Annotated in this window: 52 protein-coding genes and 2 pseudogenes (2 of these 54 cut by a window edge); 23 read left to right on the forward strand and 31 right to left on the reverse strand. The window is 66.4% G+C overall.

Annotated features, from left to right (window positions below; all coding sequences use genetic code 11):
* The 15 genes from DSC_RS03280 to DSC_RS03350 all read right to left on the reverse strand — a co-directional run.
* Window positions 1-69, reverse strand: the 5' portion of a protein-coding gene (locus DSC_RS03280; RefSeq protein ID WP_014159704.1) for an antitoxin Xre-like helix-turn-helix domain-containing protein. 303 nt of this gene lie to the left of the window's left edge; only the first 69 of its 372 coding nucleotides appear in the window; it begins with the start codon at window positions 67-69; its stop codon lies off the left edge, out of view.
* 449 nt (window positions 70-518) lie between these two features.
* Window positions 519-1,580, reverse strand: coding sequence for an alcohol dehydrogenase (locus tag DSC_RS03285; RefSeq protein ID WP_014159705.1), 1,062 nt, complete (start codon window positions 1,578-1,580; stop codon window positions 519-521).
* Window positions 1,581-1,603: 23 nt separating this feature from the next.
* On the reverse strand, window positions 1,604-2,665 hold the full coding sequence (locus tag DSC_RS03290; RefSeq protein WP_014159706.1) for a 2Fe-2S iron-sulfur cluster-binding protein: 1,062 nt from the start codon (window positions 2,663-2,665) through the stop codon (window positions 1,604-1,606).
* A gap of 60 nt (window positions 2,666-2,725) precedes the next feature.
* Window positions 2,726-3,712, reverse strand: a complete 987-nt coding sequence (locus DSC_RS03295) for an aromatic/alkene monooxygenase hydroxylase subunit beta (RefSeq protein WP_014159707.1) — start codon at window positions 3,710-3,712, stop codon at window positions 2,726-2,728.
* Window positions 3,713-3,766: 54 nt separating this feature from the next.
* Window positions 3,767-4,084, reverse strand: a complete 318-nt coding sequence (locus DSC_RS03300) for an MmoB/DmpM family protein (protein WP_014159708.1) — start codon at window positions 4,082-4,084, stop codon at window positions 3,767-3,769.
* A 30-nt stretch (window positions 4,085-4,114) separates the two neighbouring features.
* Window positions 4,115-4,450, reverse strand: coding sequence for a monooxygenase system ferredoxin subunit (locus tag DSC_RS03305; protein ID WP_014159709.1), 336 nt, complete (start codon window positions 4,448-4,450; stop codon window positions 4,115-4,117).
* Between the two features lie 12 nt (window positions 4,451-4,462).
* Window positions 4,463-4,729 (reverse strand): toluene-4-monooxygenase system B family protein, encoded by a 267-nt coding sequence (locus DSC_RS03310; RefSeq protein WP_014159710.1) that lies wholly within the window; start codon window positions 4,727-4,729, stop codon window positions 4,463-4,465.
* Between the two features lie 54 nt (window positions 4,730-4,783).
* Complete coding sequence (locus DSC_RS03315) at window positions 4,784-6,289, reverse strand: aromatic/alkene/methane monooxygenase hydroxylase/oxygenase subunit alpha (RefSeq protein ID WP_043290371.1); 1,506 nt, start codon at window positions 6,287-6,289, stop codon at window positions 4,784-4,786.
* Between the two features lie 246 nt (window positions 6,290-6,535).
* Complete coding sequence (locus DSC_RS03320) at window positions 6,536-7,480, reverse strand: catechol 2,3-dioxygenase (RefSeq protein WP_014159712.1); 945 nt, start codon at window positions 7,478-7,480, stop codon at window positions 6,536-6,538.
* A gap of 210 nt (window positions 7,481-7,690) precedes the next feature.
* Window positions 7,691-8,755, reverse strand: a complete 1,065-nt coding sequence (locus DSC_RS03325) for an NADH:ubiquinone reductase (Na(+)-transporting) subunit F (protein WP_014159713.1) — start codon at window positions 8,753-8,755, stop codon at window positions 7,691-7,693.
* A 61-nt stretch (window positions 8,756-8,816) separates the two neighbouring features.
* The gene (locus tag DSC_RS03330) at window positions 8,817-9,173 is read right to left on the reverse strand and encodes a phenol hydroxylase subunit P4 (protein WP_014159714.1); all 357 of its coding nucleotides are present in this window, start codon (window positions 9,171-9,173) and stop codon (window positions 8,817-8,819) included.
* Window positions 9,170-10,729: an aromatic/alkene/methane monooxygenase hydroxylase/oxygenase subunit alpha gene (locus DSC_RS03335; protein WP_014159715.1), complete on the reverse strand. Its 1,560-nt coding sequence runs from the start codon at window positions 10,727-10,729 to the stop codon at window positions 9,170-9,172. Before DSC_RS03335 ends, DSC_RS03330 begins: the two co-directional genes overlap by 4 nt.
* A 23-nt stretch (window positions 10,730-10,752) precedes the next feature.
* Window positions 10,753-11,022 (reverse strand): MmoB/DmpM family protein, encoded by a 270-nt coding sequence (locus DSC_RS03340; RefSeq protein ID WP_014159716.1) that lies wholly within the window; start codon window positions 11,020-11,022, stop codon window positions 10,753-10,755.
* A 37-nt stretch (window positions 11,023-11,059) separates the two neighbouring features.
* Window positions 11,060-12,055, reverse strand: coding sequence for an aromatic/alkene monooxygenase hydroxylase subunit beta (locus DSC_RS03345; RefSeq protein WP_014159717.1), 996 nt, complete (start codon window positions 12,053-12,055; stop codon window positions 11,060-11,062).
* 22 nt (window positions 12,056-12,077) lie between these two features.
* On the reverse strand, window positions 12,078-12,284 hold the full coding sequence (locus DSC_RS03350; RefSeq protein ID WP_014159718.1) for a phenol hydroxylase subunit: 207 nt from the start codon (window positions 12,282-12,284) through the stop codon (window positions 12,078-12,080).
* A 319-nt stretch (window positions 12,285-12,603) separates the two neighbouring features.
* On the opposite strand from DSC_RS03350, the gene DSC_RS03355 reads away from it, so the two are divergent.
* The gene (locus DSC_RS03355) at window positions 12,604-14,286 is read left to right on the forward strand and encodes a sigma-54-dependent Fis family transcriptional regulator (protein ID WP_014159719.1); all 1,683 of its coding nucleotides are present in this window, start codon (window positions 12,604-12,606) and stop codon (window positions 14,284-14,286) included.
* Window positions 14,287-14,486: 200 nt separating this feature from the next.
* On the opposite strand, the gene DSC_RS03360 is transcribed toward DSC_RS03355, so the two are convergent.
* Window positions 14,487-14,801, reverse strand: a complete 315-nt coding sequence (locus tag DSC_RS03360) for a type II toxin-antitoxin system RelE/ParE family toxin (RefSeq protein WP_014159720.1) — start codon at window positions 14,799-14,801, stop codon at window positions 14,487-14,489.
* A 4-nt stretch (window positions 14,802-14,805) separates the two neighbouring features.
* Window positions 14,806-15,066, reverse strand: a complete 261-nt coding sequence (locus DSC_RS03365; protein ID WP_043290372.1) for a ribbon-helix-helix domain-containing protein — start codon at window positions 15,064-15,066, stop codon at window positions 14,806-14,808.
* 212 nt (window positions 15,067-15,278) lie between these two features.
* On the opposite strand from DSC_RS03365, the gene rimK reads away from it, so the two are divergent.
* From rimK to DSC_RS03380, 3 genes are all read left to right on the forward strand, one after another.
* The gene (gene rimK, locus DSC_RS03370) at window positions 15,279-16,187 is read left to right on the forward strand and encodes a 30S ribosomal protein S6--L-glutamate ligase (protein ID WP_014159722.1); all 909 of its coding nucleotides are present in this window, start codon (window positions 15,279-15,281) and stop codon (window positions 16,185-16,187) included.
* 205 nt (window positions 16,188-16,392) lie between these two features.
* Window positions 16,393-17,070, forward strand: a complete 678-nt coding sequence (locus DSC_RS03375) for a response regulator transcription factor (RefSeq protein ID WP_014159723.1) — start codon at window positions 16,393-16,395, stop codon at window positions 17,068-17,070.
* Window positions 17,033-18,415 (forward strand): sensor histidine kinase, encoded by a 1,383-nt coding sequence (locus tag DSC_RS03380; protein WP_014159724.1) that lies wholly within the window; start codon window positions 17,033-17,035, stop codon window positions 18,413-18,415. Before DSC_RS03375 ends, DSC_RS03380 begins: the two co-directional genes overlap by 38 nt.
* Here DSC_RS03380 and DSC_RS03385 read toward each other — a convergent pair.
* Window positions 18,405-19,019, reverse strand: coding sequence for a DUF4124 domain-containing protein (locus DSC_RS03385; protein WP_014159725.1), 615 nt, complete (start codon window positions 19,017-19,019; stop codon window positions 18,405-18,407). The genes DSC_RS03380 and DSC_RS03385 overlap by 11 nt on opposite strands.
* A 62-nt stretch (window positions 19,020-19,081) precedes the next feature.
* Window positions 19,082-19,912, reverse strand: a complete 831-nt coding sequence (metF, locus tag DSC_RS03390; RefSeq protein WP_014159726.1) for a methylenetetrahydrofolate reductase [NAD(P)H] — start codon at window positions 19,910-19,912, stop codon at window positions 19,082-19,084.
* 405 nt (window positions 19,913-20,317) lie between these two features.
* Between metF and DSC_RS03395 the strand changes: the two genes are divergently transcribed.
* Genes DSC_RS03395 through DSC_RS03405 form a run of 3 tightly spaced genes read left to right on the forward strand, consistent with a single transcriptional unit; the run spans window position 20,318 to window position 24,974 of the window.
* Entirely contained in the window at window positions 20,318-22,813 is a 2,496-nt protein-coding gene (locus DSC_RS03395) for a TonB-dependent receptor (protein WP_238527667.1), read from the forward strand.
* Window positions 22,813-23,946, forward strand: coding sequence for a YdcF family protein (locus tag DSC_RS03400; RefSeq protein WP_014159728.1), 1,134 nt, complete (start codon window positions 22,813-22,815; stop codon window positions 23,944-23,946). Before DSC_RS03395 ends, DSC_RS03400 begins: the two co-directional genes overlap by 1 nt.
* A 17-nt stretch (window positions 23,947-23,963) precedes the next feature.
* Window positions 23,964-24,974 (forward strand): phospholipase C/P1 nuclease family protein, encoded by a 1,011-nt coding sequence (locus DSC_RS03405; RefSeq protein ID WP_043290374.1) that lies wholly within the window; start codon window positions 23,964-23,966, stop codon window positions 24,972-24,974.
* Window positions 24,975-25,299: 325 nt separating this feature from the next.
* On the opposite strand, the gene DSC_RS17200 is transcribed toward DSC_RS03405, so the two are convergent.
* On the reverse strand, window positions 25,300-25,461 hold the full coding sequence (locus tag DSC_RS17200) for a hypothetical protein (protein ID WP_238527668.1): 162 nt from the start codon (window positions 25,459-25,461) through the stop codon (window positions 25,300-25,302).
* An 11-nt stretch (window positions 25,462-25,472) separates the two neighbouring features.
* Between DSC_RS17200 and DSC_RS03410 the strand changes: the two genes are divergently transcribed.
* A complete protein-coding gene (locus DSC_RS03410) occupies window positions 25,473-26,738 on the forward strand; it encodes a ferredoxin reductase family protein (protein ID WP_014159730.1) in 1,266 nt (421 codons plus the stop codon).
* A 202-nt stretch (window positions 26,739-26,940) separates the two neighbouring features.
* Here the strand turns inward: DSC_RS03410 and DSC_RS03415 are convergent, their stop codons facing one another.
* Together DSC_RS03415 and DSC_RS03420 are read right to left on the reverse strand one after the other, a co-directional pair.
* Window positions 26,941-27,294, reverse strand: coding sequence for a DUF3147 family protein (locus tag DSC_RS03415; RefSeq protein ID WP_014159731.1), 354 nt, complete (start codon window positions 27,292-27,294; stop codon window positions 26,941-26,943).
* Window positions 27,295-27,345: 51 nt separating this feature from the next.
* Entirely contained in the window at window positions 27,346-27,819 is a 474-nt protein-coding gene (locus tag DSC_RS03420; RefSeq protein ID WP_014159732.1) for a YehS family protein, read from the reverse strand.
* 138 nt (window positions 27,820-27,957) lie between these two features.
* Here DSC_RS03420 and DSC_RS03425 point away from each other — a divergent pair, with 138 nt between their 5' ends.
* Window positions 27,958-28,938 (forward strand): NAD(P)H-quinone oxidoreductase, encoded by a 981-nt coding sequence (locus tag DSC_RS03425; protein WP_014159733.1) that lies wholly within the window; start codon window positions 27,958-27,960, stop codon window positions 28,936-28,938.
* A 22-nt stretch (window positions 28,939-28,960) separates the two neighbouring features.
* Here the strand turns inward: DSC_RS03425 and DSC_RS03430 are convergent, their stop codons facing one another.
* On the reverse strand, window positions 28,961-30,172 hold the full coding sequence (locus DSC_RS03430) for a sensor histidine kinase (RefSeq protein WP_014159734.1): 1,212 nt from the start codon (window positions 30,170-30,172) through the stop codon (window positions 28,961-28,963).
* 344 nt (window positions 30,173-30,516) lie between these two features.
* Between DSC_RS03430 and DSC_RS03435 the strand changes: the two genes are divergently transcribed.
* A complete protein-coding gene (locus tag DSC_RS03435; protein ID WP_014159735.1) occupies window positions 30,517-30,972 on the forward strand; it encodes a PA2169 family four-helix-bundle protein in 456 nt (151 codons plus the stop codon).
* Between the two features lie 183 nt (window positions 30,973-31,155).
* Complete coding sequence (gene pip, locus DSC_RS03440) at window positions 31,156-32,112, forward strand: prolyl aminopeptidase (protein WP_014159736.1); 957 nt, start codon at window positions 31,156-31,158, stop codon at window positions 32,110-32,112.
* 148 nt (window positions 32,113-32,260) lie between these two features.
* Here pip and DSC_RS03445 read toward each other — a convergent pair whose 3' ends face one another.
* Both DSC_RS03445 and DSC_RS03450 read right to left on the reverse strand, forming a co-directional pair.
* Window positions 32,261-33,898: a sensor domain-containing diguanylate cyclase gene (locus DSC_RS03445; RefSeq protein WP_014159737.1), complete on the reverse strand. Its 1,638-nt coding sequence runs from the start codon at window positions 33,896-33,898 to the stop codon at window positions 32,261-32,263.
* A gap of 104 nt (window positions 33,899-34,002) precedes the next feature.
* Window positions 34,003-34,470 (reverse strand): exonuclease/endonuclease/phosphatase family protein, encoded by a 468-nt coding sequence (locus tag DSC_RS03450; RefSeq protein WP_014159738.1) that lies wholly within the window; start codon window positions 34,468-34,470, stop codon window positions 34,003-34,005.
* Window positions 34,471-34,924: 454 nt separating this feature from the next.
* Between DSC_RS03450 and rpoH the strand changes: the two genes are divergently transcribed.
* Window positions 34,925-35,776, forward strand: coding sequence for an RNA polymerase sigma factor RpoH (rpoH, locus tag DSC_RS03455; protein WP_425476608.1), 852 nt, complete (start codon window positions 34,925-34,927; stop codon window positions 35,774-35,776).
* 124 nt (window positions 35,777-35,900) lie between these two features.
* On the opposite strand, the gene DSC_RS03460 is transcribed toward rpoH, so the two are convergent.
* Entirely contained in the window at window positions 35,901-38,081 is a 2,181-nt protein-coding gene (locus DSC_RS03460) for a primosomal protein N' (RefSeq protein ID WP_043290375.1), read from the reverse strand.
* A 470-nt stretch (window positions 38,082-38,551) separates the two neighbouring features.
* Here DSC_RS03460 and DSC_RS03465 point away from each other — a divergent pair, with 470 nt between their 5' ends.
* The 4 genes from DSC_RS03465 to sppA all read left to right on the forward strand — a co-directional run bounded on the left by DSC_RS03465 (window position 38,552) and on the right by sppA (window position 43,921).
* Complete coding sequence (locus tag DSC_RS03465; protein WP_148268084.1) at window positions 38,552-39,604, forward strand: hypothetical protein; 1,053 nt, start codon at window positions 38,552-38,554, stop codon at window positions 39,602-39,604.
* Complete coding sequence (locus DSC_RS03470; protein ID WP_014159742.1) at window positions 39,591-40,208, forward strand: DUF3106 domain-containing protein; 618 nt, start codon at window positions 39,591-39,593, stop codon at window positions 40,206-40,208. The genes DSC_RS03465 and DSC_RS03470 overlap by 14 nt, the downstream gene beginning before the upstream one ends.
* A 205-nt stretch (window positions 40,209-40,413) precedes the next feature.
* Window positions 40,414-41,784: an MATE family efflux transporter gene (locus DSC_RS03475; protein ID WP_043290376.1), complete on the forward strand. Its 1,371-nt coding sequence runs from the start codon at window positions 40,414-40,416 to the stop codon at window positions 41,782-41,784.
* A gap of 229 nt (window positions 41,785-42,013) precedes the next feature.
* Entirely contained in the window at window positions 42,014-43,921 is a 1,908-nt protein-coding gene (sppA, locus tag DSC_RS03480) for a signal peptide peptidase SppA (RefSeq protein WP_014159744.1), read from the forward strand.
* A gap of 133 nt (window positions 43,922-44,054) precedes the next feature.
* Here sppA and DSC_RS03485 read toward each other — a convergent pair whose 3' ends face one another.
* On the reverse strand, window positions 44,055-44,282 hold the full coding sequence (locus tag DSC_RS03485; protein WP_014159745.1) for a hypothetical protein: 228 nt from the start codon (window positions 44,280-44,282) through the stop codon (window positions 44,055-44,057).
* Window positions 44,283-44,416: 134 nt separating this feature from the next.
* Between DSC_RS03485 and DSC_RS03490 the strand changes: the two genes are divergently transcribed.
* Both DSC_RS03490 and DSC_RS03495 read left to right on the forward strand, forming a co-directional pair.
* Entirely contained in the window at window positions 44,417-45,193 is a 777-nt protein-coding gene (locus tag DSC_RS03490) for an SDR family oxidoreductase (RefSeq protein WP_014159746.1), read from the forward strand.
* Window positions 45,194-45,327: 134 nt separating this feature from the next.
* Window positions 45,328-46,614: an MgtC/SapB family protein gene (locus tag DSC_RS03495; protein ID WP_014159747.1), complete on the forward strand. Its 1,287-nt coding sequence runs from the start codon at window positions 45,328-45,330 to the stop codon at window positions 46,612-46,614.
* 169 nt (window positions 46,615-46,783) lie between these two features.
* Here DSC_RS03495 and DSC_RS03500 read toward each other — a convergent pair whose 3' ends face one another.
* Window positions 46,784-48,160: a helix-turn-helix domain-containing protein gene (locus tag DSC_RS03500; protein WP_014159748.1), complete on the reverse strand. Its 1,377-nt coding sequence runs from the start codon at window positions 48,158-48,160 to the stop codon at window positions 46,784-46,786.
* A gap of 122 nt (window positions 48,161-48,282) precedes the next feature.
* Here DSC_RS03500 and DSC_RS03505 point away from each other — a divergent pair, with 122 nt between their 5' ends.
* The 5 genes from DSC_RS03505 to mmsB all read left to right on the forward strand — a co-directional run bounded on the left by DSC_RS03505 (window position 48,283) and on the right by mmsB (window position 53,929).
* Window positions 48,283-49,788 (forward strand): CoA-acylating methylmalonate-semialdehyde dehydrogenase, encoded by a 1,506-nt coding sequence (locus DSC_RS03505; RefSeq protein WP_014159749.1) that lies wholly within the window; start codon window positions 48,283-48,285, stop codon window positions 49,786-49,788.
* 37 nt (window positions 49,789-49,825) lie between these two features.
* Window positions 49,826-51,007 (forward strand): acyl-CoA dehydrogenase family protein, encoded by a 1,182-nt coding sequence (locus DSC_RS03510; RefSeq protein ID WP_014159750.1) that lies wholly within the window; start codon window positions 49,826-49,828, stop codon window positions 51,005-51,007.
* Window positions 51,004-51,798, forward strand: coding sequence for an enoyl-CoA hydratase (locus DSC_RS03515; protein WP_014159751.1), 795 nt, complete (start codon window positions 51,004-51,006; stop codon window positions 51,796-51,798). Before DSC_RS03510 ends, DSC_RS03515 begins: the two co-directional genes overlap by 4 nt.
* Window positions 51,795-52,943 carry an enoyl-CoA hydratase/isomerase family protein gene (locus tag DSC_RS03520; protein ID WP_014159752.1) on the forward strand — a complete coding sequence of 383 codons (1,149 nt, stop codon included), beginning with the start codon at window positions 51,795-51,797 and terminating at the stop codon, window positions 52,941-52,943. Before DSC_RS03515 ends, DSC_RS03520 begins: the two co-directional genes overlap by 4 nt.
* Before the next feature lie 92 nt (window positions 52,944-53,035).
* Window positions 53,036-53,929: a 3-hydroxyisobutyrate dehydrogenase gene (mmsB, locus tag DSC_RS03525; RefSeq protein ID WP_014159753.1), complete on the forward strand. Its 894-nt coding sequence runs from the start codon at window positions 53,036-53,038 to the stop codon at window positions 53,927-53,929.
* A 57-nt stretch (window positions 53,930-53,986) separates the two neighbouring features.
* Here mmsB and DSC_RS17485 read toward each other — a convergent pair.
* The 3 genes and pseudogenes from DSC_RS17485 to DSC_RS15630 form a co-directional block, all read right to left on the reverse strand.
* Window positions 53,987-54,196 (reverse strand): annotated as a pseudogene (locus DSC_RS17485) (transposase); the annotation flags it as partial.
* A 96-nt stretch (window positions 54,197-54,292) separates the two neighbouring features.
* Window positions 54,293-54,601, reverse strand: a pseudogene (locus tag DSC_RS17490) (IS110 family transposase); the annotation flags it as partial.
* Window positions 54,602-55,042: 441 nt separating this feature from the next.
* Window positions 55,043-55,580: the 3' portion of a DUF4124 domain-containing protein gene (locus DSC_RS15630; RefSeq protein WP_083833446.1), read on the reverse strand. The gene runs 503 nt beyond the window's last position; 538 of the gene's 1,041 nt are visible here — the last part of the coding sequence; the start codon falls outside the window, past its right edge; its stop codon occupies window positions 55,043-55,045.

Here is a 55,580-nt window from a genome sequence, read left to right on the forward strand (position 1 = left end):
GGCGGAAAAGCGGGACGTGCCGGCCTCACGCACCGACTCGAGCACATCTGCGAAAGCGGTAGAGACCATGGCGTTGCTCCCATAGATAAAGAGTACGCGCACATTATATGCATTGTTTACGCATAGTTCCAAGCGGCCTGCCTCCTGCCGGAAGGCTCCCCGTCCCAGTCATCCCATGGGGATAGCTCAGGGAGCGCGCAAGGCTGAACGCAGCCGTGCGAGGCAGGCGCGCGTCACCTCGGGGTCCGCCGGGCGGGAAGCCGGAGGAGACGACGATGGCGCCGTCCCCGCAGCTCGCGGCGCCGGTCCCCTACCTCAGAATCGTTGTCGCCAATGGGAGATTGCTCAGATCTTCCCTACGGGCCGCGAAGAGCTCTGCACTACGCGCGTGTTGCCGTGGGCAAGCCTGGGGCGAGGTGCGCCGCGCATTTGCAAATGGGTGCTCTGAAACGTCGCCGTCAATACATGAATATGGCCAACACCAGCATCGAAAGCGAGCCAGTTGGGGGGGGGGCGCGTCAGGGACGGATCAGCATCTTCATTGCGCCATCGGACTTGCGGTGAAAGGTCGCGTAGGCCTTGTCCACATCCGTGAGCGCAAAGGTGTGCGAGAAGTACGCTTGCGGCTTGATCACGCCAAGCTCCAGCATTCTCAGGCCCTCCCACATGAAGGGCTGCACGTTGGCGAAGCCATTCATGTGCAGCGTGATGTCGCGCAGGAACACGTCGGCCAGGTTGAGGTTGAAGATGCCATCGGTGAATACGCCGATGGCCGCCACCGTTCCCCCGGGGCGCACGATGTCCAGGCACATCTGCAGCGTTTCGGGATAGCCCACCACCTCGATCACCTTGTCGAAGCCGCGTCCACCGCACTGGGCCGTGGCCTGCTCCTTCCAGTCGGTTTGCGATGCGTCGATGGCTGTCGCGCCCTTCGTGCGCGCAAGAGCCAGCCGATGAGGCACCCTGTCGATGACCACCATGCGCCCGGGTCCACGCTGCAGCGCGATGTCCAGCGCCATCATGCCGGTCGGCCCGCAACCCACCAGTGCCACCGACTCCCCGGGCTGAATATCAGCCAGCTTGTTGGCGACGATGGCCGATGGCAGGTTGCACGACAGTGTCAGCGCTGCATCATCGGCAATCTCCCCAGGCACCAGGATGGTGTGGGCATCGGCGTGCGGGATCACCATCGCCTCGGCATGGGTGCCATTCATGTTGCCGAAGGGAACGCCGAAACCGTACACCGCCTTCTGCGTCGTTTCGCAGTGCGCCGTCTGCCCTACCTCACACATGTAGCAATGGCCGCAGGAGCAGGAATAGGCCATGCTCACGCGATCACCCTTGCGAAAGCGCCCGACCGACTTGCCGGCGGCAAGCACTTCACCGATGAGTTCATGGCCGGTTTGCGACTTGCCCTTGTCCATGATCGGGTCGAGCGCACCACGATAGAGGTGCAGGTCGGAGCCGCATATCGAGGTGGCTGTCACCTTGACCAGCAGCTCGTGGTCTTGCTGGATGGTGGCGTCGGGAATGTCGGTGACCCGGATCTGTTCCGGCCCGTAATAGACGGCTGCCTTCATGGTGTCTCCTTCTGGTGAATGTTTCAGAAGAACCGGTCGAAGTGGATCTGCTGGAAGGGGACGCGGTGGGTCACCATCAGCATTTCCTGGATGGCTTGGGTCATGGGCGGTGGCCCCGCGAAATAGAACTCGTGCCGGGCCAGGTCTCCGCCCAGCAACCGTGGCAGCCATTCATGGACGAAGCCCACGTTGCCACTCCAGTCAATGGCCTTGGCGCTGGCGCCATCGGAGACCACGCAGTGGTACACGATGGCATCGCCAAAGCCCGCGAGCTCCTGCAGGAACGGCTCACCGCACAGGTCGCTCGGCGTGCGGCCGCCATAGAAGAAATGTAGTTTCCTGGTGCCGAGCAGGCCAGCCGCCGCCGCTGCCCGCGTGATCGACACCATGGGCGCGAGGCCAGAGCCGCCAGCGATGCAGACAATGTCGCGCGGGTTGTCTTCCCTGAGATAAGCGAGCCCGTATGGACCGTCGATTTCGACTTCGTCGCCGATCTGCAAGGCATGAAACAGCCGGGTCGTGGCCTGCCCCTGGTGTACCTTGCGGATTTGGAAGTGCCACTCTCCCTGCTCATTGGGCAGGTTGGACATGGAGTAAGCCCGCGGCGCATCGACGCCACCGATCACCAGGCTTGCGTACTGCCCCGCAAGAAATTCGGCTGCATTTTCGGTGGCGAAACGGAACTCGCGAATGTCGTGTGTCACATCGGCGGTCGCGATCAATCGCGCGCGGTGGCGCCGCGGCAAAATCCGCGGCACATACTCCGGATCGGTACGCACCTTGATCGCCAGTTCTCCGGTCGCCACGCATTGGCAGGCCAGTTGCCGGCCCTTGCGCCGATCGCGTTCCGTCAGCCCGGGTGCCTCGGGCCAGAGCACGTGCACTTCGCCGCCGACAATGTCGAACTTGCAAGTACCGCAACCGCCCGAATTGCACTCGTACGGAAATCCCAGTCCGGCCCGCAGCGCAGCACGCAACACGGTGTCGCCCCCGGCCTGAACAAAGCAGGTCGGGCTGCCGTCAATATGGATTGCATGACTCAATGTGATGGTGCTCCGCAGGATGTGCGCCGCCACCGCACCCATGGAAGGGTGCGGACGGGCAGTGTGCTGGTCAGTCGCGTTGCCGCAGGGGCACGTGGGGCTTCAGATGCCCAGCGAACCGCGGAACCTGCGCGTGGCGGCCTTCGCGTCGGCAGCGGCATGGGGCATATCCGGCAGGGCAGCACAGAACTTCTCGATGGCAACGTCCGCCAACGGCTCCCATTTGGAGATCCAGCCTCTGAGAACTTCAGCATTGCCTTCGGTCTCCAGCGCCATTTTTACCAGGGCTGAAGCCCAGCGGCGGTGGCGTTCGGCATCAAGCAACTCGGCGTCTGTCAACATGCCCAGCAGCGTGTCGCCATTGTGGCGCCCTGACTCGCCGAGCTTGCGGAGTACGGCCTCCTCGATGGCCGGCTTGGCGACCAGGTTCAGCGCCACAAAAGCTTCGGCCCAGTCCCAGGTCACAAGAACATTTTCCATCAATTCCCGCAAGCCCTGCCATACTGCATCGGTTTCCCAGTAATCGCGCTCTTCGGCAGCAAAACCCTTGTCGGGGAAAGTCAGCGAAAGTTCCCTGGTGCGGTACGCGGTGTGACTTAACCAGCGGAATGAATCTGCCATCTGGAAATAATTGCAGTTGGTGATGGTGCTGGATGGCGCCATCTGACCGACGTAGGCTGAAGCCATCTGCACCGTGTGAAACAGGTAGCGTGCCGGCGTGTACATCCGCGCCAGCGTCCCGGCCCAGCGCGGGGCAAGCGACTTGTCATGTTCACGGGTGTTGAACTGATCAAACAGCCCGAAGACATAGTTCTCCTGGCCGTCCTGCATCATGTTGTAGCTGCGGTAAACCACCTCATCCGGATCGCGAAAGGCATTCCAGTCGTCATGCCTGAGCGGGCTGCCAAAAGTATTTTTCTTGACCCATCGATTCATGGGCATATCGGGATCGAGCTCATACGGCGCGTTGGCGTCGCGGTTGTTGTAATGCAGGTTGGCGCTGACGATCTCGTATTCGCTCGGTTTGCGGCGGCGTGCTGCCAAATGACTCCAGGTCTTGAGCGGCTTCAATACTTGAACTTCTGACATGATCTGTCTCCGGTATGGATTGGTTGTTGCCGGGGCATCGGCCAGGGCTGCATTTCAGACGTGTTTGGTGAAGTAAAATCGCACCCGGTCAGGCAGCGTCTCGATCCGTCCGGCGAAGGAGCTCAGATCGACTTCCAGGTCGTTCATCTTGAACGGACGCCCCAGCGCGCGCTCAATCGTCTCCCGCTTCAAAACCAACTCGTCATCGGTGTCGATGCGCAGGTAGGCGCGTTTGTCGTCGACCCGTATCTCCCGGTCCGGATTGTCTTCCCTGGCCGCCTCGACCACGGCCATGGCCAGCTCCCCCGCTCGCATCACCGGGCCGACCCGGTTGTTGCCATGTTTGCTGACAATTGCATTGGCATCGCTCATTACTGTCTCCTCGTTTTTTATGCACCCATTTCAGGTATGTGCAAACAAGGGCTCGACACCCTCGGTTTGCACCAGAATATCCTCGCCCTCGACCCTGATCGGGTACTCGGCCAACGCGCAGTCGGAGGGGTTGATACCCTTGCCCGAACAGGCATCGAACTGCCAAAGGTGTGCCCGGCAGATCACCGTCTTGCCGTCGAACTTGCCTTCGGCCAAGGGAATATCCTGATGCGGACACATCCCCTGGAATGCCTTGATCACGCCGCCCTCGGCGCACACCAGCAAGATCTCTTGCCCGTCGACCTCGAATGACCCCATTTCACCTTCCCAGAGGTCGTCGATGGCGCACACTTTCTTGAATGTCATGCGTGTGGTTCCTCAATGTCTTGGGGCTTCCCAGATGATCTCGATGGTTTCGGTAGGCTTGAAGCCCGCTTCCGCTACCTTCATGGTGCGCGGTAGAAAATCCTCGCTGCCCTGCTTGCGCACACGAAGAATCTGCCCCGGTCGCGCCTTGACGCGCCGGCCCACCGAATGATGGGCGGCAGCCGCCGCTACCTCATCCATGGTGTTCTCGGTATCGACCGGCAGCAGTTGCAGCACGAAGTCGCCTTCAAAATTCGAACTCAGGGGGAACAAAGCCATTTTCGTCTCCGGTATCAGGTCAATCGTTGAGTCGGCAGTCAGCGCCGACGCGTTTCAGCTGGCCTTCTTGGCAGCGCGCATTGCTCTGTAGACTTCTGCCCACGCATAGTTGTGCGCGTCGTCGCCAATTTCGCCCGGCGCCAGGCCCATGTAGTTCAAGGCGCCACCCAGGTCCATCGGCTGGATCATGCCGGCCAGGAAGCGGTCGACCAGGCTCAGGTGGCCGGCATACCGTTCCGGTTCCTGTTCGAAGCACCACCGATCCTGCTCGGAACCGAAGTGGTACAGGCGGCCCTTGTATTCGAGCGGGAAGTCCCTGACGTTCCACTTGTTGCCCGGCGTGTTGTTGATAGGCAGGTTGCACATGTTGCAGATCATGGGCAGCGTCTCGGGATAGGTCATGGCCATGTTGCCGTCGACCACGTTGTCGATGATCACGTCCCAGCACTGGCCCCAAGTGTCGTTCCAGCCGGGATACTTTTCTTCCAGCCAGTCGCGCTCGGTCGGCGTGACGCCCGCTGCCGGATTCCACCAAACGGTGGGTCGCCAGAACCAGACGCCAAGATGCATGCCATGGTGTGTCTGACTCAGCTCTTCCAGGAAGTGATCCCAATACCAGGGCAGATCCAGTCCGAGATCGGTCAGAGCGCGCTCGAACTGAGCCACGATCCACTCTTCCATGAACTCCTTGAACGACTGCTTGCGATGCTCCAGCGGCGTGTAGTAGTCCATCATCGGACCGGTCAGGACCGCGAACAACTTCCAGGCACGCCAGAAAGCGATGTCCACTTTCTTCTGGGCCGTGGCCTTCTGGCCATTTGCGATCAGCACCTGCAAGGCCGGACCACCGATCTGGGCGTGCCGAGACTCATCGGTCTGGATGCTGGAAATCAGACTGGCAAATGTGTGGTCACCCGCCTCGGCGGCGTCTGCCGCAAGGCCAAGAAACTGCATGTTGGTGAAGCCCGTCTCAAAGCTGAAAGTCAGCATGATCGACACACTGATGGCATCGCGCGTCATCATAATGTCGTCAAAGAAATGACGCGATGCGATCATGGCCCACTCGTTGGTATCGATGGACTTGTGCGCCCAATCCATTTGCCGGTCTTTCGACACATGCTCGTGCGGGAAGTAGAGTTGGATCTGCCCGTGGCGGATTTCGTCCAGGCAACCAAGGGTTGCCATGTTGCGCATGCCCGGTGCCTTGGAAAAGCGCATCATGCGCGCCTCGGCGCTGGCCGCTGCATATTCAAGTCTCGGAAACGCCCCATAGTGGGCCTTGATCACCGACTTCCAGCCCGGATCCGAGTTCTCGAAAATTTTGGAGCGCTCCAGCGCTGCCTTGACAGAGTAAGCCCCTGCGTCTTTCTCGCGCTGGATCTTGACGTACTCGGGATAGGTTTGTTTGTACGGCTCATCGTACTTTTCCCATGCCTCCTGGGGCAGGCCATAGTCACCAGCCATTTCCAGCGGGAAGAGTTGCAGATCCGTCACGTATTTTGGCGACCAGTTGGTCGTCCTGGCGATGTCATACCAGTCCATTCTATTAAGTAAAGCCATTTTCGTTCTCCTCTTCATTTAGAAATCGAGGCTAAATGCCCCCCCGTCTTGCAAACCAACCAGGCATTTACCTGCCCGGTGCTTTGGTACTGGGTCCAGCAAACGTCGACCACACCTACATTGGCCACCAGCCCGTTTTCCTGGGCGCGGGGCAAGGCTCGGCAGGTAACTCCCTGCACCCCCTGCCAGGGGATGGCGGCTTGCACCACACTGTGTTCGCACGAGTTCATGGCCGGCCGCCGTTGCTCAGGTGTAGACCTCGGTGAAGGAATCCACCATCTCGCCGGTGTGATAAAAAATCCCGCTGCCGATATGGGACTCGTCCCACGTCGTGACCGGGCGGTCGCGCTGCGCCAGATAGCCCAAGCCAGCGAAGGTTTCGTTGCGGTTGCCGCTCGGGTCGAAGAAGTAGATCGTCTCGCCGCGGGTGATGCCATGGCGCGTGGGTGACACGTCGATGCGGGTCCTGGTCTTGGCCATCACGTCGGCGGACTTCAGGATGTCATGCCATGAGTCAAGGAAAAAGGCGATGTGATGCAGCCCCATGCGCGGCCCGCCGACAAACGCAAGGTCGTGCGGCGTGGTGGTGCGTGCCAGCCAGGCGGCGGCCTGAATGGCACCGCCTGGCCCAACCGTGATCTGTTCGGTGAGAAAGAAGTCAAGCACCTCGCTCACGAACCTGGTGTTCTCGGCCACCTTGTTCACGCCAGTCTCGGGGTTGAGCTCGCACATCAGCAGGCAATGGTCCAGCCAGTGCGCGCCAGCGCCCTTGAGGGCGTCGGGCCAGGGGTCGGGGTTGGTGATGCCGACCTCGGTGCCGACGTACTCCTTCATCGCATACAGCCGCATCTCATGGCCACTTGGCAGGTTGAACTGCAGCATGCGACCTGTGGACGGCAGCGTGCCCTCGGCCAGAGCCGTGGTCTGGATGCCGTAGGCTTCGATCTTGTTTTGCAGCTCGTCGAGGTCGCTGTCTTTTTCGACCTTGTAGGCCACATGGTTCAGGCCCGCCTGATCCGACGGCGTGAGAATCAGCGAGTACCTGTCCCACTCGTCCCAGCATTTGAGGTACACGTTGCCCTGCTTGTCCTCCATGGTTTTTTTCATGCCCAGCACATTTTCATAGTGCTTGACAGCGGCCCCCATTTCCATCACTCGCAGACTGACATGGCCGATCCGCATAATGCCCATTGTGGTCTCCTTCTGGTTGAGAAATCAGGCTTCGCCACGGCGGCAAATCCTTTCTCTTGATTCATTTGCAAATGGGCCTGCCAACCCCAGCCCGATGGTGGTGACAGGAGAAAAACGCTCTGTTGGCTGGCGCACGGAAAGTCTCGCCGGTTGGCGCGACATGCGCGCTGACGTTTTCGGAAGGTGTCGAGGAACATTCGCTTGCGCTCCTCATACCCGCTTGAACAGCGGGCTGCGCTGCTGACCGGTATCGGCCGCCGAAAGAAATTTCTCGGTGTAGATATCACGCTCATACAGCCGCCCCTGCATCAAGGTGGCGATGCAGGCCTCGATCATCGCTGGCGGGCCACACAGATAGGCTTTGTTGCCGGAGAAGTTCCCCGCGAAATGGGTCTTGGCTACCTCATGCACGAAGCCACGGGCGCCAGCCCAGGTACTGCCTTCACCCTCGTTGGACAGCGCGGGCACATAGGTGAAATCGGGATGCTCCGCGGCCAGTGCGCGAAACTCGGCGTCGTAATAAAGCTCCTCGGCGGCGCGCTGGCCATAGATCAGCGTGATGGGCGGCGTACTGCCGGCATCCAACAGATCCAGAATCATCGAGCGCGGGCTTGACAAACCAGAACCGCCGGCCATGAAAATCACGGGAGACGTTGCTGACTTGCGTACGAAGAAGCGCCCATATGGACCGGAGATGAGCAGGTGGTCGCCGGCCTTCAACTGCTGGTGCAGCCAGGTGGTGCCAGCGCCATCGTTGACGATGCGCACGTTGAGTTCGATTTCGCCGGTGGCTTTCACCTGGGCAGGCGAGTTGGCGATCGAAAAGGCCCGGGCGCCTTGAACGCCAGGGATCACCACCTGCACGTACTGGCCAGCCTGAAAATGCAGCGGTTTGTCGAGCTTAAGGAAAATCCCCTTGATCGTGGGTGTCAGGTTCTCGATGCGCGACACCACACAGTCGAAGTCGCGCACCGGGATGATTTCGGCGTCGGGCTCCTCATCGATGTCGGCCTCGATCGTGGCATCGCTTGCTAGCGTGGCGCAGCAGGCCAGCGTCTTGCCGGCATCGCGTTCGAAGTCCATCAGTGCGAACGGGTTGGCATGGCCATGATCCACCTCACCGTCACTCACCTGCACCTTGCAGGTGCCGCACAGGCCGTGGCCGCAGGCATGCGGAATGTAAATTCCCTGGCGTAATGCAGCATCCAGCAAGGTCTGGCCTTCTTCCACCTCGATGGTTGCACCCAGCGGCTCAATGGTCAGCTGATAACTCATGGTTGATTCATTTTTTTATCGGCCCCGGACAGTGAAGCGGGCGCGGTGCCGCGCCCGATACTCAACTGCAGGAGCCGCTGATGCCGGTCAGGCCGGGGGTGCGAAAGCGGATCACATCCTTGTGCTTCAGACCGTTGTCGGCCAGCGACTTGGCGGGGTCGGGCTTCCAGGGCTCGCCGGACTTGAACCATTCGACTTTTGCCCAATCGATCCTGGCAAAGTCCGGGTGGTAGCCATAGGTGCCTGGCAGCACCGCCGTGCAGAGCGCCCCAAACGGCGTGTCCGGCGGCAGGGGCAGCGCGACCGGCGTGCCAAACATCAGGTGGTCTTCCCAGCCGATGAACAGCAAAGGCGCGGGGAAGTTTTCCTGCACGTCCTTGGCGGGGAACGCATAGGGTTTGAGGGCGACGACGCTCATTTCTTCGCTCCTTGCACCGGATCACCGCGCCAGGCGGCAAAGTTTCTCTGGTCTTCAGAGCCTTCGAAGTCGAAGTTGTCGCGGCCGACGTTCAAGTTGTAGTAGTCGAACACGGCCAACAGCGGATCAAACCCCTCCCTAGTCGGGTCGACATCGGGCTTGAAGCAGTTGCCTTGGTAGATCTGCTGCACAGGCAGCCAGGCCTGCACATACTTTTCGGGCTCGTTATCGAAGATTTCCTTGCAGTGGTCACTGCAGAAGTGGTACTTGTCGCCCTGGTAGTCGGACTCCCGGTAGGCGATCTTGGTGGCGTCACCAGGCTCGGTGAAGATCATCGGAATCTGGCAGGTCTGGCAGAGCATGGGCAGCGTCTTCTGGTAGAAGCGGTTGCCTTTTTCGGCCTGCTCGCGCCAGTAGTTCCAGCGCGGCCGGTAGTACTTGTCGAAGGTCTCGGGGTACTTCTCCGACAGCCAGGCCATCTCCTCTTCCTCGGGTACCCAGGTGTGAAATGCAGCGGCAGCGCCGTAGTTGTAGAACACGGCATAGGTCTGGTGGCTGATGTGGTCCTTGCCTTCGCAAGCCTGCACCCAGCCCTTGGGTTTGCGGATGCCGTAGCGCGCCAAGTCCTTGAACAGCGCCTCGCCGTTTTCCTCGACATACATTTCCCAGCTCTCGCGCCAGCTCATCACGCGCTTGGGCAACATGTAGTCTTGCATCATGGCCACAATGGACAGCAGGCGGTAGCCGCGCCAGAACCATTTGTCGATCCAGTCCTGCACGATCGGCACGTTGTCGGGGTCCTGCTCGAGCATGAACTTGATGCACTCGATGCCGAGCGTCATGTGGCGCGACTCATCGCTCTGGGCGCTGAAGCCGAAGGTGACGGTCGACATGTCGCCGTTGTGGGCCGCACCCGACATGAAGGGCACGAACAACAGGTTGGTCAGCACGTACTCGAACGAGAAGCTCACCGCGGTCAGGAACTCAAACGGGCCCCCGGTGTAGGCGTCCTCAAAGAACGACTTCGGCACTGACAGGTACCACACACGGTCAAACATGTGCTTGGGGCTGTGCAGGCCGTTGAAGTACTTGTTGTAGTGGCTCAGGGCGTGGGTTTCGGTTTGGTAATGGCGCAGTTCGTCGATCGACTGCATCTGGCAGGCCACGCGCGCGCCGGCACCGGTGAACTGGCGTCCGACGTGGGCAAACCCACGGTAGGCGTAGTACTCCAGCGGAGTCACGCCAGTGAGGAAAAGCTTGAGTGCACTGACATAACGCGCGTCGGTCACGCCGAGCTGTCCATTGTTTTGTGCAAACGCCTCGATCACGGCATAGAGCTTTTTTTCCTTTTCGCCCTGGTATTTCCAGTAGGCGTCCATCGTCAGGCGGAACGGGTCCTCCCATTTGTCCCAATCGTGGATCTTGATGCCCTCGTATTTATCGTAAGGGAAAACCTTGTCCATGGGCTGATAGGTGGTGTCCCAGTGCAGTCCGCGCGTCATGGCGGCATAGCGTTCTTTCAGGCCAAGTTTCTTTTTGATAACAGGGGTTTCCATGTTTGCTCCTTGTGTCGTTTGCATCAATGCTTCCAGCTCAGCGAGAGCTGGTCGTCGTCTTCGTCGATGTGTCCCGACAAGGTGACGAGATTGACGTGGATCTGCTGGAGATTGAAAGGTCGCCCGATCAGTTCTTCAATGGTTTCGCGGCGGATCACCAGGCTGCCGGGGGCGTCGATCTTGACCAGGCCGGTGGGGTAGCTGGCCTTCGCAGCGGCGTTATCGGCCATTATCGCCTCGATGATGGGGCGCGAATCTTCGTTGTCCTGAAAGGCAATGAATACGTTGGACATGCAGGTGCCTCGGTGAGTGAATGAGAGCGTTGGTTGCTCAGGCGATGAGTCCGGCTTTCTTGCAGCGCAGGTCCAGCGCGTCGCGCGCCTCCTGCATTGCGACCACGCCAGTGCCACCGAGCGCCAACTCGGCCACCGGGCCCAGGGCGGCATGGGCACGTTCGGCCCAGGTGGTGAGCCAGGCCAGGATCAGCTGGCGGTTGTCGTCGGATTCAGCCGCAGCCACCTTGACCACCGCGTCAATCCAGCGCGCGCTCTCGGTGTGCCACTCAGGCATGAAGGCGGTCAGCATCGACACCGCGGTGCCGCCCTGCAGGGCGATGTAGTCATCGACGAAGTTGCCGTAAATCATCGGGTAGAGCTGACCGTCAAGCGCCAGGTTTTGCGCAATGAACAACTCAAACGGATCCTGCAGTACCAGCGTGTCTTCGACATAGCGGCGCAGCGGCTGCCAGCAGGCGGCATTGAGCCAGTCGTTTTTTCCGGCATCCAGAATCGCCGGCTCATCCAGCGCCAGACCCAGCCGGGTGATCAGCTGCGCCACGCCCAGGTGATCCATGGCATGGAACATGGCAGGTGCAGTGAACGGCGTGCCGTAACCGTAGGCAGCGATCGCGCTGTTGTTCATGTTGCCGCCCCATGCCACATGACGCAGCGGCATCAGGACCTCACAGGCCTTCTTGCGCACCGTGTCCGACATCTTGGCGGCCAGGTCGCGGGATTGCACGAAGTCATAGCTCGACTCTATTGCGTCCTGCTGGCGCGCCCGAGCCATGGTCCAGGTGCCGTAGTAGTACTGGCGTGGGTCGCGCAGCATATTCCAGTCGGCCAGCTTGACCTTCGTCCGCGACTTGTCAAAGAGCTCGTGCTCAGGGTCCCAGGTGGGACGGTAATGAAAATTGTCGGTCGGCTGGGTGTCGAGCGTGGCCTCCTGGTAGCGCGAGGCGGGCTTTCCATCGCCCACGTACTTGGCGACGTGCGCATAGGTATTGCGCAGCGGCTGGATTTGGCGGGTGTGCAGTTCAACTGTCATGGGTCCTCCCTTGGTAACGGTTTCAGGTATCCAGGCGTTGTACCTGTTCGCGAGCACAGAACTCGGCGAACGCCTGTGCGGGCAGCATCAACTCGACAAACAGCTCGGGCCAGCCGATGGAGAGCTCGAATGTGATCAGCCCGTCTTCGCGAATCGCAAGCACGCGAACGAACTTGCGCAGCAGGAGCGCTTCGCCGGATCCGGAAGGTGCATCTGGAATCGTTGTCATGGTGACCGTCGGGCAATGCTGCAGGAAAGGTGGTTGCTGTAATCGCAATGTTCATGCCAAATGGAGCAGGCACTGATAATCTTCCATTTCTCCCGGGTGTCCATTCCCCAAAGGTCTTGAAATTCATGTTTTTTTCAGCCCCTTCGAACACGTCGATTCGCATTTACTGATAATGCCGCGGTGCAGCATGTTTATTTCAGCGACCCTCTTTCGGCCATGATTTATGATTTGAGGAACTTTCATGATTCTTCGCCACCTTGGCGGGTGCCCGAGAGTGGATCCTTCAGTCGACTGACCAGAAAAATATCGATAATTGACAATGAGCATTTCCAAAGTTCCACCCCTGCCAAACGATGCCGACCTGCGCCGGCTGGTCCAGTTTTCGGCCGGCGACGGGCGTATCTGGCTGGCCGGGCAGCGCATGCTGCTGTTGCATGCGGCTTCCCTGGCATCGCTGCGGCGCGAATTGCTGAGCACGATCGGCCGCGAGCAAACGCGCCGCCTGTTGATGCGCGCCGGCTATGCCGCCGGCCAGCGGGACGCGGACCTGGCACGCCAGATGCGGCCGGAGTCCAGCCTCTTCGCTGCCTTTGCGGTCGGGCCGCAGTTGCACATGCTCGAAGGCGCGGTCCAGGTCACGCCGGAACGCTTCGAATACGACGCCCACGCACCTCACTATCTGGGGATCTACCGGTGGAACCATTCATGGGAAGTGGAAACGCATGTGCGCGACTTTGGACCCCAGGACGAGCCGGTGTGCTGGATGCTGCTGGGCTACGCATCGGGCTACACCAGCGGCTTCTTTGGCCGCCCTGTGCTGTACAAGGAGTTGGCCTGCCAGGCCTGCGGCGGTGATCATTGCCTGATCGAGGGGCGCCTGGCCGAAGAGTGGCCGGATGCCGAGGTGTTGGCTCGCGACTACGACCCCGACTCGATGCTGGTGCGCATTGACGAATTGCATTCCAAGGTCGAGGTGTTGCGAACACAGCTGCAGACCACTGATGACACGGAGTCCCTGATTGGCCAGTCAAGCGCCTTCCGGGCGGCTGACGAGTTGTTGCGCAAGGCCGCCGCCACTCAGGTGACGGTGTTGCTGACAGGTGAGACCGGGGTGGGCAAGGAGCGGTTCGCTCGGGCCCTGCATGCGAATAGTCTGCGGGCAGACAAGCCCTTTATTGCGATCAATTGCGCCGCACTGCCGGGCGAGTTGCTGGAGAGCGAGCTCTTCGGCGCCGAAAAAGGGGCGTTCACCGGCGCGCTGGCAGCCCGTCCAGGCCGCTTCGAGCGCGCTGATGGTGGTACGTTGCTTCTTGACGAGTTGGGCGATATGCCGTTGGCCGCGCAGGCCAAACTGCTGCGCGTGCTGCAGAGCGGAGAGGTCGAACGCCTCGGCGGCACCCAGGTGCGCAAGGTCGACGTGCGCATTGTCGCTGCAACCAACGTCGATCTGGAAGCAGCGGTGACCGCGGGGCGTTTCCGCCGCGATCTTTTCTATCGCTTGAACGTGTATCCGATCCGTATCCCGCCCTTGCGTGAACGGGTGGACGACATCGAACCGCTGGCGCACCACCTGCTGCAGCGTTTCATGGCGCTGCATGACAAACGGGTGTCTGGTTTCACCGACCGCGCGCTGGACGCCATGCGCCACCATCCGTGGCCGGGCAATGTACGTGAACTGGAGAACCTCATCGAACGCGGGGTCATCCTTGCGAGCCATGGCTGCCCTATTGACGTGCCACAGCTCTTTCCGTCGCTTCCGGAGACATCGTCCTTGACCTTGTCCACCAATGGCCAGATCAAGCGCCCTGTGGCAAGCGCAAGTGGCGCCATGTACGAGGAGATGAAGCGGCACGACCTGAGTCTGGAGGAGCTCGAAGAAGCGCTACTCCACGAAGCCGTGCAGCGCCATGGGGGAAACCTGGCGGCGGCCGCCCGCGCCCTGGGGCTTACCCGTGCACAACTGAGCTACCGTTTGTCGCGGCAACGCGGGAGCCACCGATGAACTGCCCTGGATCTCGCGGTCGCCCGCTGCCGCGATCATCACCGCCAGTCTCCGCGACATTGCACCGGACCGCAGGACCAGCAGAGGATCATCGGCCGGCAGGGCCAGATCACCCGCCCACGGGGGCAGGGCCAGCCGGAACAGGCTGGCGCCGCGGTGACTGATGACCCCGACTCGCACCTCGCCCCGACGCGGCGGGCTCATGAACCGAAATCGTCCCGGAATCGGTCGATCTGGTGCATCCGCTCGTGCAGGATGGTCACGATGCCGATGTCGCCATTGGAGAGCCGGCGCCAGTAGACGAAGTGCCGTTCGTAGCGGTAGAAGTAGCCTTCGATGCCGAAATCGGCGGGAATGGGCCTAGACGATGTCCGGTGCGTCTGGATGCCGTCGAAGGCCTCGAACAGGCCGGTGATGTAGCGGTCGGCATGTTCGGTGCCCCAGCGATCGCGCGTGTAGCGGTAGATCTGGTCGAGCCGCCAGGACGCCGCCTCCTGGACCAGGACCTTGGCCACGCAGTCAGCCTCGGTTGCGCGCGATCACGTCGGCGGCAGTCAGGGGACGGTACGAGGTCTCCGGGGCGGCAAAGGCATGGGCCAGCTCGGCCTTCAGCCGGTCGAAGGCTTCCTGCTCCTTGCGTTGCTTGTCGCGGCGGATCAGGTCGCGCATGTATTCGCTGACGTTCTCGTAGTCGCCATGCTCGCCCACGTTGGCGGCGACGAAATCGCTGAGCGGTCCGCTGAGGCGAACCGTCATGGTCGTGGTCGTTGTCCGGGACATGGCTGGCTCCTGTTGCCGTTATCGTATTCAATATATTCAAGAACGAATACGCAGACAAGCGTCCGGCAGCCGCTTCTGTGGCCGGTGCGCGCCGATGTCAGGCGAAAAAGGAGCGCGCGCCGCGCGCCGATCCGGGCGCCCTGGCCTGCAGCGGAACGGTGAACGGCGCGTGTCATGCTAGGCGCCGTGGTTCTTCCTGCAAAAGCGGCGGCATGAAACTGGCGATCCTTTCGCGCAACCCCCGGCTGTATTCGACCCGGCGGCTGGTCGAGGCCGGGCGCCAGCGCGGGCACGTGGTGCGGGTGCTGGATCCGCTGCGCTGCTACATGCGCATCGACGCCGGGCGCTTCGACCTGCGCTACAAGGGCAGGACGTTGTCCGGCTTCGACGCGGTGATCCCGCGCATCGGCGCGTCGGTGACCCGCTATGGCACCGCGGTGCTGCGCCAGTTCGAATTGATGGGCTGCCACACGCCCAATCCTTCCGATGCGATCCTGCGCGCGCGTGACAAGCTGCGTGCGCACCAGCTGCTGGCGGCCCATGGCATCGACCTGCCGGCCACGGTGTTCGGCGACAACCCCGACGACACCGCCGACCTGCTGGCGCTGCTGGGCGCACCGCCGCACGTGATCAAGCTCAACGAGGGCAGCCAGGGCGCGGGCGTGATGCTGACCGAGAAGCTGTCGGCCTCGCAGTCGGTGGTCGAGGCGCTGCGCGGGCTGTACGCCAGTTTCGTGGTGCAGGAGTTCGTGGAAGAAGCCCAGGGCGCGGACCTGCGCTGCTTCGTGGTCGGCGAGCGGGTGGTGGCGGCCATGCGCCGGCAGGCGCCGGAAGGCGACTTCCGCTCCAACCTGCACCGCGGCGGCCAGGCCGCCGCGGCCACCGCCACCGCCGAGCAAGCCGCCGTGGCGGTGCGCGCGGCGGCCACCCTGGGGCTGGCCGTGGCCGGGGTGGACCTGATCGGCTCGGCGCGCGGCCCGCTGGTGCTGGAAGTGAACTCCACGCCCGGCCTGGAAGGCATCGAACAGGTCTCCGGCGTGGACATCGCCGGGGCGATCGTGGAACTGGTGGCCTGCGGCGCGGTCAATAGGAAGCACAGTGGCCGTCGCGCCGCGCCCTGAACCCCCGGGACGGACATGAACCGCCGTGCAGGGAGCCTCACTGGCGGTGTGACAGAATCGGCCACCTGAATGCGGCCGGCCAGCCCCTGCAAGCCCCGCCGCTTCTCGCTTTGCGAAGACAACCCAAGGTATCCCATGACCCTCATTGCCCCGATGCGCCGCGCCTGCCGGCTGCTGGCCATCCGCCTCCAGGAGGCCTGCTGACATGCGCATTCTCGTCATCGAAGACAACAGCGACATCGCCGCCAACCTGGGTGACTACCTGGAAGACCGCGGTCACACCGTGGATTTTGCCGCCGACGGCGTGACCGGCCTGCATCTGGCCGTGGTCCACGATTTCGACGCGATCGTGCTGGATCTCAACCTGCCGGGCATGGATGGCCTGGAAGTCTGCCGCAAGCTGCGCAACGAGGCGCGCAAGCAGACCCCGGTACTGATGCTCACCGCGCGCGACAGCCTGGACAACAAGCTGGCCGGGTTCGACTCCGGCGCCGACGACTATCTGATCAAGCCGTTCGCCCTGCAGGAAGTGGAGGTGCGCCTGAACGCACTCTCGCGCCGCGGCAAGGGCGTGCAGACCCGGGTGCTGGAGGTGGGCGAGCTGGAATACAACCTGGACACGCTGGAGGTGCGCCGCGGCGGCAAGCTGCTGCAGCTCAACCCGACCGCGCTGAAGATCCTGCAGTCGCTGATGGAAGCCTCCCCGGCCGTGGTCACCCGCCAGGAACTGGAAACCCGCGTCTGGGGCGAGGAACTGCCCGACTCCGATTCGCTGCGCGTGCACATCCACGGCCTGCGTGCGGTGGTGGACAAGCCTTTCGACACCCCGTACATCCAGACTCGCCATGGCATCGGTTACCGCATCGCCGCACCCGAAGCCTGAGACCGGCAGCGCCGCACGGCCCGGTGCGGCGCGTGCGCGCAAGTTCCGCCGGCGCCTTCGCACCCGCATCGTCTGGTCGTTCGTGCTGCTGGGCTTCTGCCTGACGGTGCTGTTCGCCTACGCCTCGATCCTGGCCCGCCAGCGGGTGGAGAACCAGCTGGTCGAAGACGTGATGAACCGCAACCTGGAAGAAACCTGGCGGCGGTTCGTCAGCAGCGGCGGCACCGAGGCCGGGGCCCCGGTCCAGCAGATGAAGGGTTTCCTGTACCGCCCGGACAAGCTCGACAGCCTGCGCCGTGATTTTCCGGACTGGGAGCACCTGGACGACGGCATCCACACCCTGTCGGGCACTGATGCCGACGGCAAGCCGTTTTCGTATCGGGTGGGCGTGCGCAAGACGCCCAACGCGTGGTTTTTCCTGACCTACGACATGGGCCAGGTCGCCCTGGGCGAAGTCCAGTTCAGGCGCACCTTGTGGGCCACGGTGGGGCTGTTCACCCTGCTCTCGCTGATCATTGGCTGGTGGTCGGCCTCGCGGGTGATGAGCCCGGTGTCCGAGCTGGCCACGCGCCTGCGCGCCTACCGCGGCAGCAGCAATCCGACCCAGCTGGGGCCGCTGTTCCCCGAGGACGAGGTGGGCGAGTTGGCGCGTGCGCTGGACGACTATTCCCAACGCCTGACCGAAGTGGTCCAGCGCGACCGCGAGTTCAATGCCGATGTCAGCCATGAGTTGCGCACGCCGCTGGCGGTGATCCGCGGTGCCACCGAACTGCTGCTGGGCCGGCCCAACCTGGAGCCGAAGATCCAGGCGCGCCTGCTGCGCATCCAGCGTGCCGAAGCGGCCTGCACCGACCTGATCGGCTCGCTGCTGCTGCTCTCGCGCAACGAGCGCGGACAGGGCAGCAGCAACGTGGCCCGGGTCGCCGACCAGCTGCTGGATGCGCACCGCGCGCAGATCGGCGGCAAGCAGCTGGAACTGATCCAGCAGGGCAACCAGGACCTGGTCATCGATGCGCCGGAAGCCGCCTTGTCGGTGGCCCTGGGCAACCTGATCGGCAACGCGGTCAAGTACACCCACGAAGGTACGGTGGTGGTGCGCGTGCTGGATGATGCGGTGGAAGTGATCGACTCGGGTCCCGGCCTGAGCGAGGAAGACGCGGGCAAGCTGTTTCACCGCGGCTATCGCGGCACCCACGCCGGGCACTCGCAGGGCGGTGGCATCGGCCTGTCCATCGTCAGCCGCCTGTGCGAGCTCTACGGCTGGCAGGTCAGCGTGCGTCCCGGCGCGCAGCGCGGGGTGGTGGCGACGTTGCGGTTCCGCCCGGCCGACTCGGCTACAGCGTGATCCAGAAGCAGCCATCGCTGCGGCCGATGCCCAGCACCGTGCTGGACGGCGTGCCGGTGTTGGCCAGGGTCTGCTGCAGGCGCAGGCCGACCGGGCGCTGCTTGCGCGGCGGCGTCGGCTGCGGATAGAAGCCATCGGCATTGGCATCGACCACGGTGCCGTCGGCATCGACGACCGGCGCTGGCGACACTTCGGGAAAGATCGGGGCGATGTCCAGCAGCGGCCGGCGCACGATGGCTTCCATCCGGTCCATCAGGCGATTGGCCGAGGCGTCGGAAATCCCGTTCCACCGGTACAGCGAGGCGAGCCGGTTGGCATCGCCGGCGTCGATCGCCGCGGTGATCCGCTGGACCAGCTCGCTCAGCCTGCGCGGACAGTCCAGGTACACCGGCGCAGCCGCTGGCCCGGTGGCGTTGACCCGTGGCCGGATCACGCGGCTGGCCGCACCCACGTCCTCGCAGCGACGATCGGTGAACACGCTGGTCCCGGCGCTATCGGTACAGCGATGCACGGCCTGGGCCGCGGCCGCAGGCACCCACGCCGGCGCCACCAGCGCGGCGGTCACGGCAATCATCAGCAGGCAGGGCAGGACAGGGACGCGCATCGCAGCGGGCAGCCTAACCCGGCGCGGCTGAGCCACGGCCCGCCGCCGCGGCGGCGATGGCGTCAGCCCAGCCCCAGACGCTTGAGCACCAGCTGGCTCGGCCTTGCCAGGTTGAGGGTGTAGAAGTGCAGCGCCGGCGCGCCGCCCTCGACCAGACGCTGGCACAGCTGCGCCACCACGTCGGCGCCGAACTCGCGGATCGCCTCGGCGTCGTCGCCATGGGCGGCCATGCGCTTGTCGATCCAGCGCGGGATCTGTGCGCCGCACTGCTCGGAAAACCGGCGCAGCTGGCTGAAGTTGGAGATCGGCATGATCCCGGGAATGATCGGGATCTGCACGCCCATCGCGCGCACCGCATCGACGAAGCTGAAATACGCATCGGCGTTGTAGAAGTACTGGGTGATGGCGGCATCGGCGCCGGCATCGACCTTGGCCTTGAAGTGCTTCAGGTCGCTCAGCGCGTCGCTGGCCTGCGGATGGGTTTCCGGATACGCACCGACTTCCAGCCGGAAGGCATCGCCGTGCTCGGCGCGGATGAGCGCGATCAGGTCCGAGGCATGGCGCAGGTCGCCCGCATGGCCCATGCCCGAGGGCAGGTCGCCGCGCAGGGCCACGATGCGCCTGCAGCCGATCGCCCGATAGCGCGCGAGCAGCGCGCGGATCTGCTCGCGGCTGCCGCCCACGCACGACAGATGCGGGGCGGCGTCGAAGCGATGGTGCTGCTGGAGGTGGCGCACGGTCTCGGCGGTGTAGCTCAGGGTCGAGCCACCGGCGCCGAACGTGCACGAGACGTACTCGGGCGCGTATTTCTTCAGTTTGGCCGCGGTGCGGTCCAGCTGCGCGCGCTGGTCCTCGGTCTTGGGCGGGTAGAACTCGAAGCTGACAGGAATCATCGCGGAGCGTTCGACGGCGTGGGAGAGGGATTGTATCGCTTCATCGCGATGGATTTGATACCAGCGCGCGGCACCGCCGCAAGAGGACTGCTTACGGCCGCCGCGCCGTGAACCCGGAGCCGGCGCGAGGGTGGCTCGTGCGATGGCAGGCGGACGGACCGATATGGATCAGCCGGAGGCGTCCGGTTGGCATCAGGGTCGCCGCCGCATTGCCGGACCCTATTTGTGTCAATAAAAGGACAGGGCAGGGATGGCATATCCCCACTCGATGGTGCCCGGTCATTACGCAGGCCTGTAATGAGCGCTCCTGATAATGCGCAACGCTCGTTCCGACGACGTTGGTGTTCTCACTCATAAGGGGTCAGTGCCATGCACGGTCTTAGGACTACATATAATCGCGCTGCGGTGGCCATTGCCATTGCCTTGGCTGCTCCCATGGTATCGGTCGCGCAAGAAGCGGCAGAAAATCCGCCTGCGCCGAAGCAAACGCCCCCTTCCGAGAAACGCGAGAAAGTCAGCGATCTGGGTGCGGTCGTGGTGACCGGCGCGGCGCGTACCCAGCGTCGTTTCGACGCATCGTATGCGGTCAACTCCCTGACCGCGGAGGAAATCCAGAAGCTGGCGCCCAAGAGCTATGCGGACCTGCTGGCCAACGTGCCCGGCATCCATGTCGAATCCACTGGCGGCGAAGTGCAGAACATCACCCGCCTGCGCGGCATCCCGACCGACCGCGGCTTCATCATCTTCCAGCAGGATGGTCTGCCGCTGTTCCATGAAATCGACGGGCACTTCTTCAACTCCGGTGAGGGCATGCACCGCTTGGACCTCATGAACCAGCGGGTCGAGGTCGTGCGCGGCGGCCCGGCGCCGATCTACGCCAGCGGTGGCGCGGCCATCGTCAACAACATCCTGGCTGAGGGCGGCGACCAGACCCAGGGCAAGGCCCAGCTCACGTTGGGCGATACCGGGCTCTACCGCGCCGAAGCCTACCAGTCCGGCGCCCTCTCGGGACAGACCTACTATGCGGTGGGCGGCTTTCTGCGCGAACACGATGGCTACCGCGACAACGGCTTTCCCAACGACAAGGGTGGCCAGCTGCGCGCCAACCTCAAACATTACCTGGATGATGGCTGGGTCAAGGTCAGCGGCACCTTCGTTGACGACCACAACGTCTTCTATCTGCCGATCCCGGTCGCTGATCCGCGCAACCCGTCGGTCTCGCTGGATCCGTTCATCGACTACTTCACCGGCACCATGAATTCGCCGTCGCTGCGCAACGTGTCGCTCAAGTACCTGGATTCGTCCAACGTGCTGAAGAGCCTGCACCGAGACCTGGCGGACGGCCGCCACATGCGCTTTGGTAACGTCGGCTTCCAGTACGAACACAACGTAGGCGATTGGGTCGTCTCGCTCAAGTCCGGATACACCAAGGGCGAGGTGAGCTTCGATGCGCTCTATTCCACGACCAATCCGGCCGATGCAAACATCTTTGCCAACAGCTACCTGGGAACGGCGCAGAGGGTTTTCGGTACCGGAGTCGCATCGATGGGCTATGCCCTGGCCGGCACGAATGGCGCGACGGCTTATGACCCGTATGCGGCTTCCGGCCTGGTGATTTCGGCGCAGTATCGGGCGATCGAGTCGGATTTTTATTCGACCCAGGCGGACCTGAGCGCAGCCCGACGGTTCGAAACGGGCTTCGGCGCGCACGATCTGAATATCGGCATCTATGCTTCGTTCTACGGAACCACGGCCTTCACTGCCTACCAGGACATGTTGCTTGAGGTCAAGGGAAAGCCCAGGACGCTTGATCTGGTCGCCTACTCAGCCCAGGGAACTCCACTGGGATACGTCACTGACAATGGTGTTCTGCGCTACACGACCACGCTCAACGCGGGCGAGGTCGATGCGAAGATGTTTGCGCTATACGTCAACGATACGTGGGAGTTGACCGACAAGCTCAAGCTCGACGCTGGCATCCGACACGAACGGTATGACTACGAAGGCTATGCCGAAGGCACCGCCAGCGCCAACCTCGGAGATGCCAACACCCTGGCCGACGACACCACCCGACGCTTCAGTGGCACAACCCAGACGCACGACCTCGATCCGTCCGCCACCAACTGGACCGTGGGGGCAAATTACGACTTCAACGCTAACTTCGGCACCTATGGCCGTGCTTCCCACGTGGAGATCGTGCCGCAGTCCAACGTGGCGCGCAGCATCGATCCAACCATCATCAAGACCAAGACCGACCAGTACGAGTTGGGCGTGAAGGCTGCATTCGGCCGTTCCTACGTTTACCTGACCGCCTTCTACACCAAGTTCGACCCACTGAACGCGTCGTTCGTGGCTTACAACCCGGTTACCGGACGCAACGACCAGTCGGTGCCGTTCATTGGTACCGCTGTGTCGAAAGGGATCGAAGTCGATGGCCTGTTCAGGGCGAACGAGTGGTTTGCGCTCGCCGGCGCGGTGACATTGAGCGACCCGCAGTACGATGAACTGCAGAACAGCGCCGGCGCCGATCCGGCCGCAGTGAACGGTAACCAGATCGTCCGCGAGCCGAAAGTTTACGGGAATATCCGTCCGACTTTCAGCTTCATGACTGGCGATAGCGAGATCGAAGCGTACCTTCGCTACGATTTTGTAGGAAAGTCCTATGTCGATCTGTTCAACCGTACCGCGTTACCCTCCTACCAGACGCTGGGCCTGGGGCTATCGTGGAAACGCGGCCCATGGGGCGTGCAACTGGTGGGAGATAACCTGACCGAAGAGGAAGGCCTTACCGAGGGAAATACCCGCACTGACGCACTGGCGGGCCAGGGTTCGGGCGAAGCGATTTATGGGCGTCCGCTATTTGGCCGCAACTTCCGTCTGGTCCTGAGCAGGAGCTGGTGATGCGCCTGGCGCTACTCGTGTGTATGGCCGTTGCCGCGATCCAGCCGGCATTGGCCAGGACAGGGGAAGATCAGGTAATCGCCGCGCTCGGCAAGCGCCTGTTTCCGGTGGTTGCCGCGATGGACAGGGCCGGGGCGCCATCGGAAGTTCGTTCGATGCTGGAACAGCGGGACCGTCGTCTGGCGACATGCGCCGATGATGCGCCTTGCAAGGTCAATGTATCGCTGTGGAGTAACAGCGAGATCGAACTGGTATCGGCGATGGCCGCGGCCGATGGTCCGTCTGCCGAGAACCGGGATCGCGCAAATGCGGCGCATCGCGAGCTGCTGGGACTCAACACCATCCTTGACGTCTACGGCAGGGGTAGCGCACCGCGTTATCCCCGGATTGACGGACCGATTGGCGAGCAGGATCGCGTTCGGATCGCGGAAGATTGCGTCGTGGCGGCCGCTATTGCCGAGGCGGGTCGCGATGAGGCGCCTGCAGGGTTCGACTTCAGCATCGGCTTGGCGTTGGCGCTCCTTGACGTCAACGAACGACTGGATGCCATTGCCTTCCAGCCGCTTGACGGCGGGCTCAATTCGGACGCTTTCCAACATGCCAGGGGACTGGACTGGTCGCGCTATCGCTACACCTCGATCATCGTGCTTGGTGCGGGACCGAAGGACCTGCTGACGCCACTGAGCGCCCGGGGCAAGTTGCACGTCAAGATCGCGGCGCAGCGTTATTTCAGTGGTCTGGCGCCCTTTATCATCGTAAGCGGCGCTGCCGTGCATCCACGCGGGACACGCTTCGTCGAAGCGGTCGAAATGCGCCGTGCACTGATCGAAAGGTACGCAGTGCCGGCGCACGCCATTGTGATCGAGCCTCACGCAAGGCATACGACGACCAACCTGCGCAACTCCGCACGATTGCTGATGTCGATGAAGGCACCGATGGACCGCGATGCGCTGGTTCTCAGCGACCCCCCGCACATCGACGCAGTGCAGAGTGCCGAGTTCGTCGAACGCAACCAGCGCGAACTGGGCTACCAGCCCGGCAGGGTCGGCGCACGTACTTCACCCTTCGATATCGTGTTCCGGCCGTCCGCGGCTTCCGCGAAGGTCGATCCGCTCGACCCACTTGATCCTTGAATAGTCGGGAGCCATCCATGCCCAATGTTCGAACTGCAGTCATTTTTTTCGGAGTATCACTTGCCGTCGCGTTCGCTGTTGCGCCGGGTCAGGCGTGGGCCTGGGGAAAGCGTGCACACGCAGTCATCAACCGGACCGCGATCGCCAGCCTTCCCGGGGATGGCCCGGTCTTCCTGCGCAAGTACATGGATTACATCGGTGACACCTCGACAGTTCCGGATACTTGGCGCTCGGTTTTCGAACCGTTCTCCAAGATACAAGAGGACCCCAACCATGGTTGGTTCCGCGAACAGTTCGCGTTCATCGATCCGATCCCCCGTTCGCGCTATGAATTCATCCTGGCGCTGCACCGCGAGTATCTGCGGATCAAGGACACCGATCCGGAAACGGCGCAGCGCACCAATGTGCGCTGGACGGGTACGCTGCCTTATGCGGCGATGGAATCCTATGGCCGGCTGATCGCAGGAATGCGTCTTCTGCGCAAGGCGGAGGCCGAAGGCACCGATACGCAGTTTCTTGAACAGGTATGCGCCTTCCATGTCTCCCAGCTGGGGCATTACGTCGGTGATGGCGCGCAACCACTGCATGGATCCATACACAGCGACGGCTGGCGAGGCGACAATCCGAAAGGATATACGCGCGACAAGGCCATCCATGGTCGCGTCGAGTCGCAGTTCGTCGATGCCATCGGCCTCGAGGACGCCAGAATTCTGCCGCACATTCCGGCGGTCAGGCGCCAGCGGGGCGATCTTTTCGAGTCGGTCCTGACCTATCTGGACGAATCCGGCAGCCATGTGGAAACCATTTACCAGTTGGACCAGCGCAATGCGTTCGGCAACCCACAGGATGAGCCGGCAAATGCGCTGATTGTTCAGCAGGTCGCTGCCGGTGCGGCCATGTTGCGCGACATGGTCCAGCGCGCATGGGTGGAAAGCGGACAGGTGCCGCGCGAAGATTTGCCCAACCCGCTCGATCCAAAAAATCCTGCCTACAACCCGGAGACAGGCTCGGCACCCGCACTGCGTTGAGACACGGGCGGCAGCCGGGCAATGGTTGGTACGTCAACTCGCGAGCTGCGCGGGATTCACCGCTTTACTAGGGAATGCTGCGCATCACCGGATCAGGTGGGGGTCATGAGCGGGCAAGTCCCCCGGTCAGGTGTACAACCCGATATCTCTCATCCCCGGAAGGCGACGTTCCCCACCCGGAACGGTGAAGCGCCACATCCTTGACCGGCACGCCGGCGCCGGACTGCTTGAAGATCGAGACGATCTGCGTCTCGGTGAACTTCGAAGCCTTGATCGGCACCTGGTGACGGGAACAGGCCGGAAAGTTCTACTTTCAGCTTCTGTGTCAGGCGGGGAAGCTTGCCGAACCGCACCGGCGGCGCGTTGGGTTTGCAGAAACGTCCGGCATTCGTGCGTGGCTGATTGCAGCCGTGATCTGGCGCAGGCCATCGGCATCGAAGACGGCGCAATTGATCTGCATCAATGCCTGGGTGTGGCGGGAGGACATAGTTTGCGGGCATGCACCCCAAGCCTTGGCATACCGTTGCCTTTCTGGTCCTGGCCAGCGCGGCGCTCACGGCACTCGAACTGCCGGCTGGCACGCGCATGGGCGTGCCAGCCGCCAGCCTCGCTTCGGGGGTGGCGGCGCTGTCGCTGATGGCGGCTGCGGCGGTTCTCGGCGCACGCTGGAGGTTCGTCGAATCGATCTTCGGTGGCCTGGACCGTGTGTACGTCGCGCACAAATGGCTGGGCATCTGGGCGCTGGGGCTGGCCTCGTTCCACCTGACGTTCAAGGCCGGCATGTCCGGCTGGGAGACTGCCGTCATCCTGCCGTTGCCGGAGGGCTGGCCGCGATTCATTCGCCAGCTCTCCTTCGTCGGCCTGATGTTCATCGTGCTGCTGGCGTTGAACCGCAACATCCCCTACAGCGTATGGCGTTGGTGGCACAAGCTGTCCGGGCCGTTGCTGGTGGTGGTGGTGCTGCACTGGCTAAGCTTCAAGCAGCCGATCGCCTTGGACAGCCCGGCCGGCATCTGGCTGGCTTTTTTGTCGGCGGCAGGCGTGGCGGGCGCGTTCTACAAACTGCTGCTGTATCCGTTGGTGTCCAGGCATGCCGAGTATCAGGTGGTCGGGGTTCGTCCCGGCGCTGCAGCGATGCATCTGGAATTGGAGCCGGTGCGCGATGGCATCGATTTCCAGGCCGGCCAGTTCGGCTTCCTGCGCATGAACGTGCAGGGCATGCGCGAGCCGCATCCGTTCACCATCGCATCGGGCAGCGGCGGGAAGGGCCGGGTCTGCTTCGAGATCCGCAGCCTGGGTGATTTCACCGGCAGGTTGATTGCCACGGCGAGCGTGGGCATGCGCGCGGACATCTACGCGCCCTACGGGCGGTTCCTGCGTCGGAAAGAGGCACGGCGCGAGGTCTGGATCGGCGGCGGAGTGGGCATCTCCGCTTTCATTGCCTGGCTTCAGGATCCTCGCGCAGGAAGTTTCGACAAGGTCACGCTGTTCTATTTCTTCACGCCCGGCCGCGATTTCCCGGAAGTCCCGGTGATGGCCTCCATGGCGCGCGAGCGCGGGGCGGAACTGGTGCCGGTTGCGGGGGGAGCGTCGGATCCGGCGTTCGTCGATCGCATCGGCGTCATCTGCCGGGAAGCTGTTCCGGCGCAAATCGACGTGGCGTTTTGCGGCCCGAGCGGCCTGCTGGCGCAGGTCAGTCGGACCCTGCAGGCAAATGGTGTGCCTGAGGCCAATTTGCGCCATGAATTCTTTGAATTCCGGTGACGAGAATTGATGGCGTCAACCTTTGTTGCAGCGGCCTTTTGACCTGCGCCCGGGCCAGCGCGAAGGCGGCAACGGCCGACTCGGCCTGCATCTCGCCTTCGCCGTAGGGCGTGGGCGGACGATCAGGCGTGCCGGGGGGCGATGCAGCGGGGCGTCCGGCGGCCACCGCGTGTCCATGGCGACTGCCGGGCCGCGCACGCTTTCAGGGCAGCAGCTGGATCCCGAACGGTCGCACCGCCAGCGCGAACAGCCAGAAGCACAGCACCGTCAGCGCCGCGCTGGTGCCCAGCGTCCACCAGAAGCCCAGCCGCGGCAGCAGCCACGGGAACACCACGAACATCGGCAGCGTCGGCACCACGTACCAGAAGGTGTACCAGGCGTGGTTGGCAATTTTCGCCGGCGGTTGGCGCTCCAGGTACAGCCACACCAGCGTGAGCACCGTCACCAGGGGCAGCGCGGCCAGCAGGCCGCCGAGCCGGTCGCTGCGCTTGGCCGCTTCGGAGACCACCACCACGACCAGCGCGGTGAGGGCGTATTTGGTGATGATCCAGGTCATGGCGGTGCCTGCGTGGGGAGGCGCCAGTCTAGCGGCCAGACAGCGGGGCGATCAGGCGTTGGGGCGCAGCCGCAGGGTCAGCCCCTTGAGGAAATTGCGCAGCAGCTGGTCGCCGCAGGGGCGATAGTTCTTGTGCTCGGGCTGGCGGAACAGCGCCGACAGCTCCGGCTTGGAGACCGGGAAGCCGGCCGCGTCGAAGATCGCATGCATGTCCACATCCTTCAGCTCGAAGGCCACGCGCAGCTTCTTGAGCACCACGTTGTTGGTCACCCGCGTTTCCACCGGGCGCGGCGGCACGGATTCATCGCGGCCGCGGTACTGCACGATCAGGCCGTCCAGCAGGTGCGCCAGCAGCGCGTCCGGGCACGGCGCGAATCCGTCTTCGTCCTCCTTCTTCAGCGCCGCCTGCACCTGGGCCCGGTCGATGCTGAAGCCAGGGTCGGCCAGCTGCGCGATCTCGATGATCTTCGGTTCGCTCAGGTCCAGCATGTAGCGGATGCTGCGCAGGACGTCGTTGGTGATCATGGGGCTTCATCGGCACGAGGCGGCCGCAAGGCCGCAATCGCACAGTTTAGCCCGCCTTGCCACGGTGACCCACGTGCCTGTTTTCACCCGGCCGCGCCTAACATGACGCTCTTCCTTTTGTATGCAGGAGCGTGCCGCATGGACCAGCAGACGATGACCGCGATCGCCATCGGCGGCGGCAAGGGCGCCGCCGATGCGCTGCATCCGGTGCAGGTGCCGCGCCCGGTGCCGGCCGCTGGGCAGGTGCTGATCCGGGTGCGTGCTGCCGGGGTCAACCGCCCGGACCTGCTGCAGCGCCAGGGCCTGTATCCGCCGCCGCCCGGCGCGCCGGACACGCTGGGCCTGGAGGTGGCCGGCGAGATCGTGCACGGTGGCGGCCGCTGGCAGCCCGGCGACCGGGTCTGCGCGCTGCTCGGCGGTGGCGGCTATGCGCAGTACGTGGCAGTCGATGCGCGCCATGTGCTGCCGGTTCCCGATGGATGGGACTTCATCCAGGCTGCGGCCTTGCCGGAGACGGCCTTCACCGTGTTTGCCAACCTGTTCGAACACGGCCAGCTCAAGGCCGGCGAACGCCTGCTGCTGCACGGCGCCACCTCCGGTATCGGGGTGATGGCGATCCAGATGGCCAAGGCCGCCGGCGCGCAGGTGCTGGCCACCGCGCGCGCGGCGGACAAGGCGGCGCAGGCCAGGTCGCTGGGCGCCGACGTGGCGGTGGACACCTCCTGCGAGTCCTTCGTCGAGGCGGCCAGGGCCGCCGGTGGCGTGGACGTGGCGCTGGACATGGTCGGCGCCAGCGTGTTTGCCGATACGCTCTCGGTACTCAACCTGCGCGGGCGCATCGTCTACATCGCCGCGCTGGGCGGCGGCATGCTGGAAGTGCCGGTCTTCGAACTCATGCGCCGCCAGGCGGTGCTGACCGGATCCACCCTGCGCACGCGCTCGGCCGATGAAAAGGCGCGCCTGGCCGCGCAGGTCGAGCAACGGGTATGGCCATGGATTGCCACCGGCCAGGTGCGCGCGGTGGTCGACCGTCGTTTCCCGCTGGAGCAGGCCGGGCAGGCCCACGCCTACCTGGAAGCCGGCCATCACCTGGGCAAGGTGGTGCTCGAGGTGGCTTGAGCGCGCGCCCGGGGAGCGTGGCTCAGGCCGGTGCTGGTGCCGGCGCGCGCGTGCCCGGCGTGGCGGGCATGCGCAGCACGAAGCGTGTGCCGGCGCCCTTGATCGAACGCACGCTGAGGGTGATGCCCAGGCTGGCGGCGGTCTTCTGCACGATCCACAAGCCCAGGCCCAGACCGTCGCTGCTGTGCTCGCCCTGGCGGAATGCACTGAACATGGTGTCCACCTGGTCCTTGGCGATGCCCGGTCCGTTGTCGATCACTTCGATGTCCACATGCGCGTCGCGCCTGCGGCAGCCCACCAGCACCGCGCCACCCCTGGCGGTGTACTTGACCGCGTTGGCGACCAGGTTGCCGATCAGGGTTTCCAGCTGGCGCGCGTTGCTGATCGCGGTGCAACTGGTGCGGGCCACGCGCAGGCGGATGCTGCGCCGGCGCGCGGCGGTGGCATGGGTTGTGGCGACGTGGGCCAGCACGGTGTTCAGGTCGGTCGGCACCAGCGCTTCGGGTTCGAAGGTGCGCTCGCCGCTGGCCACCGAGAGCATGCGGGTCAGGCCATTGTCCACGTTCTGCAGGGCTTCCTGGCCCATGCGTACGACCCGGTCCAACTTTTCCGGCCCCGCATGGCGGGCCAGGTCGAAGGCGAGCATCGCGGTGGTCATCGGCGTGCGGAAGTCGTGCCCGGCCGAGGCCAGCAGGCTGGCCCGGTACTGGCTGACCCGTTCGCTGCGGGCCAGCATCCGGCGCAGTTCGAGCTGCGCCATCACCTGCCGCGCCAGCGCCAGCAGGCTCTGGCCCTGGGCCTGGTTCAAGTCTCGGCTGACCGTATCGAGCACGCACACCGCGCCGATCGGCAGGCCTTCGGGCGTCTTGAGCAACGCCCCGGCGTAGAAGCGGATATGTGGTGGACCTGTGACCAGCGGGCCCTGGGCGAAGCGGCTGTCGTTGTGGGTGTCGCGCACCACCAGTAACTCCTCCTGCAGGATGGCGTGGGCGCAGATCGATTCCTCGATCGCCGTCTCGCGCACGGCCACCCCGTGCGCGGCCTTGAACCACTGGCGCTGGGTTTCCACCAGGCTGATCAGGGCCATCGGCGTTTCGCACACAGTCGCGGCGATGCGGGTGATGTCGTCGAACACCGACTCCGGCGGCGTATCCAGCACGTCGTAGTCATGCAGGGCGAGGATCCGTCGATCTTCCAGCGCCGCGGGCAGGGCGGGAGCAGCGGATTGGGACATGGTGGCTGGACGGCAGGAGATGCGCGCACGGTCCCACAGCCTGCGTGCGCGCAGGGTGAGATTTGGCGAAGGCCAAGCGGGCAGTGCCCGCGCGTGGGAGCAGCATAGTTTTCGTGTCTTGACGGGTCGACATCGTCATCGCGGGTGCTGTGGCAACAACGATGAATGCAGGTTCATGCATGCGCGGAGCAGGTGAGGAAAATCGCCGCAGCACTCACGGAAGGCTGACGAACCGGCGTGCACCGTGTTCCAACAACGCTGCGATTTGCAGCCTCCATTCCGCCCAGCCGCGGCCGTCTCATCAAGGCACCGCCACGCCAGGGCCTATCACCAAGGAGTCACACATGAATACCCAGACCAGGACGACCCACAGCCTCAACGACCTGATTGCCATCGTCCGCGATGGCGAGCACTTCTATACCGAAGCGGCCAGGAAGGTCGACAACGTCGAACTCAGTGCGCTGTTCACCCGCATCGCCGGGGTCAAGCAGAACATCGCGCGCGATCTCAGTGCCGTGGTCACCTCCGCCGGTGGCGAGCCGGCCACCCATGGCACGGTCGTCGGCACCATGCAGGAGTTCTACGGCAAGGTTCGTGCCGCGCTCGGCGACAAGCAGTACGGCTACGTGGCTGAACTGGAGGAATCGGAAGATCGCCTGCTGAAAGCCTTCACCGAGGCCGCCTCGGACAACGACGTGCCGGCGACGGCGCGCGAGGCGGTGACACGCCTGCTGCCAGAGGTGCGCGAGTGCCACAACGTCATGCGCGAGCGCAAGCACGCGATGAAGAACGCCGCGTAAGCAGGCGCGTCCGATGCGCCAGGCAGCGCAGGAAAACAGCCAAACCCAGACCCGGCCGGTGCGAATCGGTCGGGTTTTTTGTCGCCTGGGATTCAACCGCTGCGCGGCGTGATGCCGTTGGGGGTTGCCGACCACGACGTGCATCGGCCACCTTGGGCCTTTGTCGTGTCCACACAGGTCCCCATGCGCACGCTGTATCCGCCGATCGCTCCCTATGCCGAACAGCGGCTGGCCGTCGACGACTTGCACACGCTGCAGCTCCAGCAGTGCGGCAATCCCGACGGCATTGCGGTGGTGTTCCTGCATGGCGGGCCGGGCGGCGGCGTGGTGCCCGAGCATCGCCGCTTCTTCGATCCGCAGCGCTGGCGCGTGGTGCTGTTCGACCAGCGCGGCTGCGGCCGTTCCACTCCGCTGGGTGAAGTGCACAACAACACTACCGCGCACCTGGTGGCCGACATCGAGGCGATCCGGACGCAGCTGGGGATCGCGCGCTGGGCGGTGTTCGGCGGCTCGTGGGGTTCGACCCTGGCCCTGGCCTATGCCCAGGCTCATCCGGATCGGGTGACCGGGCTGGTGCTGCGCGGCATCTTCCTGGGCCGGCCCGAGGAGCTGCACTGGAGCCACGAAGCCGATGGCGGCGCGCGCATGGTCTTCCCCGAAGGCTGGGCGCGCTACCAGGCGCACATCCCGCCGGCCGAGCGCGGGCACATGATCGAGGCCTACTGGCGCCGCCTGGACAGCGACGACGCGCAGGTGCGCCAGGCCGCGGCCGATGCGTGGAATGAATGGGAGGACGGCTCGTCCACGCTGGTTCACGACAGTGCGCCGCCGCCGCCGGAAGACGACGCCCAAGCGGCGCTGGCGGTGGCCAGGATCGAAGCGCACTACTTCCGCCATGGCTGCTTCCTGCAGCCAGACCAGCTGCTGCGCGACATCGGCCGCATCGGCCACCTGCCCGGCACCATCGTGCAGGGGCGGTATGACATGCTGTGCCCGGCCAAGGCCGCCTGTGAGCTGAGCCAGGCCTGGCCCGAGGCGAAGCTGGAGATGGTCCTGGCCGGGCACAGCGCCTTCGACCCGGCCATCACCGATGCGCTGGTGCGGGCGACCGACGCGCTGGCCGCCACGCTGCAGGCGTGAACTGGCGCGTCGAACTGCCGGGGTATCGGCCTGTCACCGACGCCGCTTGCTGGGCATGGGGTCGAGGCGCGAAACCGGCCACCGCGCCAAGGGATGGCCCGCTGGCACCAGCTGCCCCTGCATCACCATCTGCCCAGCAGGCGTGGCTTCAACCCTGCGGCTGGCCGGACAGCACCACCCGCTCGCGGCCGGCGCGCTTGGCCGCATACATCGCCGCATCGGCCCGCTGCAGCAGTGGGCCGATTTCCACGTCGTCGGCTTCCACTCCGGTGACCCCGGCGCTCAGGGTCACGCGCAGTTCGGGAAGCCGCAGCGTGTGGCCGATCGTGGCCAGCAGTGGGGACAGCGATTCGATCCGGGCCTTGGCCTGTTCCGGGCTGGCCCCCGGCAGCACCACCAGGAACTCCTCGCCACCCATGCGCGCCACGTAGTCGGCACCGCGGAAGGTGCTGCGCAGGATGCGGGCGAAGGCGCGCAGCACCTGGTCGCCCACTTCGTGCCCATGCACGTCATTGATGTCCTTGAAGTGGTCGATGTCCAGGAAGCCCACCGCCGCCGGTTGGCCGCTGCGGCGCGCGCTGACGCTGATCGCGGACAGCTGCTCCAGCGCGGCGCGGCGATTGGGCAGCCCGGTCAGTGCATCGGTCTGGGCCAGCACGCGCATCTCGTCGCGCTGGCGGCGCAGGCTGCCCAGGCGCAGGGTCAGGGCCATGCTGGCGGTCAGCGCCAGCCAGCAGCCGGACAGCAGCATGGCTTCGACCTTCCACGACGCCAGGCGCTCGGGCATGGCCACTTCCATCAGGCCCACGCCCAGAAACGGCGCCACGCAGGTCAACGCGGTCGCCCCGCCCGGTTCGCCACGCCACATCGTCACCAGCGCCATCCCGGCCATCGCCAGGCACAGCAGGTAAAAGCCAAGCTCGCTGCCCAGCGAGGCCACCGCCAGCCAGTGCTCGGGCACCAGCACGATCATCGCGGCCAGCCCGAGGCCGCACAGCGCCAGCCAGTCCGCGCCGCGCCGCACCCGTCCGGCCAGCGCACGCGGCGCGGCGTGGTAGGCGAGCATGCGCACGGTCAGGGCGCTCAACACGGCCGGCAGCGCGCCCACCAGTCGCAGCGACAGCTCGCCCAGGGCAAACCACGGCCGCGGATACGCCCACAGCCCGGACAGCAAGGCCATCCACAGCGCGAACAGCGACGCGCCCAGGGCGTAGGACAGAAAAGCCCGCTCGCGCGTGCTCATGAAGGTCAGCAGCGCCGACACCACCAGCGCCAGCATGACCGCCACCGAGGCGACCCGCAGCGCGAAGCGCAGGGTGTCCTGGCGCTGCACCGAGGCCGGCTCGCCCAGTCGCACCAGCGGCCGCCACAACGGCATCGGGCTGGGTTCGAACTCCACCTCGATCGGGCGCTGGTTGCCCTTGTCCGGCACCAGCACCGTGCCCATCCCGGACAGGAACCGCGAATCCAGCGTACGCGCGTCCTGCAACACACCGCAGCGCTCGCGCGCCCCGTGGCGGATCTTCACCTCGCCGCGGAACGCGTTCATCACCACCACTGCCTGCGGCGCTCCCGACCAGCCGCCGGCCGGCGGCGACAGCAGTACCCGTTGACGCCCCGGTAGCTGCGCATGCAGGCAGGGCGGCTGGGCTTCCCCACGCGTGGCGGGCGGGCCGGTGACCACGTAGGCTTCCGGCGCGGACGTGCGCGTGCAGGCGGTCAGTCCCAGCAGGAACAGCCACAGGCACCACCATCGAAAGACCGGCTGGACCGGGGCGAACGTCATGGACCGTATGGGCGGCGTCGAAACGGCCGCGCGCAATGCACGGCCCTCGCCCATGGTATCGGCCGCCGGGCCTGGAACTGGAGCAGGGGCCGGTCCGCCGATCGTCAGTGCGTGCAGGTGTGGCTGGCCGGCAGGTCGAACACGGCCACCACCGGGAAATGGTCGGACGGATAGCGCGGCCCGGCATGGGTCTCCACGGTGCGGACCGAGCGCAGCGTCAGCCCACGAAAGAGGATCCGTTCCGGGGTGCCGGTGAAGTCGTGGAAGGTCTTTTCCGGGCCGCTGCGTGGCCCACCGGCCAGCCAAGCATCGGTCAGCACCGCGGCCAGCACGGCACGGGCCGGGTCGGCTTCGGTGCGGATCACCCGCGCCATCAGGTCGCGGCGGTTGTCCCAGCGGTTGTCGTTGGTGTCGGCAGGCGTGCGCACGTTGAAGCTCATGACCTTCAGCGGCATCGCCTGGGCAAGCGCGAAGCTGGCCGGCATCGTCATCAGGATCAACAGCAGCAGGCGGATGCGTCGGCGGCGTGCGCGCGATGCGAACACGCCAGGCCACAGGCGGGACAGGAACATGGGCAATCCGGGGGACCGTTCGGGCGGGACCATGGTCCGCCAAACCGTGCCGCTTCGAAACGCGGCGAAAGTCGCAGATGAACGGAACCACCTGGGCGTTCCGCGGTCAAATATGTACATCCGGTCACATCTTAGGGATGCGATGCGCGCTCGGCGCCGCATCGAATCTCCGTCGGCGCCAAGGCCGGGGAAGGCCAGGAAACGACGCCGTGTTGACAGCCTGCATGCGAGCCTTGCCCAAGCAGCGAGCGAATGCACCCGGATTTTCAGTCAGGGCATTCGAAGGGAAATGCAGTGCAGTTTTGGCGGGTGTTTCCAAAGATGAATGCAATAAAACAGGTTCCTGAGGGTTGTTCTCCTGGCAGAACGAAGGGAACCATCCCAGGCCTTAGCAGTCAAACCCCCCCACATTGCTAATATTGCTGCCATGACCCAGATCTCCGCCGCCGCCCCCATGGTGGCCAACAACCTCCCGATTCCCAGCCCGCTCGGCTCGCTGGACGCCTATATCGGCGCCGTGCACCAGATCCCGGTGCTCACCGTCGATGAGGAGCAGGAGCTGGCGCACCGTTTCCGCGACGACAACGACCTGGACGCTGCCCGCGAACTGGTCCACTCGCACCTGCGCTTCGTGGTGCATGTGGCCCGCGGCTACAGCGGCTACGGCCTGCAGCTGGGCGACCTGATCCAGGAAGGCAACATCGGCCTGATGAAGGCGGTCAAGCGCTTCGACCCGGACATGGGCGTGCGCCTGGTCAGCTTTGCCGTGCACTGGATCCGTGCCGAAATGCACGAGTTCATCCTCAAGAACTGGCGCATCGTCAAGGTCGCCACCACCAAGGCCCAGCGCAAGCTGTTCTTCAACCTGCGCAAGTCCAAGACCCGTCTGGGCTGGATGAATGCGGCCGAAGTCAGCGCCGTGGCCAAGGACCTGAACGTGTCCGAGCGCGAGGTGGTCGAGATGGAGTCGCGCCTGTCCGGCCGCGACATCGGCTTTGATGCCCCGTCCGATGAGGACGACGACCACGCCCCGCCGTCGCCGGCCAACTATCTGTCGGCCCATGAGGAAGACCCTTCCCAGGCCTACGAGCGCACCGACAGCGAGGACAATCAACTGGATCTGCTGCGCGAAGGGCTTGCCAGCTTGGACAAGCGTTCGCGCGACATCGTGAGCCGTCGCTGGCTGGATCCGGACAACAAGATCACCCTGCAGGAGCTGGCCGACGAATACGGCGTGTCGGCCGAACGCATCCGCCAGATCGAGGCCAACGCGCTGAAGAAGATGAAGGCGTTGTTCGCGGCCTGATCTGGATTGCGCGCCATTGCTTGCAAGGACCCCGCCTCGGCGGGGTTCTTTTTATGTGACGGGGTTCGTTCGGGCAGCGCACGCCGCAGCCGCCGCGTGCGCTCGGCGGAACGTGCTCAGCCTCTCAGTACAGGTCGATCGGATCCACATCCAGTGACCAGCGCACGCGGCGGGCCTCGGGCAATGCCTCGATGGCCGGCAGGGCGGTTTGCAGGGCGGCATGCAGGCGCGGGCGCTGGATGGCCGAGAGCAGCAGCTGCATGCGCTGGAAGCCGGCCCGGCGCGGCATCGGCGCGGGCATCGGCCCGTGCAGTTCCAGGTCCTGGGCGACATTGGCCAGGGCCACGCGCGTGGCGCGCAGGAACGCCTGCACGTGCTCGAGCTGCCTGGCCTCGGCGCGGATCATGGCCAGGTGCGCGAACGGCGGAAAGCCGGCCGCCTGGCGCTGGATCAGTTCGGCATCGGCAAAGGCGCGATAGCCGCCGGACAGCAGCGTTTCCAGCAGCGGATGGCCGGGATGGTGGGTCTGCAGCCACACCTGACCCGGCCGCGCGGCGCGGCCGGCGCGGCCGGCCACCTGGATCAGCAGCTGCGCGAGCTTTTCGCCGGCGCGGAAATCGGCCGAGAACAGGCCTTCGTCCACGCCCACCACCACCACCAGGGTGAGCAGCGGCAGGTCGTGGCCCTTGGCCAGGATCTGGGTGCCGACCAGGATCCCGGGGCCTTCGCCGAGCGTGGCGAAGTGCCGTTCAAGCGCGTCCTTGCGCTGGGTGGTGCTGCGGTCGATGCGCAGCACCGGCACCTGCGCGAAGCTGTCGGCCAGCAGTTCCTCGAGCCGTTCGGTGCCTACGCCCTGCGGCTGCAGGGCCAGGCCGCCGCAGTCCGGGCAGGCCGGCGGGGCAGGCCTGCGATGGCCGCAGTGATGACACTGCAGGCGGCGCCCGGCCGCGTGTACGGTCATCGGCGCGTCGCAGCGGTTGCAGTGCGCGCTCCAGCCACAGTCGTGGCACAGCAGCACCGGCGCGTAGCCACGGCGGTTCTTGAACACCAGCACCTGACCGCCGGCCTGCAGCTGGGTGGCGATCACCGCCAGCGTCTCCGGGGCCAGGCCGGCGGCCAGCGCACGCTTGCGCACGTCCACCACGCGCACCGACGGTGCCTTGGCCTCGCCGGCGCGTTCGGCCAGCCGCAGGTGCGCGTAACGGCCGGTCCGGGCGTTGTGCAGCGTCTCCAGCGACGGCGTGGCGCTGCCGAGGATCACCGGCACCTGCAGCGCCTTGCCGCGCACCAGGGCGAAATCGCGGGCGTGGTAGCGGATCCCATCGAGCTGCTTGTAGCTGCCGTCGTGCTCCTCGTCGATCACGATCAGGCCGGCCTCGGGCAGCGGCACGAACACCGCCGAGCGCGTGCCCACGATCACCCGCGCCTGACCGCGCAGGCACGCCGCCCAGGTCAGCGCGCGTTCGTTGTCGGCCAGGCCCGAATGCAGCGCATGCACCTCCACGCCCAGGCGCGCGCGGAAGCGGGCCAGGGTCTGCGGGGTCAGGCCGATCTCCGGCACCAGCACCAGCGCCTGGCGGCCACGCGCCAGGCAGGCGGCGATGGCCTGCAGGTAGACCTCGGTCTTGCCCGAGCCGGTCACCCCTTCCAGCAGGATCGGGGCGAAGCCGTGGCCGGGAATCGCGGCGACCGCGGCCGTCTGCTCGGGATTGAGTGGGGGGCCGGACTGCATCGGCAGGACCGTGGCTGCGACCTGCTCGGCCTGGCGCTCGGCGAACCCGCGCCGGGCCAGGCTGCGCGCGGCGCTGCGCCAGCCGGGCTGGAGGTCGTCCAGTTGCCATTCGGCCAGGCCCTCGCGGCCCAGCGCCTCGGCCAGCCGGCGCGGACTGCTGCCGGCGCGCAGGCGGTCCAGCGCGGTCATCCCGGCCTCGGTCAGGCGCCAGCGCCAGGTTTCGCGCACGGGCAATGGTTGGCCATGGCGCAGTGACCCGGGCAGGGCGGTGGCCAGCACCTCGCCCAGCGGAGCATGGGTGTAGCCGGCCAGCCACTGCAGCGAATGGCGCAGTTCGCCGGCCAGCAGCGGGGCTTCATCCAGGATCTGCAGCGCCGCGCGCAGTTCGCCGGCGGCCGGGTCCGGTTCGGCCACGGCGACGACCACGCCGACCAGTTCGCGATTGCCGAAGGGCACCCGGACCCGCCGGCCCACGTCCTCGGCGCCCGCCGGATGTCCGGCAGGCGGCAGATAGTCGAAGGCCTGCCGCAACGGAACCGGCACGGCGACCCGGAGAACCAAGGTGGGAGACATCGGGCACAAGTGTAGGGCACCGGTCACACGGGATAGGCCGATGTGCGTTTGCGGCAGGAACCTGACCAAAGGTTAACGAAACCGACGCAAATGCCGGTCTCCATTGGGAAAATCCCCTTATCCACACCGCTTGTGGATAACCCTGTGCATGGCCGGGCTGCTCCACGCGAAAAAACCGGCGCCGTCTGGGCCCACGTCACATTGGTGAAAAAAACGCCAAGGCGACATTGTCTTATGGATCAATTGGTTGGCCGTGGAACAGGCTGACTCGTGGCGGTCATGCGCCGCTTGGCCGAGGCGTGTGAACACAAAGTGATTGCTGTGCACAACCGTCTGTGAAGCCAACCCGCAGGATTCCCGGGAAATTTGAATGTTTGGACAATGTCAAGAGTTTCCTTGACGAAGCCAACCAGGACTGCGGCGCCTATCATGCAGGCCATACTTTTTCTCCTCAGCAGACCATTCCCGCCTTGAACCTTCCTGCCGACGTCCCGGCCGCACTGTCCGCCTTCCTGCGGGGCGTCGAGCGCCGCGGCGTGATCCTGGCCGAGCTGCAGTGCGGCCGCCGCGAAACCGGCGAGATCGCCCTGGCAGCCGCGCTGCGCGCCTTCCGCCAGTACGCCAGCGAGCAGCCGATGGCGCAGTGGCCGCGCGGCTTCTGGTCGCTGCTGGTCGCCGCCCCGCCGCTGCGCCAGGCCCATCCCGAGGCGCGCTGGCCGCAGGAGCTGGACTGGCTGGCCGACCTGTCCGATGTCGACCGCATGGCCCTGCTGCTGCGCCTGGCCGCCGGCCTGGACGAGGACGAGGCCGCCGCGGCCATGGATCTGGACCAGGCCGGCTACCGGGCCGCCCTCACCCGGGCCTGCCCACGCGATGCGCAAGGCCAGCCTGATCCGCAGGGCTGGCGTGCCCTGGCCGAAGCGGTCCAGCAGCATCTGCGCGCGCTCTCGCCCGAGCGCCTGGCGCACCTGTCGCGCCTGCGCGAAACCCTGGTGCTGGGCGCCGAGCGTCGCGCCGTGGTGCCCGAACCGGACCTGGCCGCACCCGCGCCCGCGCCGCAGCCCGTGCCGAACCAACCGGCCGCAGGGCCGCCGGCTGCGGCCAGGCCGGCGCCGCGCGCGCGGCAGGCCTTGCCGTGGAAGCCGGCGCTGGTCGCGTTGCTGCTGCTGGGCGCCCTGGCGGCGCTGGCCGCGTGGTGGTGGCACGGCCAGCAGGCGCGGTTGTCCGCGCCGGCCACCACGGCAGCGAAGGTTGGCGAATTCGGGGCGCAGGCGCTGCAGGCCGACGTGCCGGTGCAGGTGGAAGCCCTGCCAGGTGGCGACCGGGCCGGACAGCGCTTCGATGCGGCCCAGGGCGTGCTGACCCATCCGGATTTCGACCTGCTGATGGACCCGCAGGGGCTGGCCCTGGCCCGGCGCGCGGGATTTCTGTCCTGGTACGCGGCCGCCCCGCAGCAGCGCCAGCGCGATGCCGCGCAGGCGATGACCGCCGCCGCGCAGGAGACCGGTGATGTCGCGCGGTAGGTGGCGCCTGGCCCTGCTGGCGCCGGCATTGCTGGCCAGCGTGGTCGCCAGCCTGCTGGCCCAGCCCACACCGGGCGATCGCATCACCGAGGCGGTGCAGGCGCAGCGGGCCGGCCGCCTGGCCGCGCTGGGTGCGCCCGGCCGCAGGGCTTTCGCCCAGCGGATGGTCGCCTGGGACAGGTTGCCGCCGCTGCAGCGGGCGCAGCAGCGGGCCGAGTACGCCGACTGGATCGCCCTGGATGCGGCCACCCGCACTCGCCTGCAGCAGGCTGCCGCAACCCTGGCCACCCTGCCGCCGGCGCAGCAGCAGGCGATGCTGGCCCGCTTCCAGCAGCTCGATGCGGCCGAGCAGGCCGGCTGGCGGCTGGGCCCGGACCTGGGCGCCGATTACGGCAAGCTTTATCCGCTGCTGGCGTTCATGCCCGACGCCGAGCGTGAGCCGATCCTGGCCGTGTTGCGGCAGATGAGCGCGCCCCAGCGTGCCGAGCTGGCGGTGCTGGCCCAGCGCACCCCGCCGCAGGCGCGTGATGCCCTGCGCCAGGCATTGATCGCCACCCCCAGCGCCTCGCGCGCGCAGTGGCTGCGCGAACAGCTGGCGCGCTGAAAGCCCACAGGGGCATGGGTCCGGCTGCAGCGGCCTGAACCCCCGCCCCATTCCGGATGCCGGGACCCGGGTCCCGGTCTTTCCCGCCTCGCCTGCCCCCAAACACATCGATACAGCGGCTGCCCGCTAACATGGCGGCCCTTTCCGGCCCGATGCCAGCGCCCATCCTGCGCGCGGTCGCAGCCGGGATGTCTTCCGGTTTTCCATGTCCTCCTCCCTCCTTTTGCCCGCGCCGGGCCTTGCGCAGGAAGTGCGCACCACCGGCCGGCTGGCGCTGCCGCTGGTCATCGGCCATGTCTCGGCCGGCCTGGTCGGCTTTGTCGACAACATCATCGCCGGCCACCACGGCACCGCTACCCTGGCCGCGGTCACCACCGGCACGGCGCTGATGTGGCTGCCGTTGATGGTCCCGATCGGCACCCTGGTGGCGCTGGCCGCGTCGGTGTCCCATCACGACGGCGCCGGCGAGCACGCGCGCATCGGCCCGCTGTTCCGCCAGGCGCTGTGGCTGGCGGCGGCGCTGGGCGTGGCGATGTTCGCATTCCTGAGCGCCGCGCCGTACGCACTGGCCCCGATGGGCATCGCCCCGGAGATCGTGCCGGGAGCGCGCGATTTCCTGCTCGGCATCCGCTGGGGCCTGCCGGCGATGGCGATGTTCCTGTGCATGCGCAACCTGAGCGAAGGCATGCACTGGACCCTGCCGACCATGGTGCTGGGCTTCGGCGGGCTGTTGCTGCTGGCGCCGCTGGGCTATGGGCTGGCCTTCGGCCGCTGGGGCCTGCCGGCGCTGGGCGCGGGCGGGCTGGGGATCGCCTCGGCGGTGACGATGTGGGTGCAGATGCTGCTGTTCCTGGCCTACCTGGCGCGGGCGCGCAAGTTCGCTGCGCTGGGGCTGTTCGCGCGTTTCGAGCCGCCGCGCTGGAGCCAGATCGCACCACTGCTGCGCACCGGCCTGCCGATCGGGGTGACGGTCCTGCTGGAAGGCGGGTTGTTCATCGCCACCGCGCTGCTGATCGCGCGCCTGGGCGCGGTGCCGGCCGCCGCGCACCAGATCGCGATCAACCTCTCGGCGATCTGCTTCATGGTGCCCATGGGCCTGGCCGAGGCCACCACGGTGCGGGTGGGGCATGCGCTGGGCCGGCGCGATGGGGCCGGCGTGCTGCGCGCGGTGCGTGCCGGCTATGCCATCGTGCTGTGCACGCAGGGGCTGGGCGCGCTGGTGCTGGCGCTGTTCCACAACCAGATCGCGGCGATCTATACCAACGATATGGCCGTGGCCGGACTGGCCGGCAGCCTGCTGGTGCTGGCGGCGATCTTCCAGTTTCCCGATGGCATCCAGGTCATGTCCGCCGGCGCCCTGCGCGGACTTGGGGACACGCGCGTGCCGATGCTGCTGGCGGCCGTTTCCTACTGGGGCATCGGCATGCCGCTGGGCGCCGGGCTCGGCCTGGGACTGGGCTACGGCCCGCGCGGGATGTGGGTGGGCCTGACTATCGGGCTGACCGTGGCCTCGATCCTGATGGGCCTGCGCCTGCGGTACAGCAGCCGCAGGCTGGCCGGGTTGCCGGCCCGGTAGGGCGGGTCTTGACCCGCCGTGGTCGCACTCCAATCGCAATCGCAATCGAGGCCGTATCGCGGTGGCGGGTCAAGACCCGCCGCTCGTGGTTCGACCGGTGTATCGCGGTGGCGGGTCAAGACCCGCCCTACGCGGCTTCCACGACAGGTGTCATGACGTGTGGGGCATGCCGATGGCGCCATCCAGCGGCTAAGCTGGCGCCCAGTTCCTGCACTGAGCGCGCATGCCAATGAACCAGCCCGTCCGCCGCGGTCCCGTCAGCCGATTCTTCATCGGCCTGTGGGACGTGATGAACTTCACCCGCCGGCTGATCTTCAACCTGGTGTTCTTCGGCCTGCTGTTCCTGATCGGCGTGCTGGTGATCATCGGCCTGGCCAAGGGCAGCGCCGGCCCGCGGCCGCTGCGCGACAACACCACCCTGGTGATCGCGCCCGACGCGGCGCTGGTGGAGCAGTATTCCTCCGATCCGGCCAGCCGCGCGCTGGCCAAGGCGTTTGGCGGGAAGGGCGGCGAAGTGCAGCTGCGCGACCTGCTGCGGGTGCTCGAGGCGGCCAGGGACGACAAGAAGATCAACCGGGTGCTGGTGAATTTCGACAAGCTGCAGGCCAGCGGCTACGCCTCGCTGCGCGAGGTGGCCGGCGCGCTGGCCGGGTTGCGCGCCTCGGGCAAGCAGATCGTGGCCTTCGGCGAGAACATGAGCCAGGGCCAGTACCTGCTCGCCGCGCAGGCCAATGAGGTCTATCTGGACCCGATGGGCAGCGTGGTGATCGAAGGCCTGGGCCGCTATCGCCAGTACTACCGCGAAGGCCTGCAGGACAAGCTGGGCGTGGATGTGCACCTGTTCCGCGTGGGCGAATTCAAGTCCGCCGCCGAGCCGTTTGTGCTGGACGCGGCCTCGCCGGAGTCCAAGCAGGCCGACCTGTACTGGATGAACGACATCTGGAACCGCTATCTGGCCGACGTGGGCAAGGCCCGCAAGCTGTCGCCCTCGGTCCTGGCGGCGGCCATCGACAACCTGCCGGCCGACGTGGTCGCCGCCGGTGGCGACCTGGCCAGGCTGGCCCAGCAACAGAAGCTGGTCGATGGCCTGAAGACGGCCCAGGAACTGAACCAGGAGCTGATCAAGCGCGGGGTGGCCGATGAGGACGACGAGGACCACCTGGGCTTTCGTCACGTCAACTTCGATGCCTACCTGGCCCACCTGGGTGCGCGCACTTCGCCGCTGGACGAGCGCAGCCAGGTGGCCGTGGTGGTGGCTGCCGGCGAGATCTCCGGCGGTGAGCAGCCGGCCGGCAAGATCGGTGGGATCAGCACCTCGGCGCTGCTGCGCGAGGCGCGCCAGGACGAGAAGGTCAAGGCGGTGGTATTGCGCGTGGATTCGCCCGGCGGCGAGGTGTTCGCCTCCGAGCAGATCCGCCGCGAGGTGGTCGCGCTGCAGGCGGCCGGCAAGCCGGTGGTGGTGTCGATGGGTGACCTGGCCGCTTCGGGCGGCTACTGGATCAGCATGAACGCCGATCGCATCTACGCCGATGCCTCCACCATCAGCGGCTCGATCGGCATCTTCGGTCTGATCCCCAACTTCGCCCGCGCGCTGGACAAGATCGGCGTGCACACCGATGGCGTGGGCACCACCCGCATCGCCGGCGCCTTCAACCCGACCAAGCCGCTGGACCCGGAGCTGGGCAGCGTGATCCAGGCGGTGATCAACAAGGGCTACGCCGACTTCACCGGCCGGGTCGCCGCCGCCCGCCACAAGAGCGTCGAGCAGATCGATCAGGTCGCCCGCGGCCGGGTGTGGTCGGGCCAGCAGGCGCTCGAACGCGGCCTGGTCGACCAGCTGGGCGGGCTGAAGGACGCCATCGCCGACGCCGCCGCCCGGGCCAAGTTGGGCGAGCCGGGCAAGTACCGGGTGCGCTACCTGGAGAAGGCGCTTTCGCCATTCGAACAGTTCCTGGCCAACGCCGCCGGCAGCCCGATGGGCCAGGCCCTGCTGGGCCGCTCGGAGCTGGCCCAGGTGGCCCTGCTCAGGGCCATGCCGCAGACCGCCCAGCAGCTGCAGTTCGTGCAGGCCGCGCTGGCGCGCGAGCCGGGCGCCAAGCCGGTGACCGAGCTGGCGTATTGCTTCTGCGGGTTCTGAGCCTGGATGTCGTTTCGGCGTACCGAGCCCTCCCTTGCGCAGCAGGGGAGGGTTGGGAGGGGTGCTCTTTTGCTTGTGCCGTTCGCGTGGCCGCGCGATCGCCGCCCAGCCCGTTCGCAACCCGGCGCAACCGCTACTGCGTATCGGCCGCGATCTGCTGGTCCTGCGCCTCCCTGGAAGCCTGGACCTGGCCTTCGACCGCCCTGGCCCTGTCCAGTGGCGCATGGAGGGCCTGGACCGCGGCGCTGGCCTGCGGCACCGGCGGTTCGTCGCGCTGCGGCGCCGGCGGCGGGCTGCAGGCGCCCAACGACAGGCAGGTACTCAGGGCAATGCCGTGAACGATGATGCCGGGTACGCGCATGACGGCGGCCTCTGGGCGGGATGCGTGGCTATCCTACGCCCGATGCAAGATCCCCAAGCCTGCCAACGTCGAAGGTCCGGGCCGCGCGTCGCCCGGCATGGCGCTGGTGCGCTGAAGTCCACAGGAGCATGCGCATGACCGCTTCCCGCTGGCGCCTGGATGGACAGCTGGCCCTGGTCACCGGCGCCAGTGCCGGCATCGGCCTGGCCACCGCGCGCGAACTGCTTGCCCTGGGCGGCGACGTGCTGCTGGTGGCGCGCCAGGCCGATGCGCTGGAAGCGGCGCGCGATGAACTCACCGACCAGTTCCCCGAGCGGATGATCGAAGGCTTCGCTGCCGACGTGGCCGACGACGACGAACGCCGTGCGCTGCTGGACTGGGTCGAGGACCAGGGTGATGGCCTGCACATCCTGGTCAACACCGTCGGCGCCAGCCAGCGCGGTGAGGCGATGGAGTTCGACGAGGACGCCTGGCGCGCGGTGTTCGAGACCAGCCTGTTTTCCGCCTTCGAACTGTGCCGCTACGCGCAGCCGCTGCTGGCCCGGCATCCGGCCAGCAGCATCGTCAATGTCGGTGCGGCCAGCGGCCTGCGCGCGGTGCGTGGCGAGACGGTCGATGGCATGGCCAAGGCCGCGCTGCACCAGCTCACCCGCAGCCTGGCGGTCGAATGGGCGCAGCACGGCATCCGGGTCAACGCCGTGGCGCCGTGGGCGATCGGCACCGCGCGCACCGCGGCCGCACTGGCCGACGCCGACCACTACCAACAGGTGCTGGCGCGGACCCCGTTGCAGCGCATCGGCGCAGCGGAAGAAGTCGCCAGCGTCATCGCCTTCCTGTGTCTGCCGGCGGCCAGCTACCTCACCGGCCAATGCATCGCGGTGGACGGCGGCTTCGGCCGGTTCGGGTTCTGAGCCGGCCAGCGCGGTGTGCCTGCGCCTGGAACCGGCCCTTCAGCCGATCCATGGCGGCACGCTTGCCGAAGGTGGCTGCCCATCACCTGTGTGTCACCCTGCCGCCGGGACTGAAATGAAAGGTGCATGAGCCGATGCAGGATCTGGCCGGTTTTGCTGCGGCGCTGGCCGTGTTGGCCAGCGCGGCCGGGTGCGGTTTGCTGATGGGGATCGAGCGCGAGCGCCGCAAGGGGACCGGGCCTTACCGGGCCTTGGCCGGGGTCCGGTCATTCACCCTGGTCTCCATCGCCGGTGCCACCGCCGCGCTGACCGCCATGCCTGCCCTGGTGGTGGTCGGGGCTGGACTGGTGGCGGCCCTGACCGTGGTGGCCTATGCCCTGGACCGCTCGGGCGACCCGGGGGTGACCACCGAAATCGCGCTGCTGCTGGCCTACCTGCTTGGCGTGACCTGCGCGCGCGACCCGTTGCTGGCCGCCGCCCTGGCCGTGGCGGTGACGGGGTTGCTGGCGCTGCGCGAGCCGTTGCACCGGTTTTCCCGCCAGTGGCTGCAACCGGGCGAGGTGCGCGACGGGCTCATTCTGGGCGCGCTGGCCTTGCTGGTGTATCCGCTGGTTCCCGACAGGCCGCTGTGGCAAGGGGTGCTGAACCCGCAGGTGGTGATGCGCCTGATCATCGTGCTGCTGGTGATCCAGTCGCTGGCACATGTGGGCCGGCGGGTGATGCAGGCGCGCCATGCCGCGGCGCTGTCGGCGCTGGCGTCGGGGTTTGTGTCCAGCACCGCCACCATTGCCAGCCTGGGCATGGAGGTGCGGGCCGGGCAGGCCGCGCCGCGCGTCCATGCGGGGGCGGCCCTGCTGTCGTGCGTGGCCACCATGGTCCAGATCGTGGTGGTGGCCGCCACGGTGCAGCCGCAATGGCTGGCGCGGCTGTGGCTGCCGGCCCTGGCGGGAGGGTGCGTGGCGGCGGCGCTCGGGTGGTGGGGCGGCCGCGGCAGCGCAGCGCAGCGGCGCGTATCCGGGTCCGGGGCCGAAGCCGTTGCGGGCATGCGGCCGGACACGCCCATGTTCAAGCTGCGCGATGCCTTGATCATTGCCGCCTTGCTCACGGGCATCCAGGCCGGCGTGCAGTTGCTGACAGTGTGGCAGGGCGATGCGGGCATGCTGGTCGGCGCCATGCTGGCGGCGCTGGCCGATGTGCACGCCGCCACCGCTGCGGTGCTGGTGCGGGGTGGGCCGGACAGCGCCGCGGCACCGGCCATCGCCTCGGCCCTGATGGCGGCGCTGCTGGTGCATGCGGGCAGCAAATGTGTGGTGGCGCTGGCCAGCGGCGGTTGGCGCTATGCGCTGGCGGTGGCGCCGGGCATCCTCGCCCACACCCTGGCCTTTGTCGGGGTGCTGGCCCTGCAGCGGGTCTGGCAATGATCGGTCATCCTTCATGATCAAGCGCTTGTGATGCATTCGGCCCTGGGCCTGGGCGGCAGGGAGCCCAAACCCTTGCTCAGGCCAGCGGCGGCAACCGCGCCGGCCGGCGGTCAGCGGATGTGCGCCTGGTGGATCTGCTGGCTTGCCGGCTGACCTCGGACCACGGCGCTCACCGCACCACCGCCGCCAGCTGCGGCAGCGCCGGAAAGGCGCGCTGCAGGCAATCGCTCCACTCGCACGTCCTGCAGCCCGGGCCGATGGGCACGGCGGTGTCCGGACTGAGGTCCAGGCCACGGGCGTAGACCAGGCGGTCGGCGTGGCGCAGCTCGCAGCCCAGGGTGACGGCGAAGGTCTTGCGCGGCTGGCCATGGCCGACCGGGCCGCTGCTGACCTGGCGGGCCAGCCAGAAATGCCGGCGTCCATCGGGCATTCGGGCGACCTGGGTCAGCACGCGCCCGGGCTGGTTGAAGGCCTCGTACACGATCCACAGCGGGCAGGAACCGCCGACCTGGGAGAAGTGGAAGTCGGTCGAGGAATGCCGCTTGGACACGTTGCCGGCGCGGTCCACCCGCATGAAGAAGAACGGCAGCCCGGGCGCGCCTTCGCGCTGCAGGGTGGACAGGCGGTGGCACACCGCCTCGAAGCCCACCCCGAAGCGGTGCGCCAGCCACGCGATGTCGTAGCGGCTGTCCTCGGCGCTGCGCAGGAATTCGCCATACGGCATCACCAGCGCGCCGGCAAAATAATTGGACAGGCCGATGCGCGCCAGGGCGATGCGCTCGGGATCGTCGAAGCCGGCGCGCGCGGTCAGCGCGGCGATCAGGTCGGCGTGCTCCAGCAGCACCAGCTGGGCGGCCATCTGGAACGCCTGTTGCCCCGGTCGCAGGTAATCGGGCAGGTGCAGCACGCGCGCGGGCGCGTCGAAGGCGCGCTTGCCATGGCCGGCGGCGCCATCGACTTGCACCAGCACGCCATGGCGATCGGCCAGCCGCTGGCGCAGGCGCGGCGCGGTGTGGCCAGGCGCCAGGCCGAGTTCGTTGAACAGGCCCTCGGCCAGCGCGTCCAGCTCCGGGATGTGGTTGCGCAGGCGGTTGAAGTAGTCGCGCACCTGGTCGCCGGCCGGCAGCAGCGCCGGCGCGGCCGCATCGCTGCCGACCTGCAGCTCCAGCGCGGCGGCGCGTTCGCGCAGGCTGCGGTGCGCGCGATGCAGGTCCAGCAACGCATGCGCCACCTGCGGCAGGTTGCCGGCCAGGGCGCGCAGCTCGGTGGGGCTGATGCCGGGCTGGCCCAGCGCCCGCAGGGTGTCGTGCAAGGGATCGACCAGCGCGGCCGGATCGTCCTCGTCGAACAGCGCCGCGGTATCACCCAGCGCTGCGCGCAGGCGTTGCTGCACGGCTGGCGTGAGCGGGCGCTTGTTGCGCTCGATCTGGTTGAGATAGCTGGGCGAAAGCTCCAGCGCCTGGGCCAGCTGGGCCTGGGTCAGGCCGTGGCGCAGGCGCAGGCGCTGCAGGCGTAGGCCGAACTGCTGGCGGCGGGAGGGGCTCATCTTCGCAATCTTCGCATAATTATGCGGTCGTGTTGGCCGGATTAAGCAGCAAGCTGGCTGAAGACGGCGCGCCATTTGTGAAAAATGCGAATTCACTTCTTCGCCATTCCCAGGTTTGCCCCATGAACGCCGAACTGCCGCGCATGTCCCTGCTGATCGACGGTGCCTTCGTCGAATCGACCACCGGCACCTGGAAGGACATCGTCAATCCGGCCACCCAGCAGGTGCTGGGGCAGGTCCCGTTCGCCACCCTGGACGAGGTGAACCGGGCCGTCGCCGCGGCCAGGGAGGCCTTCAAGACCTGGCGCAAGACCCCGATCGGGACCCGCGCGCGCATCTTCCTCAAGTACCAGCAGCTGATCCGCGAAAACATCGGCGAGCTGGCGGCGATCCTCACCGCCGAGCAGGGCAAGACCCTGCCCGATGCGGAGGGTGACGTGTTCCGCGGCCTGGAAGTGGTCGAGCACGCCGCGGCCATCGGCAACCTGCAGCTGGGCGAGCTGGCCAACAACGTGGCCAACGGTGTGGACACCTACTCCTTGCTGCAGCCGCTGGGCGTGTGTGCGGGCATCACCCCGTTCAACTTCCCGGCCATGATCCCGCTGTGGATGTTCCCGATGGCCATCGCCACCGGCAACACCTTCATCCTCAAGCCGTCCGAGCAGGACCCGATGGTGACCATGCGCTTGGTCGAACTGGCCCTGGAAGCGGGCATCCCCAAGGGCGTGCTCAACGTCGTCCACGGTGGCGAGGAGGTGGTCAACGCGCTGTGCGACCACCCCGACATCAAGGCGGTGTCGTTCGTCGGTTCGACCCGGGTCGGCACCCACGTCTACCAGCGCGCCTCGCTGGCCGGCAAGCGCGTGCAATGCATGATGGGCGCCAAGAACCACGCCGTCGTGCTGCCCGATGCCAACAAGGAGCAGACCCTCAATGCGATGGCCGGCGCGGCGTTCGGCGCAGCCGGCCAGCGCTGCATGGCCGCCTCCACCATGGTGCTGGTCGGCGCGGCGCGCGAGTGGATCCCGGAGCTGGTGGCCAAGGCCAGCACGCTCAAGGTCGGCCCCGGCCATGCCAAGGGCATCGATGTCGGCCCGCTGATCTCCACCACCGCCTGCGCCCGGGTGGAGGGCCTGATCGAGTCGGGCATCAACGAGGGTGCCAAGCTGGAACTGGACGGCCGCAAGCCGCAGGTGGAAGGCTACGAAAAGGGCAACTTCGTTGGTCCGACCATCTTCTCCGGGGTCAAGCCGGGCATGCGCATCTACGACGAGGAGATCTTCGGGCCGGTGCTGATCATCCTGGAGGTGGACACGCTGGAACAGGCCATCGCCCTGGTCAACGCCAATCCCAATGGCAACGGCACCGCGGTGTTCACCCAGTCCGGCGCGGCTGCACGCAAGTTCCAGGAAGACATCGACGTGGGCCAGGTCGGCATCAACGTGCCAATCCCGGTGCCGGTGCCGATGTTCTCCTTCACCGGCTCGCGCGGCTCCAAGCTGGGCGACCTGGGCCCGTACGGCAAGCAGGTGGTGCTGTTCTATACCCAGACCAAGACGGTCACCGCGCGCTGGTTCGACGACGACACCCTCAGCCACGGCGTCAATACCACCATCAGCCTCAAATAACGCCGCCGCAGAAGCCTTCGCGAAAAGAGCCAGTGCCATGAACGCAGTGATGAAGCTCCCGCACGACGCGGCCGAACTTTCCGAACAACAGCAGGCCTTCCGCGAGGCCTCGCGTGACTTCGCCGACAAGGAGCTGGCGCCGCATGCCGCGCGCTGGGATGCCGAATGCGTGTTTCCGCGCGAGGCCATCGCCAAGGCCGGCGAGCTGGGCTTCTGCGGGCTGTACTCGCCGGAAGAGGCCGGTGGCCTGGGCCTGCCGCGGCTGGATGCGGCGGTGGTGTTCGAGGAGCTGGCCAGCGTCGATCCCTCGACCACCGCCTTCATCACCATCCACAACATGGCCACCTGGCTGATCGCCAGCAACGGCACCGCGCAGGTGCGCCAGGCCTGGTGTGGTGGACTGACCAGTGGCCAGAAGCTGGCTTCGTACTGTCTGACCGAACCGGGCGCCGGCTCGGATGCGGCCTCGCTGAAGACCCGCGCGGTGCGCGATGGCGGTGACTATGTGATCGATGGCGCCAAGGCCTTCATTTCCGGTGCCGGCGCCACCGACGTGCTGGTGGTGATGGCGCGCACCGGCCAGGCGGGCGCACGTGGCATCAGTGCCTTCGTCGTGCCGGCCGATGCCAAGGGCATCACCTACGGCCGCAAGGAAGAGAAGATGGGCTGGAACAGCCAGCCCACCCGCAGCATCACCTTCGATGGCGTGCGCGTCCCGGCAGCCAATCTGCTCGGCAGCGAAGGCGATGGCTTCAAGCTGGCGATGAAGGCGCTGGACGGCGGCCGCATCAACATCGCCGCATGTTCGCTGGGTGCGGCCCAGGGCGCGCTGGATGCCGCACGCCGCTACCTGGGCGAGCGCAGCCAGTTCGGCAAGAAGCTCGGTGAGTTCCAGGCGCTGCAGTTCAAGCTGGCCGACATGGCCACCGAGCTGGTCGCCGCTCGGCAGATGGTCCACACCGCCGCGCGCAAGCTGGACGCCAGTGCCGGCGATGCCACCGTATGGTGCGCGATGGCCAAGCGCTTCGCCACCGACGCAGGCTTCTCGATCTGCAACGATGCGCTGCAGCTGCATGGCGGCTACGGCTACATCCGCGAATATCCGGTCGAGCGTCTGCTGCGCGACTGCCGCGTGCACCAGATCCTGGAAGGCACCAACGAAATCATGCGCGTGATCATCTCCCGCCACCTGCTGGCCAGCGACGAGGCCCTGCGATGAGCTGGCGCGACGACTCCTATCCCGGCCTGAAGATCCAGGCCGACGGCCACATCGCCATCCTCACCCTGGCCAACCCGCCGGCCAATACTTGGACGGTGCACAGCCTTGCCGCGCTGCGCGATCTGGTCGGGGCGCTCAATGCCGACCGCCAGATCTATGCGCTGGTGGTCACCGGTGAAGGCGAAAAGTTCTTTTCTGCCGGCGCCGACCTGAAGCAGTTCGCCTCCGGCGACAAGGCCGCCGCGCGCGAGGCGGCCCGGCGCTTCGGCGAGGCGTTCGAGGCACTGGCCGCGTTCCGCGGCGTGTCGATCGCGGCGATCAACGGCTATGCGATGGGCGGCGGGCTGGAATGCGCGCTGGCCTGCGACCTGCGCATCGCCGAGGAGCACGCGCAACTGGCCCTTCCCGAAGCGGCCGTCGGCCTGCTGCCCTGCGCAGGAGGGACCCAGGCGCTGCCGCGGCTGGTCGGCGAGGGCTGGGCCAAGCGCATGATCCTGCTGGGCGAGCGCGTGGACGCGGCCACCGCGCTGCGCATCGGCCTGGTCGAGGAGCTGGCACCCAAGGGCGAAGGTCTGGCGCGTGCGATCGAATGGGCGCACCGGGCCGGCAAGCAGAGCCCGACCAGCGTGGCCGCGTGCAAGGCGCTGATCCAGGCCACCCGCAGCGGCAGCTTCGCCAGCGCGCTGGTGGCCGAACGCGAGGCCTTCGTCGATCTGTTCGACACCGCCGACCAGGCCGAAGGCGTCAATGCCTTCCTGGAAAAGCGTGCGCCGCAGTGGACCAACGCATGAGCCAGATCACTGCTGCCGACCAGGCCCCGGTCCTGTTCGAAACGCGCGAAGGTGTGGAAGGCAAGTGCATCGGCATCGCCACGCTCAATGCGCCCAAGACGCTCAACGGATTGTCGCTGGAGATGACGCGCCTGCTGGACGCGCAGCTGCGGCGCTGGGCCGACGATGCCGCCATCGCCTGCGTGGTGCTGCAGGGCGCGGGCGAGAAGGCCTTCTGTGCCGGCGGTGACCTGCACGCGCTGTATCGCAGCATGCGCGAGTACCGCGAGCGCGGCAGCACCGACATCACCTCCAACACCTACGCGGCGGCGTTCTTCGAAGAGGAATATCGCCTCGACCATTTCATCCATACCTATCCCAAGCCGCTGCTGTGCTGGGGCCACGGCATCGTCATGGGCGGCGGCATCGGCCTGATGTCCGGTGCCAGCCATCGGGTGGTGACCGAGCGCTCCAAGCTGGCGATGCCGGAGATCGGCATCGGCCTGTTCCCCGATGTCGGCGGCAGCTGGCTGCTGGCGCGCGTGCCGCGTGGCGGCGGATTGTTCCTGGCCCTGACCGGAGCGCCGCTCAATGCCGGCGATGCGATCTACGCCGGCCTGGCCGATGTGTGCATCGACAGCGCCCAGCAGCAGGCGGTGCTGGACGCGCTGGTCGCCCAGCGCTGGCAGGGCCAGGGCGAAGCCGACCGCGACGCACTCACCGCGCTGCTGCAGGGCTTTGCCCAGGCGCCAGCCGCCGGCCCGCTGCAGGCCCACGCCGACACCATCGCCAAGCTCAGCTACGCCGGCGCGCTGGAACAGGTGGTCGCCGCCATCGCCGCGCTGCAGACCGACGATGCCTGGCTGCAGACCGCCCAGGCCACGCTGGCCGCAGGTGCACCGGGTTCGGCGCGGCTGTCCTGGGAACTGCAGCACCGCGCCGCCGACCTCACCCTGGCGCAGACCTTCCGCCTGGAGTACATCGTGGCCCTGCACGTGGCCGCGCATGGCGACTTCGCCGAGGGCATCCGCGCGCTGCTGATCGACAAGGACCGCAGCCCGCACTGGAACCCCGCCACCCTGGCCCAGGCCGACGCGCGCTGGGCCGAGGCCTTCTTCGTTTCGCCCTGGCCCGAGTCGGCGCATCCGCTGGCCGACCTGTCGTAGGGGCGGCGCATCGCCGCGATGCCTTTCCTGCGGAAAGCCGCCGCGGCCAAGTGCCGCGCCCACACGCATCCACACCTTCGGAGGACAACCACATGAGCCGTATCGCTTTCATCGGTCTGGGCAACATGGGCGGGCCGATGGCCGCCAACCTGGTCAAGGCCGGCCACAGCCTGCGCGTGTTCGATCTGGTCCCGGCCGCACTGCAGGCCGCGCAGGCCGCCGGCGCGCTGCCGGCCACCTCGGCCGCGCAGACGCTGGAGGGTGCCGAGGCCGTGATCTCGATGCTGCCGGCCAGCAAGCACGTGGAAGGCCTGTACCTGGGCGAGGAGGGAATCCTGGGGCAGGTCCCCGACGGCGCGCTGGTGATCGACTGCAGCACCATCGCCCCGGCCAGTGCACGCAAGGTGGCCCAGGCAGCCGGCGCGCGCGGCCTGGCGATGCTCGATGCGCCGGTGTCCGGCGGTACGGCCGGTGCGCAGGCCGGCACCCTGACCTTCATCGTCGGTGGCGAGCAGGCTGCGGTGGAGCGTGCCCGGCCGATCCTGCAGGCGATGGGCAAGAACATCTTCCACGTCGGCGCCAGCGGCGCCGGTCAGGTGGCCAAGCTGTGCAACAACATGGCCCTGGGCGTGATCATGGCCGTGACCGGCGAGGCGATCAGCCTGGGCGTGGCCCACGGACTGGATCCCAAGGTGCTCTCGCAGATGATGGCCGTCAGCACCGGGCGCAGCTGGGCCACCGAGGTGTGCAACCCGTGGCCGGGCGTGCTGGAGAATGCACCGGCCTCGCGCGGCTACCAGGGCGGCTTCGGCAACGACCTGATGCTCAAGGACCTGGGGTTGGCCGTGGAAGCGGCGCTGGCGGTGGGCGCGACGATCCCGCTGGGCGAGGTGGCCCGCAACCTCTACGCGATGAACAAGCAGGCCGGCCGTGGCGGGCTGGATTTTTCCAGCGTCGTGCAGCTGGTGACCGACAAGCTCGGCTGAGCAACCGAGGGGGGGGGGTAGGAGCAACTGTCTTCTCAGGCGCCTGTCATTCTCCATTCAGTTTGGTCTCTGGCCATGGCGTTGAGGCGGGTGAGCAGTACCCGCATGCAGGCGGTGATGGCGACCTTGGCGCACTCCACTGTCCACGTTGTAGGGCGCCAGCCCGGCCAAGGCGGCGATCTGCTTGCGCGTGAGCCGGCCCAGCTCGGGCAGGTAGGCCAGCAAGCTGGCGGCGGTGACCTGGCCGATGCCGGCGACGGCCATGAGTGATCGACCCAAGGCATCGTCGAGCTGGCCCTGGGCCTGGGCGATGACCTTGTCGATCTTGAGAATGCAGGGGGCCTTGACCACGCCAGCCATGTGCGCCAGCACCTGGGCATCGATGGGATCGGTCTTGGCGATCTTGCCCAGGGCCTCGGCGAAGGCACGGGCTCGGCGCGGATTGATCCGGGTGACGGGAAGCCCGGCTTTGCTCAACACGCGCATCAGCGCCCGCTCGTAGCCGCCGGTGGCTTCCAGCAACAGGTTGTCCACGCTGTGCCCCTTCAGGTGCGCCAGCAGTTGGGCATGGCCGGCAGAGGTGTTGGGCAGGGTCAGATGCAGCTGGTGGGGGAGCACGCAGATGGCCAGGGTGGCTTTGGCTACGTCGATACCAACAAGGGTCAGGGACATAAAGTTCTCGTACACTGGGGACAGGAGAGAGCCGCCTCGATCCTGCCCACGCTTGTGAAGTTCGAGCTTGAGCTCGTTCAACTGTTCGGGCTAGGGACGAGGTCGATGTGCGGCGGCCCGGGCTCCTACACGTGCTTGGCAACACTGCGCTCCATCGGCCTGCCGCACATCGCTCTCCACCCAAACTCTAGACCTTCGCGCAGACACAAGCGGACCGCAGGGCCGCGATGAGGCTTTCCCGGCGAGGCCCCATCGCGCCCCTGCGGTGCGCTCCTACGGGGGGAGAAGGGTGTCGGCGGCGTTGGGCCGCACGACCGCCGTCAGGGTGCCGCGCAGCCGGCCTCGGTGACGATGCCTTGCCGGGAAAGCCCCATCGCGCCCCTGCGGTGCGCTCCTACGGGGGGAGAAGGGTGTCGGCGGCGCTGGGCCGCACGACCGCCGTCAGGGTGCCGCGCAGCCGGCCTCGGTGACGATGCGCAGCACGCGCTGGTATTCGGCCCGGTTGCGGGCTTCGTTCTCCGGTTTTGCGTAGCGGGCGGCCACCTCGGTTTCGCCCAGGCGTTTTTTCCAGGCGCTGCACAGGCGCTGGTCGGGCACGCGCGCGCAGACGTCGTAGATCACCTGGCAGGCCTTGCCCGAGCCGTTGAAGGCATTGCCATCCAGGCCGACGGTCTTGAGCGGCGCGCAGCGCGACTGCGGCGCGGCGTCCTCGCTCAGGTAGGTGCCGCTGTCGTAGGTGGTGCACTGGAACAGGATCGGCGGGGCGGTACCGGTGACCTTGCCGGCCGGGCCCTCGTCCCCGGGCGCCGCATTGCCGGCCGGTGCATCGGCGGCGGCATCGTCCCTGTGCAGCGTGGGGTCCTCGATCAGGGTCATGCCGCCGATGGTCTGGATGGTCTGGGCATCGTCCGGCGCTGGCAGGCCCAGCGCGCCCGAACGCGGCTGTTCGGCCGCTTGCGCCGGGGTGGCCTTGGCGGGC

The sequence above is a fragment of the Pseudoxanthomonas spadix BD-a59 genome (assembly GCF_000233915.3).
GTDB lineage: Bacteria > Pseudomonadota > Gammaproteobacteria > Xanthomonadales > Xanthomonadaceae > Pseudoxanthomonas_A > Pseudoxanthomonas_A spadix.

Coding starts and splice junctions, on each gene's coding strand:
- DSC_RS03285 (WP_014159705.1), bottom strand. CDS start 1,580: ATGAAGGCAGCCGTCTATTACGGGCCGGAACAGATCCGGGTCACCGAC.
- DSC_RS03290 (WP_014159706.1), bottom strand. CDS start 2,665: ATGGGTGCGGTGGCGGCGCACATCCTGCGGAGCACCATCACATTGAGT.
- DSC_RS03295 (WP_014159707.1), bottom strand. CDS start 3,712: ATGTCAGAAGTTCAAGTATTGAAGCCGCTCAAGACCTGGAGTCATTTG.
- DSC_RS03300 (WP_014159708.1), bottom strand. CDS start 4,084: ATGAGCGATGCCAATGCAATTGTCAGCAAACATGGCAACAACCGGGTC.
- DSC_RS03305 (WP_014159709.1), bottom strand. CDS start 4,450: ATGACATTCAAGAAAGTGTGCGCCATCGACGACCTCTGGGAAGGTGAA.
- DSC_RS03310 (WP_014159710.1), bottom strand. CDS start 4,729: ATGGCTTTGTTCCCCCTGAGTTCGAATTTTGAAGGCGACTTCGTGCTG.
- DSC_RS03315 (WP_043290371.1), bottom strand. CDS start 6,289: ATGGCTTTACTTAATAGAATGGACTGGTATGACATCGCCAGGACGACC.
- DSC_RS03320 (WP_014159712.1), bottom strand. CDS start 7,480: ATGGGCATTATGCGGATCGGCCATGTCAGTCTGCGAGTGATGGAAATG.
- DSC_RS03325 (WP_014159713.1), bottom strand. CDS start 8,755: ATGAGTTATCAGCTGACCATTGAGCCGCTGGGTGCAACCATCGAGGTG.
- DSC_RS03330 (WP_014159714.1), bottom strand. CDS start 9,173: ATGAGCGTCGTCGCCCTCAAACCCTATGCGTTCCCCGCCAAGGACGTG.
- DSC_RS03335 (WP_014159715.1), bottom strand. CDS start 10,729: ATGGAAACCCCTGTTATCAAAAAGAAACTTGGCCTGAAAGAACGCTAT.
- DSC_RS03340 (WP_014159716.1), bottom strand. CDS start 11,022: ATGTCCAACGTATTCATTGCCTTTCAGGACAACGAAGATTCGCGCCCC.
- DSC_RS03345 (WP_014159717.1), bottom strand. CDS start 12,055: ATGACAGTTGAACTGCACACCCGCCAAATCCAGCCGCTGCGCAATACC.
- DSC_RS03350 (WP_014159718.1), bottom strand. CDS start 12,284: ATGACAACGATTCCAGATGCACCTTCCGGATCCGGCGAAGCGCTCCTG.
- DSC_RS03355 (WP_014159719.1), top strand. CDS start 12,604: ATGAGCATTTCCAAAGTTCCACCCCTGCCAAACGATGCCGACCTGCGC.
- DSC_RS03365 (WP_043290372.1), bottom strand. CDS start 15,066: ATGTCCCGGACAACGACCACGACCATGACGGTTCGCCTCAGCGGACCG.
- rimK (WP_014159722.1), top strand. CDS start 15,279: ATGAAACTGGCGATCCTTTCGCGCAACCCCCGGCTGTATTCGACCCGG.
- DSC_RS03375 (WP_014159723.1), top strand. CDS start 16,393: ATGCGCATTCTCGTCATCGAAGACAACAGCGACATCGCCGCCAACCTG.
- DSC_RS03380 (WP_014159724.1), top strand. CDS start 17,033: ATGGCATCGGTTACCGCATCGCCGCACCCGAAGCCTGAGACCGGCAGC.
- DSC_RS03385 (WP_014159725.1), bottom strand. CDS start 19,019: ATGCGCGTCCCTGTCCTGCCCTGCCTGCTGATGATTGCCGTGACCGCC.
- metF (WP_014159726.1), bottom strand. CDS start 19,912: ATGATTCCTGTCAGCTTCGAGTTCTACCCGCCCAAGACCGAGGACCAG.
- DSC_RS03400 (WP_014159728.1), top strand. CDS start 22,813: ATGCGCCTGGCGCTACTCGTGTGTATGGCCGTTGCCGCGATCCAGCCG.
- DSC_RS03405 (WP_043290374.1), top strand. CDS start 23,964: ATGCCCAATGTTCGAACTGCAGTCATTTTTTTCGGAGTATCACTTGCC.
- DSC_RS17200 (WP_238527668.1), bottom strand. CDS start 25,461: ATGTCCTCCCGCCACACCCAGGCATTGATGCAGATCAATTGCGCCGTC.
- DSC_RS03410 (WP_014159730.1), top strand. CDS start 25,473: ATGCACCCCAAGCCTTGGCATACCGTTGCCTTTCTGGTCCTGGCCAGC.
- DSC_RS03415 (WP_014159731.1), bottom strand. CDS start 27,294: ATGACCTGGATCATCACCAAATACGCCCTCACCGCGCTGGTCGTGGTG.
- DSC_RS03420 (WP_014159732.1), bottom strand. CDS start 27,819: ATGATCACCAACGACGTCCTGCGCAGCATCCGCTACATGCTGGACCTG.
- DSC_RS03425 (WP_014159733.1), top strand. CDS start 27,958: ATGGACCAGCAGACGATGACCGCGATCGCCATCGGCGGCGGCAAGGGC.
- DSC_RS03430 (WP_014159734.1), bottom strand. CDS start 30,172: ATGTCCCAATCCGCTGCTCCCGCCCTGCCCGCGGCGCTGGAAGATCGA.
- DSC_RS03435 (WP_014159735.1), top strand. CDS start 30,517: ATGAATACCCAGACCAGGACGACCCACAGCCTCAACGACCTGATTGCC.
- pip (WP_014159736.1), top strand. CDS start 31,156: ATGCGCACGCTGTATCCGCCGATCGCTCCCTATGCCGAACAGCGGCTG.
- DSC_RS03445 (WP_014159737.1), bottom strand. CDS start 33,898: ATGACGTTCGCCCCGGTCCAGCCGGTCTTTCGATGGTGGTGCCTGTGG.
- DSC_RS03450 (WP_014159738.1), bottom strand. CDS start 34,470: ATGTTCCTGTCCCGCCTGTGGCCTGGCGTGTTCGCATCGCGCGCACGC.
- rpoH (WP_425476608.1), top strand. CDS start 34,925: ATGGTGGCCAACAACCTCCCGATTCCCAGCCCGCTCGGCTCGCTGGAC.
- DSC_RS03460 (WP_043290375.1), bottom strand. CDS start 38,081: ATGTCTCCCACCTTGGTTCTCCGGGTCGCCGTGCCGGTTCCGTTGCGG.
- DSC_RS03470 (WP_014159742.1), top strand. CDS start 39,591: ATGTCGCGCGGTAGGTGGCGCCTGGCCCTGCTGGCGCCGGCATTGCTG.
- DSC_RS03475 (WP_043290376.1), top strand. CDS start 40,414: ATGTCCTCCTCCCTCCTTTTGCCCGCGCCGGGCCTTGCGCAGGAAGTG.
- sppA (WP_014159744.1), top strand. CDS start 42,014: ATGAACCAGCCCGTCCGCCGCGGTCCCGTCAGCCGATTCTTCATCGGC.
- DSC_RS03485 (WP_014159745.1), bottom strand. CDS start 44,282: ATGCGCGTACCCGGCATCATCGTTCACGGCATTGCCCTGAGTACCTGC.
- DSC_RS03490 (WP_014159746.1), top strand. CDS start 44,417: ATGACCGCTTCCCGCTGGCGCCTGGATGGACAGCTGGCCCTGGTCACC.
- DSC_RS03495 (WP_014159747.1), top strand. CDS start 45,328: ATGCAGGATCTGGCCGGTTTTGCTGCGGCGCTGGCCGTGTTGGCCAGC.
- DSC_RS03500 (WP_014159748.1), bottom strand. CDS start 48,160: ATGAGCCCCTCCCGCCGCCAGCAGTTCGGCCTACGCCTGCAGCGCCTG.
- DSC_RS03505 (WP_014159749.1), top strand. CDS start 48,283: ATGAACGCCGAACTGCCGCGCATGTCCCTGCTGATCGACGGTGCCTTC.
- DSC_RS03510 (WP_014159750.1), top strand. CDS start 49,826: ATGAACGCAGTGATGAAGCTCCCGCACGACGCGGCCGAACTTTCCGAA.
- DSC_RS03515 (WP_014159751.1), top strand. CDS start 51,004: ATGAGCTGGCGCGACGACTCCTATCCCGGCCTGAAGATCCAGGCCGAC.
- DSC_RS03520 (WP_014159752.1), top strand. CDS start 51,795: ATGAGCCAGATCACTGCTGCCGACCAGGCCCCGGTCCTGTTCGAAACG.
- mmsB (WP_014159753.1), top strand. CDS start 53,036: ATGAGCCGTATCGCTTTCATCGGTCTGGGCAACATGGGCGGGCCGATG.